The sequence below is a fragment of the Proteus genomosp. 4 str. ATCC 51469 genome (assembly GCF_003144375.1).
In the GTDB taxonomy this organism is placed as follows: domain Bacteria; phylum Pseudomonadota; class Gammaproteobacteria; order Enterobacterales; family Enterobacteriaceae; genus Proteus.
Genome location: NZ_PENV01000014.1, coordinates 1 through 56,067, shown reverse-complemented (window position 1 = coordinate 56,067; position 56,067 = coordinate 1). Strand labels below are relative to the sequence as shown.

Annotated in this window: 69 protein-coding genes and 5 pseudogenes (1 of these 74 only partly in view); 64 read left to right on the top strand and 10 right to left on the bottom strand. The window is 37.4% G+C overall.

What is annotated here, in order from left to right; translation table 11 throughout:
* The 7 genes from DK866_RS13685 to DK866_RS13660 all read left to right on the top strand — a co-directional run.
* Positions 1-146 carry the end of a recombination protein NinG gene (locus tag DK866_RS13685; RefSeq protein WP_167395489.1) on the top strand. Its footprint begins 496 nt before the window's first position, so 146 of the gene's 642 nt are visible here — the last part of the coding sequence; the start codon falls outside the window, past its left edge; its stop codon occupies positions 144-146.
* A 49-nt stretch (positions 147-195) separates the two neighbouring features.
* The gene (locus tag DK866_RS13680) at positions 196-594 is read left to right on the top strand and encodes an antiterminator Q family protein (RefSeq protein ID WP_109409342.1); all 399 of its coding nucleotides are present in this window, start codon (positions 196-198) and stop codon (positions 592-594) included.
* A 340-nt stretch (positions 595-934) separates the two neighbouring features.
* On the top strand, positions 935-1,147 hold the full coding sequence (gene cspE / locus DK866_RS13675; protein WP_004244726.1) for a transcription antiterminator/RNA stability regulator CspE: 213 nt from the start codon (positions 935-937) through the stop codon (positions 1,145-1,147).
* A 7-nt stretch (positions 1,148-1,154) separates the two neighbouring features.
* A complete protein-coding gene (locus DK866_RS20205) occupies positions 1,155-1,295 on the top strand; it encodes a hypothetical protein (RefSeq protein ID WP_419894627.1) in 141 nt (46 codons plus the stop codon).
* A 183-nt stretch (positions 1,296-1,478) separates the two neighbouring features.
* Entirely contained in the window at positions 1,479-1,937 is a 459-nt protein-coding gene (locus tag DK866_RS13670) for an Hsp20 family protein (RefSeq protein ID WP_109409341.1), read from the top strand.
* A gap of 305 nt (positions 1,938-2,242) precedes the next feature.
* On the top strand, positions 2,243-4,183 hold the full coding sequence (locus DK866_RS13665; RefSeq protein WP_109409340.1) for a DUF4365 domain-containing protein: 1,941 nt from the start codon (positions 2,243-2,245) through the stop codon (positions 4,181-4,183).
* 476 nt (positions 4,184-4,659) lie between these two features.
* On the top strand, positions 4,660-5,082 hold the full coding sequence (locus DK866_RS13660; protein WP_109409339.1) for a hypothetical protein: 423 nt from the start codon (positions 4,660-4,662) through the stop codon (positions 5,080-5,082).
* Positions 5,083-5,231: 149 nt separating this feature from the next.
* Here the strand turns inward: DK866_RS13660 and DK866_RS13655 are convergent, their stop codons facing one another.
* A complete protein-coding gene (locus DK866_RS13655; RefSeq protein ID WP_109409338.1) occupies positions 5,232-5,786 on the bottom strand; it encodes a hypothetical protein in 555 nt (184 codons plus the stop codon).
* A gap of 21 nt (positions 5,787-5,807) precedes the next feature.
* Here DK866_RS13655 and DK866_RS13650 point away from each other — a divergent pair, with 21 nt between their 5' ends.
* The 19 genes from DK866_RS13650 to DK866_RS13565 all read left to right on the top strand — a co-directional run bounded on the left by DK866_RS13650 (position 5,808) and on the right by DK866_RS13565 (position 17,130).
* Positions 5,808-6,110, top strand: a complete 303-nt coding sequence (locus DK866_RS13650; protein ID WP_109409337.1) for a hypothetical protein — start codon at positions 5,808-5,810, stop codon at positions 6,108-6,110.
* 184 nt (positions 6,111-6,294) lie between these two features.
* Entirely contained in the window at positions 6,295-6,564 is a 270-nt protein-coding gene (locus DK866_RS13645; RefSeq protein ID WP_109409336.1) for a hypothetical protein, read from the top strand.
* The gene (locus DK866_RS13640) at positions 6,564-7,034 is read left to right on the top strand and encodes a lysozyme (RefSeq protein ID WP_109409335.1); all 471 of its coding nucleotides are present in this window, start codon (positions 6,564-6,566) and stop codon (positions 7,032-7,034) included. The genes DK866_RS13645 and DK866_RS13640 overlap by 1 nt, the downstream gene beginning before the upstream one ends.
* Complete coding sequence (locus tag DK866_RS19960) at positions 7,016-7,174, top strand: hypothetical protein (protein ID WP_165718961.1); 159 nt, start codon at positions 7,016-7,018, stop codon at positions 7,172-7,174. Before DK866_RS13640 ends, DK866_RS19960 begins: the two co-directional genes overlap by 19 nt.
* 2 nt (positions 7,175-7,176) lie before the next feature.
* On the top strand, positions 7,177-7,638 hold the full coding sequence (locus DK866_RS13635) for a lysis protein (RefSeq protein ID WP_109409334.1): 462 nt from the start codon (positions 7,177-7,179) through the stop codon (positions 7,636-7,638).
* Positions 7,639-7,775: 137 nt separating this feature from the next.
* On the top strand, positions 7,776-8,234 hold the full coding sequence (locus DK866_RS13630) for an anti-virulence regulator CigR family protein (RefSeq protein ID WP_109409333.1): 459 nt from the start codon (positions 7,776-7,778) through the stop codon (positions 8,232-8,234).
* A 252-nt stretch (positions 8,235-8,486) separates the two neighbouring features.
* The gene (locus DK866_RS13625) at positions 8,487-8,825 is read left to right on the top strand and encodes an HNH endonuclease (RefSeq protein WP_109409332.1); all 339 of its coding nucleotides are present in this window, start codon (positions 8,487-8,489) and stop codon (positions 8,823-8,825) included.
* A 118-nt stretch (positions 8,826-8,943) separates the two neighbouring features.
* Positions 8,944-9,411 carry a phage terminase small subunit P27 family gene (locus DK866_RS13620; protein WP_006537822.1) on the top strand — a complete coding sequence of 156 codons (468 nt, stop codon included), beginning with the start codon at positions 8,944-8,946 and terminating at the stop codon, positions 9,409-9,411.
* Entirely contained in the window at positions 9,365-11,098 is a 1,734-nt protein-coding gene (locus DK866_RS13615) for a terminase large subunit (RefSeq protein WP_109409331.1), read from the top strand. Before DK866_RS13620 ends, DK866_RS13615 begins: the two co-directional genes overlap by 47 nt.
* A complete protein-coding gene (locus tag DK866_RS13610) occupies positions 11,098-12,366 on the top strand; it encodes a phage portal protein (protein ID WP_109409330.1) in 1,269 nt (422 codons plus the stop codon). Before DK866_RS13615 ends, DK866_RS13610 begins: the two co-directional genes overlap by 1 nt.
* Before the next feature lie 17 nt (positions 12,367-12,383).
* Positions 12,384-13,052, top strand: coding sequence for an HK97 family phage prohead protease (locus DK866_RS13605; RefSeq protein ID WP_109409329.1), 669 nt, complete (start codon positions 12,384-12,386; stop codon positions 13,050-13,052).
* A gap of 3 nt (positions 13,053-13,055) precedes the next feature.
* Positions 13,056-14,222, top strand: coding sequence for a phage major capsid protein (locus tag DK866_RS13600; RefSeq protein WP_109409328.1), 1,167 nt, complete (start codon positions 13,056-13,058; stop codon positions 14,220-14,222).
* Positions 14,223-14,260: 38 nt separating this feature from the next.
* The gene (locus DK866_RS13595) at positions 14,261-14,560 is read left to right on the top strand and encodes a head-tail connector protein (protein WP_004242478.1); all 300 of its coding nucleotides are present in this window, start codon (positions 14,261-14,263) and stop codon (positions 14,558-14,560) included.
* On the top strand, positions 14,560-14,889 hold the full coding sequence (locus DK866_RS13590; protein ID WP_109409327.1) for a phage head closure protein: 330 nt from the start codon (positions 14,560-14,562) through the stop codon (positions 14,887-14,889). Before DK866_RS13595 ends, DK866_RS13590 begins: the two co-directional genes overlap by 1 nt.
* Complete coding sequence (locus tag DK866_RS13585; RefSeq protein WP_244179707.1) at positions 14,882-15,352, top strand: HK97-gp10 family putative phage morphogenesis protein; 471 nt, start codon at positions 14,882-14,884, stop codon at positions 15,350-15,352. Before DK866_RS13590 ends, DK866_RS13585 begins: the two co-directional genes overlap by 8 nt.
* Positions 15,353-15,357: 5 nt before the next feature.
* Complete coding sequence (gene gp17, locus DK866_RS13580; protein WP_109409325.1) at positions 15,358-15,699, top strand: tail completion protein gp17; 342 nt, start codon at positions 15,358-15,360, stop codon at positions 15,697-15,699.
* A gap of 9 nt (positions 15,700-15,708) precedes the next feature.
* Positions 15,709-16,374, top strand: a complete 666-nt coding sequence (locus DK866_RS13575; protein ID WP_109409324.1) for a hypothetical protein — start codon at positions 15,709-15,711, stop codon at positions 16,372-16,374.
* Positions 16,375-16,438: 64 nt separating this feature from the next.
* Positions 16,439-16,855: a hypothetical protein gene (locus DK866_RS13570; RefSeq protein ID WP_036900961.1), complete on the top strand. Its 417-nt coding sequence runs from the start codon at positions 16,439-16,441 to the stop codon at positions 16,853-16,855.
* 44 nt (positions 16,856-16,899) lie between these two features.
* Complete coding sequence (locus DK866_RS13565) at positions 16,900-17,130, top strand: phage tail assembly protein T (RefSeq protein WP_223231949.1); 231 nt, start codon at positions 16,900-16,902, stop codon at positions 17,128-17,130.
* A gap of 24 nt (positions 17,131-17,154) precedes the next feature.
* On the opposite strand, the gene DK866_RS13560 is transcribed toward DK866_RS13565, so the two are convergent.
* Positions 17,155-17,346: a YqaE/Pmp3 family membrane protein gene (locus tag DK866_RS13560; protein ID WP_004242485.1), complete on the bottom strand. Its 192-nt coding sequence runs from the start codon at positions 17,344-17,346 to the stop codon at positions 17,155-17,157.
* Positions 17,347-17,472: 126 nt separating this feature from the next.
* Between DK866_RS13560 and DK866_RS13555 the strand changes: the two genes are divergently transcribed.
* The 10 genes from DK866_RS13555 (at position 17,473) to DK866_RS13510 (ending at position 28,376) form a co-directional block, all read left to right on the top strand.
* Positions 17,473-20,748, top strand: a complete 3,276-nt coding sequence (locus DK866_RS13555; RefSeq protein ID WP_109409323.1) for a phage tail tape measure protein — start codon at positions 17,473-17,475, stop codon at positions 20,746-20,748.
* Positions 20,749-21,345 carry a hypothetical protein gene (locus tag DK866_RS13550; RefSeq protein WP_109409322.1) on the top strand — a complete coding sequence of 199 codons (597 nt, stop codon included), beginning with the start codon at positions 20,749-20,751 and terminating at the stop codon, positions 21,343-21,345.
* The gene (locus DK866_RS13545) at positions 21,345-21,926 is read left to right on the top strand and encodes a hypothetical protein (RefSeq protein ID WP_012367795.1); all 582 of its coding nucleotides are present in this window, start codon (positions 21,345-21,347) and stop codon (positions 21,924-21,926) included. The genes DK866_RS13550 and DK866_RS13545 overlap by 1 nt, the downstream gene beginning before the upstream one ends.
* A 382-nt stretch (positions 21,927-22,308) precedes the next feature.
* On the top strand, positions 22,309-22,488 hold the full coding sequence (locus DK866_RS13540; RefSeq protein ID WP_072062631.1) for a hypothetical protein: 180 nt from the start codon (positions 22,309-22,311) through the stop codon (positions 22,486-22,488).
* A gap of 3 nt (positions 22,489-22,491) precedes the next feature.
* Positions 22,492-22,980, top strand: a complete 489-nt coding sequence (locus DK866_RS13535; RefSeq protein WP_072062630.1) for a type II toxin-antitoxin system death-on-curing family toxin — start codon at positions 22,492-22,494, stop codon at positions 22,978-22,980.
* 98 nt (positions 22,981-23,078) lie between these two features.
* Positions 23,079-23,477 (top strand): DUF6950 family protein, encoded by a 399-nt coding sequence (locus tag DK866_RS13530; RefSeq protein WP_109409321.1) that lies wholly within the window; start codon positions 23,079-23,081, stop codon positions 23,475-23,477.
* A complete protein-coding gene (locus DK866_RS13525) occupies positions 23,477-27,235 on the top strand; it encodes a phage tail tip protein J-related protein (protein WP_109409320.1) in 3,759 nt (1,252 codons plus the stop codon). Before DK866_RS13530 ends, DK866_RS13525 begins: the two co-directional genes overlap by 1 nt.
* Before the next feature lie 3 nt (positions 27,236-27,238).
* The gene (locus DK866_RS13520) at positions 27,239-27,490 is read left to right on the top strand and encodes a hypothetical protein (RefSeq protein ID WP_072071134.1); all 252 of its coding nucleotides are present in this window, start codon (positions 27,239-27,241) and stop codon (positions 27,488-27,490) included.
* Positions 27,475-27,738 carry a hypothetical protein gene (locus tag DK866_RS13515; protein WP_004242500.1) on the top strand — a complete coding sequence of 88 codons (264 nt, stop codon included), beginning with the start codon at positions 27,475-27,477 and terminating at the stop codon, positions 27,736-27,738. Before DK866_RS13520 ends, DK866_RS13515 begins: the two co-directional genes overlap by 16 nt.
* Positions 27,735-28,376 carry a hypothetical protein gene (locus DK866_RS13510; RefSeq protein ID WP_109409319.1) on the top strand — a complete coding sequence of 214 codons (642 nt, stop codon included), beginning with the start codon at positions 27,735-27,737 and terminating at the stop codon, positions 28,374-28,376. The genes DK866_RS13515 and DK866_RS13510 overlap by 4 nt, the downstream gene beginning before the upstream one ends.
* Before the next feature lie 238 nt (positions 28,377-28,614).
* Here DK866_RS13510 and DK866_RS13505 read toward each other — a convergent pair whose 3' ends face one another.
* A complete protein-coding gene (locus DK866_RS13505; RefSeq protein ID WP_109409318.1) occupies positions 28,615-29,505 on the bottom strand; it encodes an HNH endonuclease in 891 nt (296 codons plus the stop codon).
* Positions 29,505-31,079, bottom strand: a complete 1,575-nt coding sequence (locus tag DK866_RS13500; RefSeq protein ID WP_109409317.1) for an AAA family ATPase — start codon at positions 31,077-31,079, stop codon at positions 29,505-29,507. Before DK866_RS13500 ends, DK866_RS13505 begins: the two co-directional genes overlap by 1 nt.
* Positions 31,080-31,696: 617 nt before the next feature.
* Between DK866_RS13500 and DK866_RS13495 the strand changes: the two genes are divergently transcribed.
* The 3 genes from DK866_RS13495 to DK866_RS13485 all read left to right on the top strand — a co-directional run bounded on the left by DK866_RS13495 (position 31,697) and on the right by DK866_RS13485 (position 34,764).
* Entirely contained in the window at positions 31,697-31,918 is a 222-nt protein-coding gene (locus DK866_RS13495; RefSeq protein ID WP_261260524.1) for an isocitrate/isopropylmalate family dehydrogenase, read from the top strand.
* Positions 31,919-32,098: 180 nt separating this feature from the next.
* Complete coding sequence (locus DK866_RS13490; RefSeq protein WP_109409316.1) at positions 32,099-33,835, top strand: ATP-dependent nuclease; 1,737 nt, start codon at positions 32,099-32,101, stop codon at positions 33,833-33,835.
* 65 nt (positions 33,836-33,900) lie between these two features.
* Positions 33,901-34,764: a DNA adenine methylase gene (locus DK866_RS13485; protein ID WP_098943319.1), complete on the top strand. Its 864-nt coding sequence runs from the start codon at positions 33,901-33,903 to the stop codon at positions 34,762-34,764.
* On the opposite strand, the pseudogene DK866_RS13480 reads toward DK866_RS13485, so the two are convergent.
* Positions 34,742-35,599 (bottom strand): annotated as a pseudogene (locus DK866_RS13480) (tyrosine-type recombinase/integrase); the annotation flags it as partial. The gene DK866_RS13485 and the pseudogene DK866_RS13480 sit on opposite strands and share 23 nt — an antisense overlap.
* A 197-nt stretch (positions 35,600-35,796) precedes the next feature.
* Here DK866_RS13480 and DK866_RS13475 point away from each other — a divergent pair.
* The 4 genes from DK866_RS13475 (at position 35,797) to DK866_RS20200 (ending at position 37,893) form a co-directional block, all read left to right on the top strand.
* Positions 35,797-36,609: a hypothetical protein gene (locus DK866_RS13475; protein WP_109409315.1), complete on the top strand. Its 813-nt coding sequence runs from the start codon at positions 35,797-35,799 to the stop codon at positions 36,607-36,609.
* A 263-nt stretch (positions 36,610-36,872) separates the two neighbouring features.
* Positions 36,873-37,193 (top strand): antiterminator Q family protein, encoded by a 321-nt coding sequence (locus DK866_RS13470; RefSeq protein ID WP_279629003.1) that lies wholly within the window; start codon positions 36,873-36,875, stop codon positions 37,191-37,193.
* 339 nt (positions 37,194-37,532) lie between these two features.
* The gene (cspE, locus tag DK866_RS13465) at positions 37,533-37,745 is read left to right on the top strand and encodes a transcription antiterminator/RNA stability regulator CspE (protein WP_006537195.1); all 213 of its coding nucleotides are present in this window, start codon (positions 37,533-37,535) and stop codon (positions 37,743-37,745) included.
* Positions 37,746-37,752: 7 nt separating this feature from the next.
* Positions 37,753-37,893 (top strand): hypothetical protein, encoded by a 141-nt coding sequence (locus tag DK866_RS20200; protein ID WP_419894679.1) that lies wholly within the window; start codon positions 37,753-37,755, stop codon positions 37,891-37,893.
* Between the two features lie 488 nt (positions 37,894-38,381).
* Here the strand turns inward: DK866_RS20200 and DK866_RS20195 are convergent, their stop codons facing one another.
* Positions 38,382-39,053 carry a hypothetical protein gene (locus tag DK866_RS20195; protein ID WP_244179706.1) on the bottom strand — a complete coding sequence of 224 codons (672 nt, stop codon included), beginning with the start codon at positions 39,051-39,053 and terminating at the stop codon, positions 38,382-38,384.
* A gap of 609 nt (positions 39,054-39,662) precedes the next feature.
* Between DK866_RS20195 and DK866_RS13455 the strand changes: the two genes are divergently transcribed.
* The 10 genes and pseudogenes from DK866_RS13455 to DK866_RS13415 all read left to right on the top strand — a co-directional run bounded on the left by DK866_RS13455 (position 39,663) and on the right by DK866_RS13415 (position 45,375).
* Complete coding sequence (locus tag DK866_RS13455; RefSeq protein ID WP_109409314.1) at positions 39,663-40,085, top strand: hypothetical protein; 423 nt, start codon at positions 39,663-39,665, stop codon at positions 40,083-40,085.
* Positions 40,086-40,138: 53 nt separating this feature from the next.
* Complete coding sequence (locus DK866_RS13450; RefSeq protein ID WP_020946092.1) at positions 40,139-40,408, top strand: phage protein; 270 nt, start codon at positions 40,139-40,141, stop codon at positions 40,406-40,408.
* A complete protein-coding gene (locus DK866_RS13445) occupies positions 40,408-40,878 on the top strand; it encodes a lysozyme (RefSeq protein ID WP_109409313.1) in 471 nt (156 codons plus the stop codon). Before DK866_RS13450 ends, DK866_RS13445 begins: the two co-directional genes overlap by 1 nt.
* Positions 40,860-41,018, top strand: a complete 159-nt coding sequence (locus tag DK866_RS19955) for a hypothetical protein (RefSeq protein WP_167395487.1) — start codon at positions 40,860-40,862, stop codon at positions 41,016-41,018. The genes DK866_RS13445 and DK866_RS19955 overlap by 19 nt, the downstream gene beginning before the upstream one ends.
* Positions 41,019-41,020: 2 nt before the next feature.
* Entirely contained in the window at positions 41,021-41,482 is a 462-nt protein-coding gene (locus tag DK866_RS13440) for a lysis protein (RefSeq protein WP_109409312.1), read from the top strand.
* A gap of 107 nt (positions 41,483-41,589) precedes the next feature.
* On the top strand, positions 41,590-42,456 hold the full coding sequence (locus DK866_RS13435; RefSeq protein WP_109409311.1) for a hypothetical protein: 867 nt from the start codon (positions 41,590-41,592) through the stop codon (positions 42,454-42,456).
* Positions 42,457-42,744: 288 nt separating this feature from the next.
* Positions 42,745-43,284 (top strand): BRO family protein, encoded by a 540-nt coding sequence (locus DK866_RS13430; protein ID WP_244179705.1) that lies wholly within the window; start codon positions 42,745-42,747, stop codon positions 43,282-43,284.
* Positions 43,285-43,940: 656 nt separating this feature from the next.
* Positions 43,941-44,513: pseudogene (locus DK866_RS13425) on the top strand (terminase small subunit).
* Positions 44,510-45,043: pseudogene (locus DK866_RS13420) on the top strand (terminase); the annotation flags it as partial. The pseudogenes DK866_RS13425 and DK866_RS13420, both read left to right, overlap by 4 nt.
* Before the next feature lie 29 nt (positions 45,044-45,072).
* The gene (locus tag DK866_RS13415) at positions 45,073-45,375 is read left to right on the top strand and encodes a hypothetical protein (protein WP_109409310.1); all 303 of its coding nucleotides are present in this window, start codon (positions 45,073-45,075) and stop codon (positions 45,373-45,375) included.
* 85 nt (positions 45,376-45,460) lie between these two features.
* Here the strand turns inward: DK866_RS13415 and DK866_RS20190 are convergent, their stop codons facing one another.
* Together DK866_RS20190 and DK866_RS13405 are read right to left on the bottom strand one after the other, a co-directional pair.
* Positions 45,461-46,555, bottom strand: coding sequence for a PAAR domain-containing protein (locus DK866_RS20190; RefSeq protein WP_244179704.1), 1,095 nt, complete (start codon positions 46,553-46,555; stop codon positions 45,461-45,463).
* Positions 46,556-46,600: 45 nt separating this feature from the next.
* A complete protein-coding gene (locus DK866_RS13405; RefSeq protein ID WP_109409309.1) occupies positions 46,601-47,182 on the bottom strand; it encodes a hypothetical protein in 582 nt (193 codons plus the stop codon).
* Between the two features lie 626 nt (positions 47,183-47,808).
* Between DK866_RS13405 and DK866_RS13395 the strand changes: the two genes are divergently transcribed.
* The 5 genes and pseudogenes from DK866_RS13395 to DK866_RS13375 form a co-directional block, all read left to right on the top strand.
* On the top strand, positions 47,809-48,192 hold the full coding sequence (locus DK866_RS13395) for a hypothetical protein (protein WP_109409307.1): 384 nt from the start codon (positions 47,809-47,811) through the stop codon (positions 48,190-48,192).
* A 148-nt stretch (positions 48,193-48,340) separates the two neighbouring features.
* Positions 48,341-48,490: a hypothetical protein gene (locus tag DK866_RS19835; protein WP_162557009.1), complete on the top strand. Its 150-nt coding sequence runs from the start codon at positions 48,341-48,343 to the stop codon at positions 48,488-48,490.
* 45 nt (positions 48,491-48,535) lie between these two features.
* Complete coding sequence (locus tag DK866_RS13390; protein WP_109409306.1) at positions 48,536-48,832, top strand: hypothetical protein; 297 nt, start codon at positions 48,536-48,538, stop codon at positions 48,830-48,832.
* A 474-nt stretch (positions 48,833-49,306) separates the two neighbouring features.
* Positions 49,307-49,777, top strand: coding sequence for a lysozyme (locus DK866_RS13380; RefSeq protein WP_109409304.1), 471 nt, complete (start codon positions 49,307-49,309; stop codon positions 49,775-49,777).
* Between the two features lie 366 nt (positions 49,778-50,143).
* Positions 50,144-50,311 (top strand): annotated as a pseudogene (locus DK866_RS13375) (NADP-dependent isocitrate dehydrogenase); the annotation flags it as partial.
* 302 nt (positions 50,312-50,613) lie between these two features.
* On the opposite strand, the pseudogene DK866_RS13370 reads toward DK866_RS13375, so the two are convergent.
* Positions 50,614-50,790, bottom strand: a pseudogene (locus tag DK866_RS13370) (integrase); the annotation flags it as partial.
* Between DK866_RS13370 and DK866_RS13365 the strand changes: the two are divergent.
* Both DK866_RS13365 and DK866_RS13360 read left to right on the top strand, forming a co-directional pair.
* Positions 50,752-51,096, top strand: a complete 345-nt coding sequence (locus DK866_RS13365; RefSeq protein WP_109409302.1) for a lysis system i-spanin subunit Rz — start codon at positions 50,752-50,754, stop codon at positions 51,094-51,096. The pseudogene DK866_RS13370 and the gene DK866_RS13365 sit on opposite strands and share 39 nt — an antisense overlap.
* 223 nt (positions 51,097-51,319) lie before the next feature.
* Positions 51,320-52,147, top strand: coding sequence for a hypothetical protein (locus tag DK866_RS13360; RefSeq protein ID WP_109409301.1), 828 nt, complete (start codon positions 51,320-51,322; stop codon positions 52,145-52,147).
* A 427-nt stretch (positions 52,148-52,574) separates the two neighbouring features.
* On the opposite strand, the gene DK866_RS13355 is transcribed toward DK866_RS13360, so the two are convergent.
* Positions 52,575-53,711, bottom strand: a complete 1,137-nt coding sequence (locus DK866_RS13355; protein WP_109409300.1) for an agmatine deiminase family protein — start codon at positions 53,709-53,711, stop codon at positions 52,575-52,577.
* A gap of 128 nt (positions 53,712-53,839) precedes the next feature.
* On the opposite strand from DK866_RS13355, the gene DK866_RS13350 reads away from it, so the two are divergent.
* The 4 genes from DK866_RS13350 (at position 53,840) to DK866_RS20345 (ending at position 55,900) form a co-directional block, all read left to right on the top strand.
* Positions 53,840-54,709 carry a LysR family transcriptional regulator gene (locus tag DK866_RS13350; RefSeq protein ID WP_109409299.1) on the top strand — a complete coding sequence of 290 codons (870 nt, stop codon included), beginning with the start codon at positions 53,840-53,842 and terminating at the stop codon, positions 54,707-54,709.
* Positions 54,710-54,777: 68 nt separating this feature from the next.
* Positions 54,778-55,281, top strand: coding sequence for a GNAT family N-acetyltransferase (locus DK866_RS13345; RefSeq protein WP_109409298.1), 504 nt, complete (start codon positions 54,778-54,780; stop codon positions 55,279-55,281).
* A 258-nt stretch (positions 55,282-55,539) separates the two neighbouring features.
* Positions 55,540-55,752: a transcription antiterminator/RNA stability regulator CspE gene (gene cspE / locus DK866_RS13340; RefSeq protein WP_004244726.1), complete on the top strand. Its 213-nt coding sequence runs from the start codon at positions 55,540-55,542 to the stop codon at positions 55,750-55,752.
* Positions 55,753-55,759: 7 nt separating this feature from the next.
* Positions 55,760-55,900: a hypothetical protein gene (locus tag DK866_RS20345; RefSeq protein ID WP_420800765.1), complete on the top strand. Its 141-nt coding sequence runs from the start codon at positions 55,760-55,762 to the stop codon at positions 55,898-55,900.
* Positions 55,901-56,067 lie beyond the last annotated feature (167 nt).

Sequence of the window (56,067 nt, the reverse complement as noted above, 5' to 3'; positions counted from 1 at the left end):
TCGAAAAATTTGGTCAAGAATTAGTTGATTGGTTGCGAGGGCCTCATGAGCTTCCGCATTGGCGACGCGAAGATTATATCCAGATACGCGATAAATACAGAGAGAAGGTGAGGCAATTAAAACGAGAAAGAGAGATGAAGGTGTAAGTGATTAATCAATAGGTAACAAGGTAACAAATGGTTTGGAGAAGTCTGTATGAGAGATATGCAGGAAGTTTTATCGCGTTGGGGTGCGTGGTCAGCTAATGAAGAAAATAGTATCGATTACTCATCAATTGCCGCAGGTTTTAAAGGATTAATTCCAAGCTCAAGACGAAGCCGAGAGCAATGTTCAGATGATGATGGCTTAAAAATCAATAAAGCGGTATTACATTTAAAGGTAAATAATAGTTATTTGTTTCAGTTGGTTATTATGTACTATGTGAAGAATTATCCTTTGCGTTCAATGGCTTCAAAACTTGGTATTTCTCATAATGAGGTGGCTAAGCGATTGCAGACAGCGGAAGGATTTATTGAGGGATGTCTATCGGTTGATAACGTAAAATTAGATATGGATAAAATAATTAGAAAACACCACATTTATAGTCTTGCGTAATTACAAAACACAATATATTGTGTTAGTAATGGTTTTGATGTTATAGCTCTTATCTATTGAAAACCTCGTGAGTATAACGGGGTTGTATTTTTTATAGGTCTACTTAAGCTGATTTACCGCTAAAAAATAAAGTTTGCTATCTGAATTTTTCTATGGCTTAATAGCGTCACTGGTTTGGAAGTACAGACCTATTTATGTTAGTAAGTTTAAAGTTGTTCCCGTTTAGCGTTATCCTCGATACCTCTTCATTGTGAATTCCTTCTAATTAATTCCCATAAGTAAAAATACAAAACAAACCGCATATGCCTTATGGCAAATTAAATAAATTAAAGGAAATTCTATGTCTAATACAATGACTGGTACAGTAAAATGGTTCGATGAAGGTAAAGGTTTTGGTTTTATTACTCCAGCTGATGGCAGCAAAGATGTCTTCGTACATTTCTCTGCAATCCAAAGTGATAGCTTCAAAACATTAGCTGAAGGCCAACAAGTTTCATTCACCATGGAAAATGGTATGAAAGGCCCAGCAGCAGGCAACGTGGTGGCTCTCTAAAGGCGCTATTACTATTCGCCTCTATTTTAAATGCCCTTGTTGTAGCAGTTCACAATATAGAACATCACAATTTGATGTCACAGTGAACAATCCACACGGCGCAAAATGTATCTTTTGCAAAAGTGTGATGACAGCTCAAATGAGTTAAGCATTAAATAGTTGAATATACAAAACCTCGCTTCGGCGGGGTTTTTTGCTATCTACAATCTCATGTTGGTTAAAGATAAAAAATTTAGATTTTAGGGCTTGAAAAATACTTGCTCGTTCATATTTATATTTTGGGTAAATAAGATACCGCTCATAATTCACTAAATACTGAAGGAGGAGTTATATGCCTAACATTAAACCTTTTTCATTATTCCCAACATTATCTGACAACTTACTTTCAAATCGTTTTGATCAGATAGATCGCCTGTTTAGTCAGTTAACAGGCAGTAAGCCAATTGTATCACCTGTACAGACTTATAACCTGAAACAGATTGATGATAACCATTATGAATTGACAGTAAGTGTGCCTGGATATCAAGAAAATGACTTATCGGTTTCATTGAAAGGAAGCCGTTTATTGATTGAAGGGAAAAAAGAAGAAAAATCAGAAGAAGACAATGATAAATGGATCCACCGAGGCATATCTCAAGGGCAATTTACATTACAATTTGACCTCGGTAAGAATGTTAAAATAGAAAAAGCGGATTTATCAAGTGGACTTCTGACCATTGCTATTGAGTATGAGTTACCAGAAGAAGAAAAACGGCAAACAATAGCGATAGAAAATAAAGATAAAAGCTAATTGAGTTAGATAATGTGAATAAGATTAAGGCTACGCATAATGTGTAGCCTTAATTGTTTTTGTGAAATATTCAAAATTATAAGAGATGAGCTTGCAGAATCCTAGGTAGGACACAATTAGACTAAGTAGATTGGTTTGAACGAGAATCGGAAGTCCCTCTGTTGGAGAATATAATTTAGTACTTAAAATCATATGTGACTACTTAATACTATTTATTATTAGTGCTTGACAATTAAATGATTTATATCTGAAATCGTGTAAATTGGCTTAGATTTTCTACTATATCATCGGTTTTAGGAAAAAATATGAAACACTTGAATAATTTCCCCAAAAGAGATAGAAATCATAGGGTTGAAAACATGGCCATTACGGCATTTGAAGGTTTTCTTAGGGATTCAAGTGATTTTTTTATACAGAGTCAAGATGTTAATGACTATGGGGTCGATTATCAGCTTGAAATAACTGTTAATGGACAAGCTACGAATATCAGATTATTTGTTCAACTAAAAGGTACTGAACAAGCATTGAACCTTGATGGCTCAGTTAGTATTTCAGTTAATAGGGCTAACTTGAATTATTTACTAATGCACCCTTATTCGTTTTATGTTTGTTTTCACGTTCCTACAAATACTCTCAAGATATGTTTTGCTGAAAACATCTTGCGTATTTATGAACAGTCAGGAAAAAATTGGTCTAAACAAGAAACTTTGACTGTAAAATTTGTGGAGGAGATGTCTGAGTCTCGTCTGCATGAAATAGCAGAATTGGTTAGGTACCAAGCGATTGCAACTCGCGATGCAAGAGTAAATACAATAATAAGTTCAAAGAAAAATATTGCGAACACAATTAGTAAAACCTTACCAAAGATTCATATTCCTGAAGAGAAAAATTTGGCTCAGGAAATGTTGATATCATTATATGATGATAATCAAGATGAAATTATCAGTGCTAATTTTCATGAGTTCCTAGCAATTTTAGGAACAGACCACCCTGCTATGATCATCCCTTATATGTCAGAAATTAATAAAGGTATGGATAGAATTAATTATGATGAAGAGAGAATTACCAATGGTGTTCAGTATCTTAAAGCAAGGCTATCTGATGGTCTTCTTACTGAAGGTAGCCTTTATTATTCTATCGGCAACGGGTTTACAGCTCTTAAAAAAGACAATGAGGCTATTCTAGAATATAAAAAAGCCTTAAAAGGTTTATCTGGTGATAGCAAATTGAAAGCGCAGTGCTATAAAAATATGGGAGGGAGTTATTCTATTCTTGGGAATGAGAGTAAAGCAATGGAGTGTTATCAAAATGCACTTCAATTAGATCCGAATTTAAGTGAGGCAAATTATGCTGTAGGCATGTATTATAATAAAAAAGGTAATTATAGACTTGCCCTTGAACATTTCGATGCTATTATTTTTCCGCATAATTCACCCCACAAACTAACTGGACTAGCTAAATGGAGAATCAACACTCTTTTTAATTTAGGTGATTATCGCTCAGCATATAGAGAAATTAATTCATTACTAAGCACTAGTGAAAACAAAGAACAATTATGGGCATGGTGCTTAATATTAGTTGCAACCTTCTGTCGGACATCAATAATTTCAGCCAAGTTAAGTTTGCCGTTTTGGGAGCGTTTTTTGGATATTTACCCACATAATCCAGATGCAACAAGAGAATTGCTGTTAGCAAAAAATTATCTTAGGCAAAATACCAATGAAATTTTTTGCTCTTATGAGGATTTCAAGAGAGAGTTTGAGTTGCGTATTTTGGATGTTAATTATAAGGATACAGCATTTCTATGGGATCGGTTGGGCCACTGGGCTCAAGATGAAAATAAGTGGTTGGATGCAGAATCATACTTTCGTAAAGCCTATAATATTGAAGGTGGAGAATATGGATATTGTCTGGGTGTCGCCTTAAATCATCTTGGACGATATAAAGATAGTTTGCCTCTACTACTTGAGCAAGCTGAAAAAATTCAGCCAGACGATTTTAGTTGGTTTCAAGTGGCAGTTTCATATGAGTTTCAAGGGTGTATAGCAGAAGCTATCGAAGCTTATGAAAAATGTTTGTCTTTAAATGAAAAAAATGAACTGGCACTATTTAATCTCGGTGGGCTTCATTGGAATAGCAGAAACTTAGAAGAGGCGAGTCGTATTTGGAAGTTAGCTGTCATGTTTTACCCTGATCACGAGCTTACTCATAAACTTCGCGCTGATATTCCTTTTATTTTGATTTAATTGTATAAAATTGAACCTTACTTTGGTATTGAGTTAGACATATCATCTCCATAGTGGTCACTCGTTTTACTAGATACCTGAGATGAATCAGCTCCTAGCATATAATAGGTGGTCTGAATTAGATTCAGCCTTGAATTATCGTTGCATCAGGTTAAATCTAAGTATACACATCTAAATTATCAGTACAAAAGATCACCAACACAAAATAAAAAAATGCCGATACGCTAGGAGTCATATCGGCATATAAAATAAACGCAAGAAGCAATGTAAGTCATGTCGTACTAATTCGTATCAAACCTGTCAACTTGATACATATGTAATGATAATTATTCTCATTACTATATTCAACCCTAAATTAAATAAGGTTACTTTGTAGCCTTTCCGTTTACGCCGACCACAGAATCAATACCCATTTATACCGTTCACACAAGAGCTGTGAGTCGGCACCTTATTAACTAAATAAATCGGTAAATGTTATGTCAAAAGAGATAAGCGAATTACAGTTTAGTCTTCACTATGCCTCAGAAACAGACAGTGAAATGAATACTTCAGCCATTTTAACGGCGAATATCCATACGGCTGATGGTGAAACTCAACAACTGACACAACTAATTTGCACGACATCTCCCGCAGGTAAAAAGCAATATCGAATCGGCACACAAAAGATTAATGATGCAGGCGACCCATTGCTGGTGGCGATTGAATCTTATTGGCGCAAAAATACACAAGAGAGCTGTGTTTATTTGTTAGAGAAAGCGAAGCAATTTATTCAAGGACACTTACAACAAACGAATACATGGATATCTATGTATGGTCTTGTGATTGTTTCTAATGCTTCACTGGAAGAGCAATTGCCTGAAGGTTTATTAAGGGCACTTAATGTGTCGAAAGCTGTTTGATACTTTGAGTAAACAGAGCAAAAAATAAATATGTCGATTTGTAATTAGCTCTTACAGGTTGAACTCTCCCGAAACTCCAGAGAGTTCATATTTTTAGTTATAAGAGTTTATGGCAAATTACATACTATTTTATAAGTAGGTTTTTATAATTATTGATACATCATCGAGACTCTTCTTATTAATGAGAAGTATGCGATGCAAAGTTTTAACGTTTGAGGAATATCGGGATCAGACATTCGATAGGTAAATGTTTTTTTTGCATTAGAAGGGGAATAGTGTATACCTTCATCTTCTAATTTTAATTCTTGTTCTGAAGAGCGTATTGAATCGATAAGAGTGCAAAGTTTATTTATTCTATCTGCGGGTATTTCCGCATGTAATAATTTATGTGCAAACTGATTTCTTATCTGATCAATATGACAAAAAGCATCATATGCTTGTTTTGGCATACCTAATCGCTGAGCTAGCTTATTTTTATGTTCAAAGGACATTCTAAATCTAACATCGTTAATATTTTCTGGTTTTTCTGCAAACAAATCCTCAATATTTAGATGAGCTGATATAAAAGCTTCTAAAAAATTTTCACAAGTTAAATGTAGTGTTAAAACTGAGACGAGGGGAGTATCGGTCTCACAAATTGTTAATACAGCATTTCGAGTTTTATCATCGGCAAGAAATAATTTTTCAAATATTTTAGTATTCATTCTTTCCTCATAGGACTTTGTATGAAAATAAAAAATGAAACCATTGGATTGGCAGATCCTAATGGCCATATAGCCTGCGTTATTGGGCGCCTACCTGATAATAATGTATCAGAAGTGAATACGGAGGATAATGATATTTTTAAGTCGATGATAAAAGATAAAATTTTTATAGGTGAAACTTGGTCGGATCATGATACACCTTTATTGGCTATATGGAATTCTTTTACCGATATACAACAGGAGGTTATAAGTAGCGTTATTCAAAGATATAAAGATGAGATATTTAATTTGGAATGTTCTCTTTATGAAAGGAATTTCGATTAGTTGGAATGTTTGGTTATTTGCGAGCACCTGAATATTTTTAATGCTCCCACTGAATTCTTGAATAGCCTGTGATCATTCATTCAGCCAACCACATTGGGCTGGATCATTAATTTAATTAAGTCTTATATTTTCACTTTTAACTTTCTCACACTAATCATCAACGGACACTCCTCTGGGGGTGACTATGCGTATGGAAAAATTAACCAATGTAACTTATGGAACCGCAGGTCTAACGGCCTTTTTTGCCAGTCTTTCGTTATATGAATGGGGATTTGTTATCGGAATGGCGTTCAGCATGGTTCTCGGTTTAGCCACTTATTTTATGACTCGTCGAGAGCAACGAAAACGCACTCAATTATTTGAAGAGCTTGTTAGTCATGTTGATCCACAAAACCCAACTGAAACATTAAAAAGGCTTGCTGAATTAATGGTAAAAGCACCAAAGGATATTTAATGTCTCTCAAACAGAAAATAGCTGTGCTAACAACTGCGGGAGCCACAGCAATCGCGTTAGTAGTAATAGCTCATTTTGAAGGTGTGCGTTATGAACCTTATCGTGATGTGGCAGGTGTTTTGACGGTTTGCTATGGGCATACAGGGAAAGATATTATTCAAGGTAAGAGATACACACAACAAGAATGTGATGCGTTATTACAAAACGATTTTATTAAGACACAACAGCAAGTCGATGCATTAATCAACGTACCACTCGATGACTACACTAAAGCCGCTTTATATTCCTTTGCTTTTAATGTGGGTACAACCGCATTTTCTCGCTCAACATTACTCAAGAAGCTAAACGCCGGTGATAGAGCGGGTGCTTGTGAAGAAATAAAACGTTGGGTATATGCAGACGGCAAGGTTTGGCGAGGGCTTGTCAGTCGTCGAGAGGCGGAGTCAGCACTATGCCATGGAAACCTTTAATTATCATTATCAGCTTTATTCTTGCATTACTCATTACAGTCGCTGGTGGCATTTATCTCTTGATTGATAACTCATGTACTAAAGACCACATTAGCTTAGAAAAACGCTGTCAGATTGCACTCTCACATCATCGGTACTAATCATGAAATACGGGAAACTCTATGCCGTCATTACGATGGTAGGCATCATTGTGGGTAGTTATTGGGTGATTAACTGGCAAGCTAACAGGATTAATTCACTGACAGATACCAACAAAAAACTAACAGTGGCTCTCGAAGAACAGAAGTCTATTAATACGGATTACCAAGCACGCATAATGCGATTAAACCAACTGGATATTCAATATACACAGGAGTTAGCGAATGCTAAGAATGAAATTAGTCGTTTGCGTGATATTAGTGAGCGTCATCCTGAGCGGGTGTATATCAAAGCCGAGTGCCCAAAAAGCAAAACCACTCCCTCCACCAGCTTGGCTTATGCAACCACCGCCCGACCTACTAACACCGCTATCAGAAATTATTGGTTACTCAGAGAGCGAATTGCAGAGTCAGAGCAGATGATTAAAGGGTTGCAGGATTATATAAGGCTGGAGTGTTTGAAATAAAAAAAGACTTAGTTATGTATTCGCCACTAAGTTAGCAACAATGACACCTGTCAGTTATTTTTTCTAGGAGTATTACTTATGGTAGTTGTGTAACTCGAAGGATATTCTGTGAAAAATTAATTGCTGAGGTCATAGACATGGGGATTCTTTCTAGAATAAGTAACTTATTGTTGGTGATTATAGGTTTGTCGATGATATCTGTTTCTTCTTATGCAGATCCAGATAATGGGCATGGAAGAGGTCAAAATAAAGGATATCAAGGAGAGAAGCCAAACAAATGGCATAATAAATCACAAAATAATCACTTTGATAATGAAACCTCTTTCTCAATTTCTTTATCTTATAATGAGGCTAGAGCAATTGCGTTGAATGGTGGATTTACTGGATATTCATCACTCCCTCCAGGTATTGCTAAAAATTTAGTAAGAGGAAAGCCATTGCCTCCGGGTATTGCGAAGAAAATGGTTCCTGAAAAAATGCTTAGCCAATTACCTTACTATCCTGGTTACGAATGGCGCATTGTTGGAAATGATTTGGTATTGATCGCATTAAGTACAGCGATAGTCACTTCAATTATTAATAATGTTTTTGATTAAAACATAGTGGGTTAAATATATTCGGTATCATTGCGGGGTTTTAATCTATAAAAATAACCTTGTGAGTTTGAGCTCTCACTAGTATTACCAATATCCACTCAGCCAATCTGTTAATAATCAAAGTAATTTTTATATTTTCCTTGAATAAATATCCATTAAAGGATCATGGTAGATAGAATATTGCTATAAAGGCCATCAGTTCACAATCGCTGGTGGCTTTTTTATTGGGGAAAATTTGTAATGGGATAAACCATGAAAAAACGCAATGTCTATGGTGGTCGCTGGGCTAAAGTGCGATTAGCGTTTCTTAATGAACATCCACTTTGCGTTATGTGCCAAGAGCAAGGGCGCATTACTGCTGCCACAGTAGTTGACCACATTATTCCACATCGCCTTAAAGAGGCGCTTGAATCAGGCAATAAAGAGCGTATCGCAAAAGCCCAAGCCTTATTCTGGGATACAAAGAATTTTCAAAGCCTATGCGAACCGCATCATAACTCAACCAAACAACGTATCGAAAAGAGTGGCAAAGTCATTGGCTGTAATGCGGATGGCATTCCACTTGATCCCAATTCTCATTGGCATCAATAACACCATGAAATACAGGGTGGGGGCGGGGTAAAAGTTCAAACGCTTTCGCCCTGATTACCTAGCGCCCTCATTTGTGTGCACAACCGCGAAATGAAAAGTTTTTTTCTGGGAGGTTCCGATGGCAGGAAGACGCCCGAAACCGACCCACTTGAAGGTGGTCACCGGTAATCCGGGAAAACGAAAACTCAACGATAAAGAACCCCAACCCAAACGTGAAATTCCAAGCCCACCCGAACATTTAACGGATTGGGGGAAAATGGCGTGGGCAAAATTAACCTTATTACTCGATGGAATGGGCGTTTTAACCGTGGCTGACACGCTGGCATTAGAACGGCTGTGTGATATCTACGCCGATATTCTTCAATTGCGAGACACCATTGCCATTGAAGGTCGGACATACACCACAAAAACGCAATTAGGGGATTTTTTAATTAAAGCGAATCCTGCCGTTGCCATGTTGGCTGATGCAGATCGCCGTTTTAAAAGTTATTTAGTCGAGTTTGGTTTAACCCCCGCCGCTCGTTCGAAGGTGAAGATGGATGGTGGAGAAGAAGAGGAAGATCCGCTCAACCAATATTTCGGTTGATCCCGCAACGCAATACGCGCAAGACGTGCATCAAGGCAAAATCTTAGCGGGGCCTGATATTCGTCATGCTTGTGCGCGTCATCTCAAAGATTTAAACGAAGCCGAGCAACGAGGATTAGTCTGGGATGTTGAGGCCGTCAAAAGGGTGATCGACTTTTTCGCGAAAGTCTTAAAGCTCAATGGCGGGGAGCATGAAGGGAAACCGTTTATTTTATTGCCTTGGCAATGCTTTGTGATTGGCTCTATTTTTGGTTGGAAAATGACAGATGGAACACGCCGATTTCGCATGGTGTACGTTGAATCGGGCAAAGGTTCAGGAAAATCACCGATGGCAGGTGGCGTTGGGTTGTATTGTTTGGTTGCCGACAGTGAGCCGCGTGCCGAAGTGTATGCGGCAGCCACGAAAAAAGACCAAGCCATGATTTTGTTTCGTGATGCGGTGGCGATGGTTGATCAATCTCCCGCATTAAGTCAGAGGATCACCAAATCAGGCGGAACCGGTAAAGAGTGGAACTTGGCTTATTTAAAAACGAGTTCATTCTTTCGTCCGATCAGTTCGGATGATGGGCAATCAGGACCTCGTCCCCATTGTGCGCTGATTGATGAAATTCATGAGCACAAAAATAATACCGCCGTTGAGATGATGCGAGCGGGCACAAAAGGTCGGCGACAAGCCTTGATATTTATGATCACCAATAGTGGCCATGATAAAACCAGCGTGTGTTATGACTATCATGAATACGGACGAAAAGTCGCCGAAGGTACTATCGAAGACGACAGTTTCTTTTCCTATATTTGCTCACTGGATGAGGGCGATGATCCCTTTAAGGATGAGTCTTGCTGGGGGAAAGCCAATCCGTCATTGGGCTACACCTTTTCTGATCGCTATTTACGCGAGCAAGTGACACAAGCCCGAGGTATGCCCGCGAAAGAAAGCATTGTGCGTCGGCTTAATTTTTGTCAGTGGGTGGATGCCGATAATCCGTGGATTAACAGTGAAACATGGATGCAGTGTGAAAACACGTTCACCTTCGATGATCTTCAAGGTGAAGAGTGTTATGGCGGATTGGACTTATCAGGAACCAAAGATTTAACCGCATTAGCCCTGTATTTTCCTAGCCTCAAACGTCTTTATGTTGAATTTTGGACACCCAAAGACACCTTATTCGATAGAGCGAAAACCGACCGAGTGCCTTACGACTTATGGGTAAGGCAAGGTTTTATGCATACCACTCCAGGGAATGCGGTGAGGTATGAATTTGTGGCAGAACGCATTGCTGAGATGGCGATGCGCGTCAACATGAGAGCCATTGCTTTTGACCCTTATCGCATTAAATACCTTGTACCCAAACTGGATGAAGTGGGGGTGACGGTTCCTTTAACTCCGCATGGACAAGGATATTACAAAGCCAAGGACTCAGGACTATGGATGCCACACTCTATCGAACTATTTGAACAGCTCATTGATGACAAGAAGATTGAGATCCACACCAATCCTTGTTTGAGATGGAATGCTGCATCCGCTGTGCTTGAGGCTGACCAAAAAGATAACCGCGTCTTTGCCAAGAAAAAAAGCACCGGTCGAATCGATGGTGTGGTGGCCTCTGCAATGGCGATTGGAGCTGCGGAAGGTGAGGTTGATAATGGCAACCTTGATGATTTTTTCTCTAACCCATTGAGTATGTGATGACAGATAAACAATATTCAATCGATTTGCGCACTAATCATGGTTGGTTTGCGCGTCTGGCTTCCTTCTTCGTTGGGGGAAGACTCGTGACACCTGAACAAGGTTCACAATCAGGCGTTATCTCAGCGCAAGGCTCACTTGGTGGTTCTTATGTAAATGATGAGCGAATACTCCAAATATCAACGGTTTGGCGTTGTGTTAGCTTAATTTCGACGTTAACGGCTTGTTTGCCACTGGATGTGTTCGAAACGGATAAACAGGGAAATAGAACCAAAGTCGATTTAAGTCACCCATTGGCTCGATTACTGCGATATTCGCCCAATCAATATATGACGGCTCAAGAATTCCGAGAGGCAATGACTATGCAGCTTTGCTTTTATGGTAATGCTTTCGCGTTGATTGAGCGAAATAAAGTCGGTGATGTGATCAGCTTGCTTCCTCTGTTGTCTGCCAATATGGATGTACGCATGGAGGGGAAGAATATTATCTATAAATATCAGCGTGATCATGAGTTTGCGAAATTTAAACAACATGAAATTTTTCATTTAAAAGGGTTTGGTTTTAATGGATTAGTCGGATTGTCGCCTATTGCTTATGCGTGTAAGACAGCAAGCACGGCCGTTGCGATGGAAGATCAACAACGTGAGTTTTACGCTAATGGGGCTAAGTCTCCTAAAATTCTAACAACGGGTGATAAGGTATTAAATAAAGAGCAACGTAGCCAACTTGAAGAGAATTTCAAAGAAATTGCGGGTGGCCCCGTTAAAAAACGATTGTGGATCTTAGAAGGGGGATTTCAAGCACAAGATATTGGCGTTAGTCCTCAAGATGCAGAAACGATGTCTTCTCGCAAATTTCAAGTCAGTGAATTAGCCCGTTTCTTTGGTGTTCCACCGCACTTAGTCGGTGATGTTGAAAAATCAACAAGTTGGGGAACAGGCATTGAGCAACAAAACTTAGGTTTTCTTCAATACACCTTACAACCCTATATCTCCCGATGGGAAAATTGCATTGCACGTTGGCTTCTAAAACCACCCGAAGTGGGGAAATACCATGCTGAACATAATCTTGATGGGTTATTGCGAGGCGATTCCACTTCACGCGCCGCATTTATGAAAGCGATGGGAGAATCGGGACTAAGAACCATTAATGAAATGCGACGGCTCGATAATTATCCTCCTCTTGAAGGTGGGGATGTCGCTTACCGGCAAGCACAATATTTACCGATTAACCAACTCAATAAAGAGCCTCACGAAAGTGGGGCTTAATTATTTATGGGGGTTCAATGCCTGATATTAGAAAAACACTGAATTTTGATGAAGCGGAAATCAAATTTACGGGAGATGGCACACAAGGCGTTTTCGAAGGTTATGCCTCCGTATTTAGTCATCAAGATCTCGATGGTGACATTATTTTACCCGGTGCATTTAAGCATGTTTTAGATAAGCAAAAACAAAAAGTCGCTATGTTTTATAACCATCGAGTCTGGGAACTTCCAGTGGGGAAATGGGAGTACATGGAGGAAGATCAAAAAGGATTACGTGTGAGAGGACAACTGACACCCGGTCATAGTGCGGCTCAAGATCTAAAAGCGGCAATGAAGCATGGCACGGTTGACGGGCTTTCTATCGGATTCGGTTGTCTGCGTAATGATTTTGAGCGGACATCTTCAGGCCGTATTTTTAAAAATATCTCCCTGTTACGTGAAATCAGTATTTGTACATTTCCCGCTAATGACCAAGCACAGGTTTCATCACTCAAGAGCATCGATGGGTTATTAACGATCCGAGATATTGAGGATTGGCTGAGAGAGTCAGCCTGTTTATCAAAATCAGAAGCAGTCGGTTTTATTTCCCGCTTCAAATCCGCTATTCGGAGTGAGTCCGATGACACTCAACAATCCCTAGTCGCATCCATTGTTAACCAAATTAATGCATTTAATCTGAAAGGATAGAATATGTCTGACTTAGCTATTATCCAAGAAGCCATCGAAGGATCACAAAAAAAGGTGCAAGCACTCTTCGATGCACAGAAGAAAGAAATTGAAGCTACTGGCGTAGTTTCAAAGCAATTACAAACAGATTTAGCCTTAGTTCAAGAGGAATTAAAAAAAGCCGGTGAACGTCTGTTTGATTTAGAGCAGAAAGGGGCAACGAGCGCTGATGATCCTAATGCGAAAAAAGATTTTTCTGAGCGAGCAGCAGAAGCGCTGACAAAATCATGGAATGGAAGTCAGGCTTCTTATGAAGTGAAAACCTTTAATAAATCATTAGGCAGTGATGCGAGTTCAGCCGGTGTTCTCATTCAGCCGATGCAAGTACCGGGTATTATTATGCCGGGTATGCGTCGTTTAGTTATCCGCGATTTATTAGCACAAGGTCGTATTTCCAGTAACTCACTGGAATATGTACGCGAAAAATTGTTTACCAATAGCGCGGCACCCGTGAAAGAAAAGGCACAGAAACCAGAATCTAATCTGACGTTTGAAAAACAAACGGCAAATGTGATCACTATTGCTCATTGGATCCAAGCGTCTCGCCAAGTGATGGATGATGCTGTGCAGTTGCAGTCTTATGTTAATAACCGCTTATTGTATGGCTTAGCGTTAGTGGAAGAGGAGCAATTACTCAATGGTGACGGTACAGCGGATAATTTGACGGGGATTAATCATGTCGCCACTGCCTATGATACCACGTTGAGTGCTACGGGTGACACACATGCTGACCTGATTGCTCATGCCATTTATCAGGTAACAGAATCTGAATTTAGTGCTTCCGGTATTATTTTAAATCCTCGTGATTGGCATGCCATTGCGTTAATGAAAGATAAAGAAGGGCGTTATATTTTTGGTGGCCCACAAGCGTTTACTTCAAATGTAATGTGGGGATTGCCTGTTGTTCCAACGAAAGCACAAAAACAAGGTGAGTTTACTGTTGGTGCATTTGATTTGGCGTCTCAAGTATGGGATCGAATGAATGCAGTTATCGAGGTGAGTCGAGAAGATCGTGATAACTTTGTGAAGAATATGCTGACCATTTTGTGTGAAGAACGTTTAGCATTAGCCCATTATCGCCCTCAAGCCTTAATTAAAGGAACTTTCCTAACGTCTGGAAGAAGTGCTTAAGTAATAGGTCGGGGTAGGTAACTATCCCGTATTACATCATGAATATCTTAGATGTCATTCCTCTTTCTTTATTAAAACAGCATCTCGAATACAGCGGTGATGATCGTGATGAGCAGATTATATTTTATGCTCAAAGCGCATTAAATTATTGTTTGAGATGGTGTGATGAACCCACATGGAAATCACCCGATGATATCCCTTATGAAGTGAAATCGGCCATGCTTTTGGTGCTGGGGGATATGTTTGAACATCGAACCAGCCAAAGTGAAATTCCGTTATATGAAAATAAAGCAGTAGAACGATTGTTACTGCTTTGTCGAAATTGGCGAGGTAGTTAATGGATCCGGGACGATTACGCCACACTATTCATATTCAAAAATCAGTATTAGCGCCCGATGCCATCAGTGGCAGTGATGTGATTTGGACGGATCATGCGACAAAAGTACGTGCAGCGATCATGCCTTATCAAGGGCGGGAATATTTTCAAGCCCAACAAGTACAAAGTGAGGCCACAACGCGAATTCTTATTCGTTATATCGCTGATATTGATACTTCGATGCGTATTGTATGGGGTAAGCGACTATTTAATATTATTTCGATTATTGACCCTTATGAGCGTCATCGTGAGCTTCAATTGATGTGCAAAGAGGGCGTGAATGATGGGTGAGATTAAAATCAGTGGATTGTCTGAACTCGCTCAACGAATGCAAGACATTGCCCGCAAAACCAGAAATCAAAGCGCACGTAAGGCGATGAATGCAGGGGCTTTGGCGTTAAAGCAGGAAATCAAACATCGAGTGCCTATCCTTAAGGAAACGGTGCCGCATCGACGCAAAGGCACCATCAAGCGCAATATTCGTTCTAAAACGAAAGTGCAGCGCAATGGACAAGTTAAAACGCGTATTTGGGTGAAATCATTATCGGGTAAAAAGGTGTCTGCCTTTAAACAGGTAACGGGAAAAAGTGCGGCATTGAACCCGAATGATCCGTTTTATTGGTGGTTTGTCGAGTTTGGTACCGCCAAGATGCCCGCACAACCGTTTATGCGCCCCAGCTTTGAAGCGAAAAAGGAAGCGACGGCTAAAGTGATTGTTCAAACACTTAAAGAGGATATTGAAAAAGCAAGGTAGAGAGCATGATACAGCAATTAAAAGAGACCCTTTCACCGCTTGTCGATGGAAGGGTTTTTTTTCAGGTATTACCCGAAGGTAAAGGGCAGTATCCCGCCATAGTGATCCAGTTTGCCAGCATCACGCCTAACAGTGCGCTGGAGGATACGGATTTAGATAACTATCGCGTGCAACTTGACGTGTATGCGCCACAGCCACAACCCCTTATGGTCTTGCGTAAAAAGATTGAAACTCAGATTGTTGCGACAATCCCATTTGCACAACGGGTGAATGCGGTCTTTGGGTATGAAGCGGATGTCAAATTGCATCGGCTTGTTCTTGAATTAATGATTTCATCAGATAAATAAGGAATGGATATGGCAAAGTCAAAAAACCATAAAGCGACGCCTTTCCTCGGCACGAAGATCTTTGTGCAAACAGGCTTAGGGGAGGCGATGACAGTGACGGAAGCCACGTTATCACCGGCAACTATTACCATCGCCAATAATAAGCTGAAAGCCGATGACATGATTATGTTATCGGGATTCGGGGAGTTAGATGGACGTTTTCCTGTTGAACAGGTTGATGGCAACAAAGTGACCCTGTGCGACGAAGTGGATTGGAGTGATAAAACGTTACCCACGGATTTTGCAAACGCCAAAGCACAACGTATTCAATGGTCTAATAACTTTTGTGCGGTAAAAAGCTTCAGCAAAGACGGTTCAACGACTGAACAAATCGATGTCACCACCATTTGCAGTGATGGCAAGGAATATGAATCCGGCGATACGGAATACGGCTCAATTAAATTGACCTTTTTCTTACGGTATAGCTCCAGTGATGTGCAGCGACTCTTGCGTAAATATGAAAACAGCAAAGAAAAATTTGCGGTGAAAATGGTCTTAACACGAGATGAGGGCTCCATGTTTTATTACGGCTCCGTCGAAACGGGCATGAACATTGATGGCAGTGTAGGGCAAATGATGGATTCGGGGATCTCAATTAAATTGTCTGGCCGTGATTATTTGAATGCGAAGAAATAACCCCTAATTCACCTCTTTCATTATTTCTCTTCTCCCTTCTCGATAAAAAATCTTAGGAGTGATTATGTCTAACGCTTTATTGCGAGAATTAGTGTTAAACCAAGCACTGAAAGTGACGCCTTTTACCTATTTAGACAACACCTTTTATGTCAAAGAGTTGGATGTTGGCACCATGAATTACATTCAGCGCAAACTTCGCCAAATTAAAATCAAGCTCGCTGAGGCGCAGGACATTTATTTAGACGAAGACGATCCCGAACAATTTAATGAGGCGATAAATCGTGTCTACGATGAATATGATGTCGCCAGAATGTTGGCTTTTAAGTTGTGTGATGAAAAAGGGGAACTGCTTTTTGATGCAGAAAATGAAGAAGACTTAAAAGGTCTTAATCGTTTAGGACAAGGGTTCTCTAATGCGGTGTTTACAGCAGAAGCGGGGAATAGCGAAAAAAACTTGGAGAACGGCGACAATTTCAATTGATATTGTCGCTGGCATTGGGAAAAACCCTCGCGGAAATCGAGCAAATGCCCGAAAGCCACTTGTGTGAATATGAAGCTTTTTATCGCAAACAACCCTTTGGTTTATGGCGAGAGGATTATCGGATGGCACAAGTGGCGCATCTTCTTGCGATGATAAATCGTGATCCGAAAACGTCTCCGCCTGAATTGATGGATTTTATGCCGATGTGGAAGAAGAAAATCACGGAAGAAGAGCTGTGGGATAACGTTACTGAGAGTGTATTAGCTAATCGATAGCCCCACATCAGTGGGGCTTAATCGTTAACCACCGCGAGACATTTTCTCAATTTTTTTATCCGTATTGTATTGAGAAAGGGCATAAACCGACCAGATAGCCGCAGGGATCCATCCGATTAAGGTGATTTGTAGGATAAGGCAGAAGATGCCAGCAAATGGGCGACCAATCGTGAAAAATTGTAACCAAGGTAGTAATAACGCCAGAATAAGTCTCATAAAACCCCCTCTATTATTCGAAATTTCAGTTTATCAATAATTAAATCAATAGCAAATAACAAGGAATATTGCATTTATTCAGGGTGAAAGTTTGCTTTTGTAGTGTTCATACCAAGGGTTGAATTTATGGCGGGAGCATTAGGTAGATTAAATATTGATTTGACGCTGAATACGGCAAATTTCACAAATGCGATCAACCGTAGTCAGCGCCAAACAGAACAATTTGGACAAAGTATTCGCGTCAGCCTTCAAGCTATCACCGTGCAACAAGAGCGAATGGTATCGCAAACCGCAAAATCCTCGGCGCTTTTTGCCCGTTTTGCGAGTGTCACCGCAAGTGCATTATCCATTCATCAAGTCATTAATTATGCCGATAGTTGGACGGAATTACAGAACCGCTTAAAACTGGTGACAGAAAGTTCTGTCGAGTTAAATAAAGCCACACAAGCCGTCTATGATATTGCCCAAAGAACCTATCAATCATTGGATGCCACAGCACAGGTTTATCAACGTTTTGCAGATAATGCCGATCGCTTAGGCTTAAGCCAGCAAAAAGTGGCTGAACTCACGGAAACCGTCTCAAAAGCCGTGGCGATTTCAGGAGCGAGTGCAACCGCAGCCCAAGCGGCATTAACTCAATTTGGTCAAGCATTAGCCTCAGGTCAGTTACGTGGCGAAGAACTGAATTCGGTGATGGAGCAAACCCCTGCGTTAGCGAAAGCCATTGCCGACGGCATGGGTGTCAGTGTGGGCGAACTAAGGAAGAAAGCCCAAGACGGTGAAATGACGATTGAGAAAGTCATTCAAGCCTTAGAGCGTGCAGCCGATAGTGTGGATAAAAAATTCGCCACCAGTGTGACAACGGTTAGCCAAGGTTTCACCAATCTTCAATCGGCGATGACAAAATTTATTGGTGAAGCGAATCAAGGTACTGGTGCGACTCAGCTTTTAACCACAGGGATGACCACTCTTGCCGATAATCTATCGTTAGTCGCTAAAGTGGTTGAAGGAATTGCTGTCACGGCATTGGTAGCAAAACTCTCTCAATGGACGAAAGCCACTTATCTGAAAAATCAGACAACGTTGAATGAAGCCAAAGCCACATTACAGAGTGCGCAGGCAAACAGTGTGGCAGCAACCAGTGCCGTGAGGAAGGCATGGGCGGATAAAGAAGCCGCCACATCGGCGCTCAATAGAGCCAAAATGGAATATCAAGTTGCTAGAGGCACTAACGCGGAAAAAATCGCACTCGATAACCTTATCGCCACAAAGTCACTCGCAAGAACAGCCTCGCTAAATTATACACAGGCATTAACCGCCGAAAACGTTGCTCAACGTGTATTAACGACCGCTCGGCGTCAATCAACGGTGGCGGGGCGAGCACTTAACAGTGTTATGGGATTAGCGGGTGGCCCTATTGGATTAGTGTTGACGGGTGTTGCGGCATTGGGCATGGGATTGTATGAATACAGCGAAAATGTCAAACAAGCCAAGTTAGAATCGATTGAATTTGCTCATTCCCTTGATACATCAACAGAAGCGTTAAACAAAATGAGCAATGCCACGTTAGTGGCGAATTTAAGCAAAGTTTCATCGGGCATTAACGCGCAATTGGAGAAAATCGAGGAACTTAAACAACAGGTTATTTCCTTACAAGGTCTATCAAAATACAGCGTTGAGAGTGAAAAGGCGTTTACTGAACAAGGTGTGGGGGATTTATACCTTAAACGGGGGGCTGAAAAGCAAAAAGAGCTTGATGCTGCGATGGGGATATATGCAGAGCAAGTTAATAACTTAGAGCGTCAGCGAGCCAATATGCAAAATATGTTGGCGACACTCAAAGACAAAGTGGGCGATCAAGCTCCTGAATATAAACGCTATGCCACAGAGTTACAAAATGTTGATGCCGTTATCAATTCACTTAAGGCGAGCTTAAAGAGTTTAGGTATTGAATATGAATCACTCATTGATATCACGCTTCAGGCGACAAATAGCCAAGTGAATGCCACCACGGTGATTGCTAAACAGATTGATGAATCGATTGAAAAATCGCAACGTTCAGTGGCAAAAGCACAAGCCACAGGAAAGGCATTAGCGAAATTAAATGCAGAAGATGTATTGGCTTCACGCAAAATTACGCCAGATATGCAAGGCTACGATAAGGCCTTACAAGCTGAAATTGAGGCACAACTGGCACTGCAAGCCAAACGGACGTATAAGCCCAGCTACAGATCAACGATTGATTATGCCAAACAGTACACCAAAATCTTGACGGAATTAGAGGAAAAACAAGCCTCACTGATTGCAGATGGACAAAGCATTCAGCTGTATGGCACGACCTCTTCTTTTAATGAATACACATCCGCCTTAGCCGATATCAAACAGAATAAAGACAAGTTTGATGCCATCTTAAAAATCGATCCCAACGCCATTGAGACGATCAAAGAAAAAGCGAAAGCCATTGATGATCTGGCGCGTGCCAATTCGGTCGCGCAATTTGCTTATGATCGCGGTAAAGAAATTGAGCAGATGCAATTTGAAACTTCCTTGATAGGAAAATCGCGCGCAGAGCAAGAAAAGCTTAATGCCCTTCGTCAGATTGATGTGCTGTATCAGCAAGCCAGTGTGGATTTAGGTGAGAAAGAGCTGGCGAACTTACAACGCAATGTCGAACTCACTAAACAGCAGATTGAGGCAGAACTGAGGAAGCGAGAGGCCATGAAAGGTGATCCGATGGCAGGATTAAAACAAGGCTTATCGGATTTCAGTGAGTCGGCCATGGATGTGATGGAGAACGTCAGAAACGTCACTACCAATGCCCTTAATAATATGTCTGATGCGTTAGCCGATTTTGCTTTAACGGGTAAAGGAAGCTTTAAAGATTTTGCCAATGCGGTGATCTCCGATATCACTCGAATGGTGATGAAAATGCTGGTTTTCAAAGCCATTGAAACGGGAGGGCAGGCAATGGGCTTTGATATGGGATGGATGAGCAAAGGGCACGCTTACGGTGGTTATACGGGGCATGGAGGTAAATTCGAACCTAAAGGGATTGTGCATGGTGGTGAGTTTGTTTTTACCAAAGAAGCGACAGCCAAATTGGGTGTCGGCAATCTCTATCGCTTAATGCATGCGGCGCAAGGTTATGCTTCGGGGGGCTTTGTAGGGGCGGTCGCAGGGCGAATACCGGTTACACCGCAACCGACGTTAGCCCGTGCGGGTGGTGTGCAAATGACGGTTGTTAATCATATTACGGTGACAGGAAATGGTGACGCTGTACTTGCGCAGGCAATGAAAGAAGCTGCACAACAAGGGACAGAAGCCGGCGCACAGAAAGCTCACGCGATGATGTTACAAGACTTTCAAAGTAATGGTGCAGCACGCAGAACATTAGGAGTCTAAATGTCTATTCTTGAATGGCCAAAAGAGGTGATCCCCACGCAGGAAAACTGGCAATTATTGAGTAACAGCAAAACCTTTACCTCGCCATTTAATGGAAGTAGTCAAACGGTACGCTTTCCGGGAAGTCGTTGGCGTTGTGAGCTGACATTCAATAATTTAAATGAAGAGAAATCGCGCCAGTTAGAAGCGCTGGTGGCTTCATTGGATGGCATGTCGGGGCGAGTCAAAATATCGAGTTGGATAAGAAAAGGGCGTTATGGGTATGGTTCGCCTCGTGTTGCAATACCGAGCCAATTAGGTAATCGGCTAGAAACAAAGGATTGGAAGCGCAATATGCGTGTGTTACAGCAAGGGGATCGTTTAACTGTGGGCAATGAACTCAAAATGGTGGTGGCAGATGTGGTCAGTGACAATAATGGGCGTGCAAATATTCCTATTTCACCGATGTTAAGAACGTCACCTACCGTCAATGAAATGCTCGAGGTTGAACGTCCTTTTGGAGTTTTTCGGCTCGTTGATAATGAACAGGGTAAATTTCAGCATCGTCGCTTGGGGTATACCCATATCACGTTATCTTTTGAGGAGGTGTTGTACTAATGCAATATCATCCATTTTCTGATGCCATGGTCAACGCGATTAATGAGGGGGCTTATATTGTCTTAGCCGCCAGACTCGATTTGAAATCAGGCGTGACCTGTGCGCATACCGGCGTTGGGCAACTGATTATTGCGGGGGAAACTTATTTGGGCGTGGGCAGTTTAGGCGAAATCAGTCAGCTAAAAGAAAATAAGACAACCAGTCCCCCACAATTACAGCTTAAATTAGCGGGTTTTGATAAATCGCTGGTGGGAATGGTGATGAATGAGCAAAGCCGAGGGCGAGAAGTGCGGTTGATGATGGTCGCCATCGGTGAAGAGGGAAAACCGCTTCTTGCTGAAGTCTTATTTGTCGGACAAATCACATCTATCAATGTGGTGTCTGGCGAAGAAAATGCCGTATGTGTTAATGTTTCTAATCGATTCGAGCGATGGTCAATCGGTTTACCCGATAGATTCACCGATGAGTCGTGGTCATCTCGACGGCAAGGTGATCGTATCTTTCGCTATGTCGCTCAAATGGCTGAACGGGCGATTTATTGGGGCAGCAAGAAAGATGCACCTGCATTTATTTATAAATAATCTTATTGTCTTGTTAAACCCACTTTTGTGGGTTTTTATTGCATAAACAAGAAGAACTGTGCCCTTTGTTGTTTCATGAAAGAGCTAAATTTATCCTTGTTAGAAGATATCAGCGTTGGGAGTATAGATAGGTAATTGATGCCAAAAACTACATTCATATACCTTTATAACCGCAAAAAAACAAGCTTTAGTTGATAAATCTGGGTTGTAATGGCGACAAGATGACTCTATTATGAATAGGCCACTGGTCGAAAAGGTTCACAAAAAATAATCCAGTACCCACTAACAGTGTGGGTGATTTTTTACATGCAGAGTAATTGCAATAACCTCAAAATCGTCTATTTTGTATATATGCCAGAGATCCTGGTAAGAGGGTATTTATATGAGTCACGCACTGAGAAAGGCTAGTCGTTTAGATATACCGCCTCGTGACAAAAGTAAAGTTGCGTCTCCTAGAGCAGTAGTTGGATATAATTGCTCACACAAAGATCAAGTGAAAAATGCTTTCAGTCTTGGCTTTGAGCGTTATGAGACTGCTATGGATAAATTATCTAAGGTGTGATAGATGTCTAGGGAGTTTGGTTATCATCTTGACGGCGTGAATTACTTATCTGTTGATGACATAATTTATATCAATGAAGTTCTTATTAAAGCACAAACGCCAGATGAGCCAATCCAAGTTTTAAATCAAAGCAATCTAGAATCGTCACAAGCCAGACCTAGCGTAATAAGATATTACGAACAAACAGAGGATATGTTTAGACTATCCTCTGTTCTTATTGAAAGCCTTATCCAAAACCATCCATTCGCGAATGCTAATAAAAGAACAGCCATGATGTGTGGTTATGTTTTTTTATTGATAAATGGTTATGAGCTTACTGCACCAAGTGATGATATGGTTGATATTGCATCTGGTTTAGCCACTAAAGATTATAGTTGTGAGGATCTTGAGAATTGGCTGTGTCATTGGTCTAGGACTTATGACACAGTAGAATTATGTAATCCTGATTTCGGTAAACTATGTTGTGGTGTAATCAAATTAAAAAATATCTGATATTACGCAATTGAAACTAACCCACTTCGGTGGGTTTTTTATTGCCTGAATTTCACCATGCCTCTTAATTGAGGTTTTTTGCTATTTAAGGTCAGTACATGAAACAACCCAACTGGACACTTAAATTACCTGAAACCATAAGGGCGGCGATGAGTCGCCCTTTTTCATGGGGTGAATTTGATTGTTGTATCTTTGCCTCAGAATGTATTGACGCACAATGCGGTTTCTCGCCAATAAAGCCTTATCTCAATCACTATAAAACTAAAGCCGAAGCCTTCAATCTGATCAAATCTAAATTTGGTTCTTTAGAGAAAGCCGTTTCACGCTATTTCAAATCCATTGAGATTGAGCGCGTTCAGCGTGGCGACCTCGTACTGTTCAAAGGTGAGGACGGTGACAGTTTAGCCGTGGTCTGGGCGGGGCATTATTGGGGCGTAACGCCACAAGGCGTAAAGCCAGTGCAGATTAACCCAATCAAAGCGTGGAGAGTGGAATAATGGGTGGGAGTGGTGGATTAATTTCAAAAGTCGTGGGTGCTGGCTTAATGATTGCGGGGCTATTTACCGGAGGTGTCACCTCGGCGATGGGCATGGCACTGATGGCAGCAGGCGTTGCGGTTCAAGTCGCGGGTTCGCTTATCTTTAAGCCGAAGTTTCCGTCAATGAATTATCGAGATACGGGTGAACGCAAACAGATATTACGTTCATCGTCTGCGCCTGAAACCGTGATCGTCGGAAAAACAGTGATATCGGGTTTGCTTTTCTTCGCCGAAGAAGAGGCGGGTGAACAAGATGAAAACGAAAAAATCACACTGGCATTAGCGTTGGCAGGACACCCCATAGAGAAAATTGGGAAGATCTGGTTGGGTGATGATCTCATTGAGACGTTTGGTGATAAAGCCTCATGGAAATTACATAACGATAGGGAAAATGTCGATCCCTTTATGCTTAAAAATTGCCCGTCATGGAAAGAGGATATGATTGGTCGAGGTCTGGCGTGGTTACGTGTGACACTCACGTTTGACCAAGAAAAATTCCCTTATGGATTACCCAATGTGAAATGTGAAGTTTGGGGAAAACATCTGTTTGATCCTCGCACAGGGCAAACTGTGTGGAGTAACAATGGTGCCTTAGTGATTTTGGATTATTACCGCCATTATTTAAAAGTGCCTGATACGGATATTGATTTTGACAGCTTTAAACAAGCAGCCGATTTATGTGATGAAAAAGTGAGTCTGCCAGAAGGCGGATTTGAGTCTCGATATACGCTTAATGGCGCCTATGACTTAAATGAGAGTCCATCGAGTGTCTTGGAAGCAATGCACAAATGCATCAACGCGGAACCGACATTCACCGCAGGAAAACACGGTATTCAAATTGGCGCTTATTATGGGCCTGCAATAAAAAACATCACTGAATCACAATTGATTGGCACCGTCACTTGTACCCCTGAAACAGGATTAAAAGACGCGACCAATGCGGTGTATGGCACGTTTATTGATGCCGAACAGTTGTACACAAAAACCGACTTCACACCTGTGATTGTGGACGAATGGGTGAAAGAGGATGGCTTAGAAATTCGAGAGAATATTGACTATCGTTTTGTCACCAGCCCTTATCAAGCCCAACGATTAGCCCGCCAATATCTTCGCAAAAAGAAAGCAGGAAGACGAGTTCAACTCACGATGAACTTAGACGGCTATGCTTATCGTCCGGGTGAAGTTGTGCTTTTAGAGTTACCTTCTTTGGGGATTAGTGGGCTGGAATTTCGTATTGCCGAATGGTCTTTTCATGCTTTAGACGGTGTGGCTTTAACGTTGGAAGAGGATGGTGCCTATCTATATGAAGATGTGATTGGCAAACCGTTTGAGCGTCCCCCGTTTGTGAGTTTACCCGCTGGTGGTGTTGCTTCACCTATTAATCTTACCTTTGTTCCACTTGCAGTCAGTGACATCGTACAAGGTACACTTTTTTGGCAAAATGTTGCTTCTGATGTGCGTTATAACACTGTCACTATTCTTCAAGAAGGCAACGTTATTCAATCTATTCAGGTACCGGCTGAACGTGTTGATATTAACGGATTAGCGCGAGGGACTTATCGTGTTGAAGTTAGAGCAACAAACGTGGCCGGTGCAATGTCGGCACCCGCTATCGGTGACTTTGCCATTCAAGCGCCACCGCCTCCTGAGCATATTGATGTTACCTCTGGCTTATTTAATCTGACCATTGCACCGAAACAAGGTGATAGTGCTGTCTTTGGTTATACCTTTGAGTTTTGGTTTAGTGAGGAAAAACTCGCTGATCTTTCTGAAAATGAAGTGATCACCAAAACAAACAAAGTTGGCCAAGGGAATTTTTGGACGCAAGAGAATTTAAAAGCAGGGCATACGTATTATTTTTATGTTCGAACAATCAACAGCTATGGCAAATCATCGTTTGTGGAAGCTTCGGGTACTTGCTCTTCTCAAACGGATTTAATTCTTGAGGAATTAGTGGGGCAAATTAGCCGAGACCAATTAGCGCAAGACCTATTAGGTGAGATCAACAGCAAGGCTAACCAACTCGATATTACTGAATTACATGAGTTGATGCGGATAAATCACGACAAGATTTTATCTGAGTTGATGAGGCATGGAGCAACGATTGAAGAAAGCGAAAAAAAACTGGAGGAGGCAGGAAAATTATTAGCTGAGCGAATGAACCAAGTTGCAACGGCAACAGAAGCACAGGCCGCCGCAATTAAACAAGAGCAACAAGCACGTATTGAGGCTGATAAAACTGAAGCACAACAACGACAATCCTTAGCCACTCAACTTCGTGGTGATTATACCGGTAATGATTTATCGAAAGTCACCGCAGGACTTATCTCCGCCGAGAAGCAAGCGCGAGTTACAGGTGACCAAGCGGAAGCGAAAGCCAGACAATCATTGGAAACACGGATGAATGGGAATGTTTCAGCGATTAATAAATCATTAGAAACCCTCACCTCGAAACAGCAAGCACAAACGCAAGAGATTTCAACGCTCAATTCAAATCTTAAGGGGAAAGCTGATAGTAGTGCGGTAAATGCGTTAAATACGCGAGTATCTAATCTCGATGGCAAAGTGACGTCTGCAACCTCTCAGGTACAAACGTTATCCAGCAAATTAGATAAAGTGAAAGCCGATTTAACGGAGTCTGTGGTGGTGGATTTAGATTTATCGAAACTCAATGAAAACACCTATTATCCAGTGATTTTGCCTTTAGTAACCTCTCGACGTTATGCCTTTAAGGTTTTTAGAACCTTAGGGCAATATTCAGACAATAAACCCAGCTATGCGACTCACAGCACCAAAGGCTTTGCCATGATTGTGGAATGGCAAGTGAGTGGTTCTGGATGGGGAACTCAGTCTGAAAACCGCATTATTGATAATTTTGATTGGAAATGGATAAATCAATCTCCTGTGATGGGACCCGCTCAATTAACGAATGGCTCTGTGGAATATATCTATTTGCGAGGAGGGGCAAAATATCAGCTTACTAAGCATAAAAGTGTTAACCATCAAATTATCACCAGCACTTACACCAATAACAAACAATCGGTGGCACCAAAAGGGTTTGTGGCGAATGAAGTACCTAAGTCCAGCGAACAGAAAGCCAATGCAACGGCGAATGCGGTAAACCAACTTGAAACCAAAGTGACCGAGGTTTCAGGAAAGGTGACCTCGACCGCCCAACAAGTGACTCGTTTAGAAAGCCAAGTGGGTACAAGTTCAGCCAAAATAGAACAAACTTCGAAAGTGGTCACAGACATAAATGGCAAAATTTCGGCATCATGGACAATGAAAGTCCAACAAGATAGCAAAGGGAATAAAGTCATTACTGGCATTGGCTTAGGCTTTAATGCACAAGGAAATAGCCAGTTTCTGGTCAATGCCCAAAACTTTGCGGTGATATCGTCATTAAACGGCAAAGTGGTGACACCGTTTGTGATCCAAAATGGACAAGCTTTTTTCAATGATGCGTTATTTAGCAAGGCAACCATTGATAAATTATCGGTAGGTAAAAAGATAACCTCCACTAATTATTTAGCAGGTAAGAAAGGATTTAATATTGATGCCACAACAGGGAATGTGGAATTAAATGATGCGGTATTTCGTGGACGGTTAGATATTAACTCAGGAGGAACAAAAGGGCGGTTAGTGATCACGAATAATACTATTTATGTTTACGATGAAAACAATCAGTTAGCGGCAAAAATAGGTTATTTAGGGTAGCGTATGAAGTTTATTATTTTAATTACAGCATTATTATTGTCAGGGTGTACCTCTGGATATAAAAAAGTCGATTGCCAAGGTGTTTACCAAATAAAAACTTTTCACTATCAACAACCTGTATTGGTGAAGTTTGATAAAAAGAGAGAAACTATTAAAGGGCCTCTTTATCATGCTGTACCTCAATTAGGATTTAAATTCTTAGGAGGATGGGTATCTCCTGATGCCGTAGAGGATTTCTCATGTCGTGGGGAATAGAGATATATGAAAAAGGAAAGCCAATAAAAATCACAGGGCGTTCATTTATTTTTGACCAAATAGCGGTCACTCAAAATGGCAGTAAAACTTATAATAATATTCCTAAAGGGCGGTCATTGGCCGCCTATATTGTCGCTAGAAATCGAGGATCTTATTTCACTGTTAGAGTCGAGAATAATAAAATTTCGTGGAATTCTCTACGTGGTAGTCAATCGATTAATGGAATTATTATGGTACTAATTAAATGAGTAAATATGGTGCATTATTTTTTAATCAAGGTATTACTGAAGAATTAACACCTTATGAATCAGCCGTATTTTTAAAAAAGATAAAAACTAAACCAGGCATAATTAAAATTATCGAAGGTAATAATAACGCAGTGCCACTTATTTTTATTCGAGTTCTTAATTCCTCTAATCCATCATTAAGTGGATTATCTGAAGTAATTTATGAGAACAATGCGTGGTGTGTGAATTTAATCGATACTATTCAAGGTAATTCAGCAGAATATGAACTCTATGTATTTGTGAAGTCTTCTTATCATATTTCACTTCATCCTCAAAAATGGGGAATTCAAATCTATCATAAAGGTGTTATTACACATGCCTCAAGCCAAAGACCACTTAATTTATTAGAGGGAAATAACTTTGTGCTCACAGGAAATAATTGGAATGGTGTGGATGTCGGTTTCCCCTGTGCGGTATTAATCACAACAATTGGGCATATTGGAATGATGGATTCGATGGGAGGAAAAACGATTAGAGTAACTCTTTGTGGGCGAGGTAACCGTATTATCCCTCATTCCATGATAGTGGCCGGACAAATGTCAACAACCTCACTAGGTAAGCAGTATTTTTATATTGATGTGAGGGAGTATGGTGGGTGATAGAAGAGTTTAGATGGTTAGTATGAAAGATCGCTAAAAAGGATGTATTCGTTGGTGGTCGGTTTTGTGCCAGAAGTTGATATTGCAAATGTTATTTCTGAAGGTCACTGTTGCCAATGACCTGCCTACGAATTTGGTCTGTAAGTTACTGCCAGATTTTGTAAAAACTGCCTTCTCCATATTAACGGCTTGCGTTCATTTCCCCATAAGTGGTTTATTTTCCATATCTCATCAACCTTTAGATTTCCCTGAAAAACTCTACGGAGTTTGCTAAACACTGATACATAATTCTTTTCCAGTAATTTGGAAAATCATTCGAATCTATAATAGGTTGTAGGTATGCTTCAATAAAATCCGATTGTATCTGCTGAGGTGTGGTGGTTGGATGCGATCTCCTTATAACTTTTGCAAAACTGTTTCTCTGAGTAATCACTTCACTTAAGTGTTTTCCTGCTTCTAAACGATATCTGTTAGCAATATTTAAAAGTGTGAAATGATAGCGCGCTCTATATTTATCTTCTTGCCGCCAGCTTTCAGGGCATTCAACATAAAAACTGATAGCACCTGGCGCCTCAGAATCGAAATTTGCAAATACCCATTGCTCACGAAAAAAAATATCTTTGTCAATGTAGGGATGAATCACTTGATGTTCTTCATCTTCTGCAAAAATTTGACCTTTCTCTCCCATATTACAGTCGCGGCACGACGGAACTAGATTAATAGGCATTACTGAAAATTCAGGATAATGCGCAATAGGAAGATAATGATCAATATTTTTTGTTTGCCCTATATCACCACAAAATGGGCATTTTTCGCCTGATGAAACCAGCATATCATCATAATAAACTCTAGCTGGTTTGTCTGGGTTTCTCAGGTTATTTCCATAAAGATTTTCTAACTTTGTTTTGGTTAGATTACCAGCGACTACTGTTGTATTTGTAAGAGGGAATGTTCTAGCATAGGTAAATAATTGACCTACTGAACTTAAACTCTGATATTGTCGCTCTTTGTGTAACAAAAAGGGGAATTGTGCAATGAAATTATTTCGAACATTTATTTGCAGCATACCTTCTGAACACTTATTAAGCATTTCGGTATAAGTTCTCGCTGGAAGAGGTAATTTTTTCATTATATATTACCGCCATCCCTATTCATTATCATTGCTTTTAAAACAGTTCGTCCTTCTAATCCTATCTGTCCGTTATAATTTTTTAAAATGGTTTTATAAGATAGTCCTGAAGCAACGGATTGTGATAATAAATGGTGGTATCCAGAATTTGTTACTTCAAGTAAAAATACTTCACGAGTTAAAACACCCAAGTTCTCACCGAATGTTTCTATATCCGGACGGATTATATTTATAGCTTCTCTTGACCGCAAAACTTTCCACACACAGGACTTTGGAACTTCTTGCAGTACTACTGGAGAATGAGTTGCAATTATTGCTACACCATTACGTGCATCAAGTAAGTCGCTTAGTGTTCGTAAAAAAGCGGAGAGCAAAGGCGGATGCAAATGAATCTCTGGTTCATCGAATAAAACTAATGACTTTTCACCAACAGTATCGATCAATCTTGTGATAGTAAATAAAACAATTGCATGCCCAGAACTCATTCGTAACAGGTATTTCTGGATATTACTGTAAAGCAATTCAGTAAATTCGTCAGTATCTACTTGAATCAGCGGTTTATTGTGTTTTAACTCTTCATATTTTAAAATTAGACTAATGAGTTGCATATTAGAAAAGTTTTCATCACTACTTAATTTGTTAATAGCCTCAATCCAGAGCTGCCTCTTTCTATCTGCTCTCATGCAACCAATGAATGCTGAAACAAATTCTAGGCGAAGATCGTCTAGTGATTTTAAATTATTATTGACAGAATCCTTAAGCCCGATATAAAAGTATTGTGTATCTTTTGCTGGATCTGGTTGCTCTTTAGGGGGAGTAAAAGGGTCAAATGCGCTAAATGAAACTGAAATAAGAGATCGAAAATATCCTTTTGGTATTCGTGATTTGATAACTTTTTCATTTTCGGAGAAAAAATATTCATTGCTTTCTGAGTTAGTGATTGCACTAATCATCCCGTTCAAAATTGTTGTTTTACCACATCCATTTCGTCCGATAAAAGCATGAATGTTAGTACTGGGCATAGAATCAACTACCACCTCAAAAGGTATAGTTAAATCACTGAATCCGATAGCATTTTTTCTGTTAAATGAAAAATGGAAATCTGACAATTCCGGTAAGCCATTTAATACCCGTGAGAACTGCCCATGAATTTCTGAAAGGGCGATTCCTCTAAGTAATGAGGTGTTAAGAACGCTTTCATTTTCAATGTCGGTTAATCGATTTGGTCGTATAACTAAATCCTGTATAGCCTTAAGAAGGTTATTTTTAAAATCATTACTTAATTTACTGAGGTTAATATAATAATCAATGTTTTCACCTAAGGAAAAAAATTTTTCAGGCAATTGATTGAAATTTTTATCTATAAATGAATAAGTACTTACTTCTTCTTTTTGTCCCAAAAAACCAATTTTCACATTTCCGATATCAAATTTTTTACCATGCTCGTCAAAGACTGTAAGATAAAACATTGTAACAAATGAATAGTCATTCCAATTATCGGCACGTAGGAAGGCTTTATTTATTTCTATCGCAGGTATATATCCGTCTCTTTCAATAACCTTAAACTCTAACATATGGCAATCCTTAAACTTCATTAAAATAACTAAAATGCTTTGTTGCGGACGAAAATAATATTTCGTCTAAGTTACCTATTTTTACAATCATTTACCATCTGAAAAATTTTGTTATTGAACTAAACTGGTTGTCATATTAAAGTTTTTTTATATATAAACATTCTAATTTCTTTGGTAGTAATCCACTGTTTTATTCATGTTGTCATAGTGCATTGCTATACCAACGATATAGCTTGTTAATACATGACACTGCCGAACTATTTTTTCTTCAGGTTTTTGAAGAAGTATTCCATAGGGTTATTGCTGCAGCAATTGAACAACCATGACTTTCATAGCCATTTTTCATAGTAATGGACTCCTAATTTAAGCATAACATTGCATTGATTAATTAAACTCAAAGCTTAAAACTGATAATTAAGATATTATATAATAAATTGTTCTTTTTTTGTTTTTAAATATTCACTACATTAGTGTAGTGAATATTTAATATGAATAATAGATTGATTGATAGTAAGTTTGATAAGCTTTCGAATACTTCAAATTGCTTCCCCAAAACCACTCCAACCCAAACTAAAAATCAACCAGTTACATACAAACCAAGATCACATAAAAAATAAATTATCCCCTCAATAATTATAATTTATTTAATAAGTTACATAATTATTTTGGGTATAATGTTACGCCACATGGGGTGGACAGAAGCAGCTGACTTAATCATTAAAGGTATGGAAGGTGCGATTGCCGCTAAGACCGTAACTTATGATTTCGAACGTCAGTTAGAAGGCGCTAAACTGCTGAAATGTAGCGAGTTTGGTGACGCAATTATCAAACACATGTAATTGTTGATTTGATAAATAGTTAACGGGAGCTTATTAGTTCCCGTTTTTTATTGTCAATTTTGAAATGGTTATCAAAAAGTTATCAAAATAAGTTATCAAAACTAGATCTTTAATTTTTTTTTAGTATGATTTATTAATCATGCTTATGCATCAATTATAAATGAATCTGGTAAATTATAAATGGCTAATCTAATTACAAAAATAAGAAATGTAAATATTGAAAAGTTTCGAGGCTTAAATAATATTTCGATTGAATTAGGTGAACGAATAACTGTAATTTGTGGCAAAAATGGCACATCTAAATCAACGATTTTAGGCATAGTGGCTCAAATTTTTAATTTTGAAACTGATTATACTAAATTAGATCCAGATACATCTAAACCAATAGATTTAACTGGTTATAAGAGTTTGGCAGGAAAAGCATTTACTTCTAAATTTAAAGAGCATTTTCGACTATCCAAACAATTCGATGTAAGTGGCAGTATGGATACTTCATTTCATATTTATGATGGTGCCGAAAACTTAGAACTAAATAATCTTAAATTAGGTTTATATCTTAGAACATCACCAGATTCTAATGGAGAGGGAATTAGGGCCACGGTTAGAAATAATACAAAGACAAATAATGCTAGCGATAGCAGAAAAGTCACACATCCTGTTATTTTTTTGAGTTTAAAAAGGCTTACACCAATCACTGAACGAATAAAATATGAAGTTACTGATATCCAAAAGTTTATGGAGGATAATAAACGTGGTTTCATTCATGATAGCTTGCATATTTTAGGGCGTAGAAGTGGAACAAACCAACTAACTCAAACAAAAGGAACAATAGATTCTATGGTTGTTAGTGGTAATAATTATGACCATGAATCAGTTTCTGTTGGAGAGGATAATATTGGACAAATTTTGCAAGCAGTTTATTCATTTAAAAAGCTAAAAGAAGAGTATCCTGATTATCATGGCGGTCTCATACTAATTGATGAAATTGATGCAGGATTATTTCCCGCAGCACAACGAAGACTTATTGAAAAGTTAGCTAAATATGCTAGAGAATTAAATCTACAAATTATAATGACATCTCACTCTCCTAATATAATTGATACTATTTATGAGTATGGAATAAGAGATAAAAGAAATTATAAAGTATGTTACTTATCTAACACCGATGGTGGTGTTACAGTAAAGCATGATTATTCATGGGATGATATATTATTAGAATTAAAAAATGAACCTAAAAATATAGAAGATAATATATCTCAAGAAAAAATAAATGTTTTTTTCGAGGATAAACAAAATTATGATTTTTATAATAGTTTGATTACAAAAAATAATCTAAGAAAATATCTTAACCCACTAAAAGATATAAATTTAGGATGTGAAAACTATAAAATACTTCTCAAGAAAAAATTTCCTGGATTATATGATAGTTCAATTATAGTTTTTGATGGAGATGTAAAAGCTATTAATAAATATCATAATGCTATTACATTGCCAACAAAATTACCACCAGATCAGCTATTATTTGAATATTTATATAATTTACCGAGAGAACATGAATTTTGGAAAAATAAATATAAATATACAAAAGATGTATTTTTGGAAAAATCAGATGCAGTTATTCGACTGCTAAATGCTGAAGAAGAAAAAATTGATTTAACAAAACTTCAAAACGAAATTAAAGCTATAGACGGTAAGAAACCTAGAGAAATTTTTAAAGAGTTTTCAAAAGAGACAATCCTTCAAAAACTCATAGATAAAGGTGGTGTAAATTATAACCCTTACAGGTGTTGGGTTAGAGATAATCCCCGACTGGCTGAAAAATTTATTAGTGAATTTATTGATTGTATGGTTTTTATCCTAAGTAGTAAGTACCATCTCAATAGCGATGAAGTAAAAAACACTATTTTAGGGAATTAGAATCCAATTTATGCTAGTGTGTGTGGTATTATATACAGTATATTTTATTTTTAGGTTGGCGGCATATGAGGTTTTATACTCCTTTGAGGTACCCTGGTGGTAAAGGGAAATTATCACCATTTATAAAATTGTTATTTGAACAAAATAACTTAATAGGGGAGCAGTATGCTGAATTATATGCTGGTGGGGCAGGAGTTGCGATTAATTTACTGATGAATGATGTTGTATCTCATATTCATCTTAATGATTTGAACTATTCAGTCTATGCTTTTTGGGATTCTATAATTAAAACTCCTGATGAGTTTAGCCGTTTAGTGAATGATACAAGTATAACAATGGATGAGTGGTATCGTCAGAAATATATAATGTCAAATCCTGAGCAATTTACGACATTAGAAGTTGGTTTTTCAACTTTTTTTCTTAATAGAACTAATAGATCTGGAATTCTATTAGGAGGGGTTATTGGAGGAAAAGAGCAGTTAGGTAGTTGGAAATTAGATGCGAGATTTAATAAGAAGAATTTGCTATCCAGAATCGATAAAATTGCAAGAAAAGCTAGTAATATAAATGTTTATAATATGGATACAAAATTTTTCATAAAAAATATTTATGAAAAACTGCCAGAAAAAACATTCGCTTATTTAGACCCTCCTTATTATGTTAAAGGAAAAGGTCTCTATCAAAACCACTATACACATGATGATCATGTTGAAATAGCTGAGCTAATTAAAAAATTAGATAATAAGTATTGGATGGTTTCTTATGATAATACTCCTGAAATAAATTTAATGTATTCTAGTTTGAGAAAATTGGAATATGGAATTAATTATAGTGCCCAAGAACGTTATAAGGGACCTGAAATCATATTTTTCTCTAAAAAAATGAAAGTCCCAGATGTTATTAATCCTATGAAATTAGAGAATGTATAGTAATATACAACCAATCCTTTCCTCTATCATCATGATATCTATCGGTTTGCTGTTGGTTTTTATGACCCAGCAAATCTTTAGTGTTTATACCTTGTGCTCTATATAACCTTTCAGCTAAAGATCGTTGTTCATGAAATGTTGCAGGTGTTCCTTCTCCCCAATCAATATCTGTTTTATTTCTCGCCTTTTTAAAGTTAGTCGTTAGCGTATTTGCAGTAACTTGATCACCACGTTTAGATTGTGAAGTGGTATGAAAATAATGAATAAGATAAGGGCTAATAACGCGATCACGACAACGGGCAACAACATCACGCAATGACATATTTAATTGTTCAGAACGTAGTGATAATGGAATAGCTAATTTCGTGCCGGTTTTTTCTTGAGTAATATGCAAATGGTCATCCCAAATATCACTAAACTTCATTGCCGAAATATCACCTAATCGTTGGCCTGTAATAAGTGCAAGTAACATCGCGTTCCCGACATAACGATGTTGTTTATCAGCAATCTCAAATATCTTTTTCCATTCATCAAAATTAAGGCGTTGGCGAGTTACTTTTCGTTTGGGTTGTTTAGTAGCGAGGGCAGGGTTATAACCGGGAGGAACTTCACCTGCATGTTGCGCTTCTTTAAATACATCAATTAAAACAGAGCGAATGACTTGGGCCATTCTGTGCTGGCCATTAGATTTATATTCATCCAGAATTTCAGCAATATCTCTGGCATCAACAGCGGGTAATGGTTTCATGGATAAGGCTTGCCTCATTAAATCTACCGGCTTCCTTTTTTGTTTATAAGTATTCGGTTTTATATCACCTTCCTTTAAACGCTCTTTATGTGGTTATCTTTTTATATTTACTTTAAGTTTTGTAAATATCAAGAATGTAATGCTGAGTTGATGAAAAATACAATTAAATCATGTTGTTGAGTTGGTTTGTGTTTTAAGAATTAAGCTATACTTAATAATAAAAACAACTGTATACTTATACAGTAATTGAGGCGGAGCTTAATTATAAATTTAGGAGATATAATATGTTATTAACACCTCAAAAAATATTAGATGGCAAGTATACTTTATTGGCCAGTGATAAAAAGAAAGCTATTTTTACTGAAAATGAACAGAAAATCCTGTGTAGAGGTAGTGATTCTCTTGTTATTAGTATTGGTAATGAGGTAGAGATAAATAATGTTTTTGAGTTAGAAGGTGTATCTTTAGAAAAAAATACAAGTAATGATAATTTTTCAACACGCAACTCAACTTTTATTGCCACTGGTGATGAAGTGCGTGTTGATTATGGCGCTGACGCTTACATTTTCACGTCAGGTGATAACGCTATTATTACAGCAGATTACTCAATAGAAGATGTAAAAGGTAGAGAGTGTATTATTGCTACTGGCAACCATTCTTCTATTGATGCCCCACAATATTCTAATAAATCAGTAGTATTATCTACCGGTGAGTATAGTTCAGTAACTGGATGGGGTAACTCTACGTCAATTATTACTGGTGACCATAGTGAATATATGGGTGAGGCTGAGGAAGATAAAACACTATTAAGTATCAGTGATTATGCCGATATTGCATCAAATGATGGAACTTTTATTAGTTTGGGTATGAATGCAAAAATTGAATTATATGGAGGTTCAATTAATTATGTAAGGCCGACAGCTACAATAAAGGCTACGTTACCTTCAAGCAATGATATTATCATCGCTGAATGGCGTGATGATGAGGGTAATCGTAAAATCAAAGTGCATCAAGGAGATGTAGACTTTTTCCAAGGTAAAATTTACAAAGTCGGTGAAAAAGGCGAATTAATCGATATTACTCCAACTAAGCAATAATCCAGTTTAAATACCATATAGCCTCGCAATAGCGGGGCTTTTTTTAATGCGTCTCATTGTCGTTGTCTCCTATGTTAGCCATGGCTCGTATTACCTCGCAGGAGCGCATAGTGAGAATCAAAAACAATGAATCCATTCAGTTCTAGTGCTAGTAGCAACGTCAGCTATGAGAGAAGAAATGGCGTGACTATGGAGAGACATAATTAATTCTACAAACGTCATTCATTGAGTGGCGTTGATAGAGTTTATATAGATACTCATCAATTGCCGCAGGTTTTAAAGGATTAATTCCAAGTTCAAGACGAAGCCGAGAGCAATGTTCAGATGATGATGGTTTAAAAATAAATAAAGCGGTATTACATTTAAAGGTAAATAATAGTTACTTGTTTCAGTTAGTTATTATGTACTATGTGAAGAATTATCCTTTGCGTTCAATGGCTTCAAAACTCGGAATTTCTCATAATGAAGTGGCTAAGCGATTACAGACAGCGGAAGGATTTATTGAGGGATGTCTATCGGTTGATAACGTAAAATTAGATATGGATAAAATAATTAGAAAAAACCATATTTATAGTCTTGCGTAATTACAAAACACAATATATTGTGTTAATAATGGTTTTGATGTTACACCTCTTATCAATTAAAAACCTCGTGAGTATAGCGGGTTATGTTTTTTAGAGGCACACTTAAGCTGATTTATCGCTAAAAAATAAAGTTTGCTATCTGCATTTTTCTATGGCTTAATGGCGTCACTGGTTTGGAAGTACAGACCTATTTATGTTAGTAAGTTTAAAGTTGTTCCCGTTTAGCGTTATCCTCGATACCTCTTCATTGTGAATTCCTTCTAATTAATTCCCATAAGTAAAAATACAAAACAAACCGCCTATGCCTTATGGCAAATTAAATAAATTAAAGGAAATTCTATGTCTAATACAATGACTGGTACAGTAAAATGGTTTGATGAAGGTAAAGGTTTTGGTTTTATTACTCCAGCTGATGGCAGCAAAGATGTCTTTGTACATTTCTCTGCAATCCAAAGTGATAACTTCAAAACATTAGCTGAAGGGCAACAAGTTTCATTCACCATGGAAAATGGTATGAAAGGCCCAGCAGCAGGCAACGTGGTGGCTCTCTAAAGGCGCTATTACCATTCGCCTCTATTTTAAATGCCCTTGTTGTCGCGGTTCACAATATAGAACATCACAATTTGATGTCACTGTGAACAATCCACACGGCGCAAAATGTATCTTTTGCAAAAGTGTGATGACAGCTCAAATGAGTTAAGCATTAAATAGTTGAATATACAAAACCTCGCTTCGGCGGGGTTTTTTGCTATCTACAATCCCATATTGGTCAAAGATAAAAAATTTAGATTTTAGGGCTTGAAAAATACTTGCTCGTTCATATTTATATTTTGGGTAAATAAGATACCGCCCATAATTCACTAAATACTGAAGGGATAGCTTGACAACTTTTCAGGCATAAAACGCCCGATAAACTGGGGGCAGTTTAACTTCATTGGGCGTAATGATAAGTGTGATCATTTTTTACTAGTGAATTCATCTTTTTTAACAGATCAAAAACCTGTAATTTAATGGTAAAGAAATAATCATATTGAGCTAATTTGACTATTGATTTCATTACATTCTCCAATTTTAGATTGGAAAGTGTCAACCTTATTTAGGAAGGATCAAAAGATACAAAAAAGATTTCCGAAGGAGTATTTTATATTTTTACTCAGGTTCTTTTATCTCTTCCTCAGATTCTTTTATCTATTCCTCAAAATTTTTTATTTTTATCCACTCAGCTTTGCAGATTAATTGAATATTATCTTTAATTCTTTTGAAAATTTCCATTATTTGATTAACATCATGAACATTACCAGGACTAAAATCATTGGCAATTTTACTTAATTTAGTTAATTCAGTTATCACCGTATTAGAGCTAACTTCTTTGGGATTTAGTAACATTTCTATTTTTACTTTAAGAAATGTTAACTCGCTCTTAACATTGGTTTCCTCTTCTAGAAGTTTCAAATAATATGTATTATTTTCTTGTTTATTCTTTTGAAACTCATTCGTTATAAGTATTTGCAAGTTATTAAGTTTATTAGCGACAGATAGGTAACTAGCAGCGCTGTCTCTTAGTGTGTTAATCCATTGTTGTCTGCTTGATGATAAAAGTTGGGCTCTGAGTTGGTTTTTCGCACTATCAGCTTGTGCTATGCGCTCAGCTTTCATGGCTATCGTACTATTTGACATAGCACGATATGAAATTATACCTGGAATAGCAGCACCAAATATCGCGCCCAAAATACTTGCAAAAACCACATCCCAACCAAAACCAGAATCTACGACTATAGTTGGTAATTTAGCTAAGGATAAGATGCCTGTATCTAAAAAATTTGAATCATTTAATTTATATGGAATGCCAAGCCAAGTCATAAACTCCTCCTTCGTTAGAAGCTATCATATCAGCAGATTAGTATGTTTGGCTAGATTCTGTGATTGTTAGCCAGCTAGCCTTGACCTTCCAAAGGTTAGTAGTAAATTAAAAATTAGGATTTTTCTAAAATCGGCCCACCAAGATTTCAGGTAAATCATTAAATACATTTATCATCTGACTTGTTTTCTATTAATTAATACAAAATGATATTAACAGCTCTTATTTTTTGCACTGAATTGGTTCTCAAATTAAATTCAGCTTTGAATCATCATTGTGTTAGACCGAATCTAAACAGATGGAGCTAAATTATCAGTACAAAAAGAATACCCAACACAAAATAAAAAAATGCCGATACGCTAGGAGTCATATCGGCATATAAAATAAACGCAAGAAGCACTGTAAGTCATGTCGTACTAATTCGTATCAAACCTGTCAATTCGATACGTATGTAATGATAATTATTCTCATTAACATATTCAACCCTAAATTAAATAAGGTTACTTTGTAGCCTTTCCGTCTACGCCGACCACAGAATCAACACCTACTTATACCGTTCACACAAGAGCTGTGAGTCGGCACCTTATTAACTAAATAAATCGGTAAATGTTATGTCAAAAGAGATAAGCGAATTACAGTTTAGCCTTCACTATGCTTCAGAAACAGACAGTGAAAAGAATACCTCCGTCATTTTAACGGCCAATATCCATACGGCTGATGGCGAAACTCAACAACTCACACAACTAATTTGCACGACATCTCCAGCAGGTAAAAAGCAATATCGAATAGGTACACAAAGGATTAATGATGCAGGCGACCCATTGCTGGTGGCAATTGAATCTTATTGGCGCAAAAACACGCAAGAGAGCTGTGTTTATTTGTTAGAGAAAGCGAAGCAATTTATTCAAGGACACTTACAACAAACGAATACATGGATATCCATGTATGGTCTTGTGATTGTTTCTAGTGCGTCACTTGAAGAGCAGTTGCCTGAAGGTTTATTAAAGGCACTTAAAGTATCAATACCCGCCTAATTTTTTTAATTCTCTCACACTAATCATCAACGGACACTCCTCAGGGGGTGACTATGCGTATGGATAAATTAACCAATGTAACTTATGGAACCGCAGGCTTAACGGCATTTTTTGCCAGTCTCTCATTATATGAATGGGGATTTGTTATCGGGATGGCGTTCAGCATGGTTCTGGGTTTAGCCACTTACTTTATGACTCGTCGAGAGCAACGAAAACGCACTCAATTATTTGAAGAGCTTGTTCGTCATGTTGACCCACAAAACCCGACCGAAACGTTAAAAAGGCTTGCTGAATTAATGGTAAAAGCGCCAAAGGATATTTAATGTCTCTCAAACAGAAAATAGCGGCGCTAACAACTGCGGGAGCAACAGCCATCGCATTAGTAGTAATAGCCCATTTTGAAGGTGTACGTTATGAACCTTATCGTGATGTGGCTGGTGTTCTAACGGTTTGTTATGGGCATACAGGCAAAGACATTATTCAAGGTAAGAGATACACACAACAAGAATGTGATGCGTTATTACAAAATGATTTTATTAAGACACAACAGCAAGTCGATGCATTAATCAAAGTACCACTCGATGACTACACCAAAGCCGCTTTATATTCCTTTGCTTTTAATGTGGGTGCCACCGCATTTTCTCGCTCAACATTACTCAAGAAGCTAAATGCGGGTGATAGAGCGGGTGCTTGTGAAGAAATGAAACGTTGGGTATATGCAGGCGGAAAGGTTTGGCGAGGGCTTGTCAGTCGTCGAGAAGCGGAGTCAGCACTATGTCATGGAAACCTTTAATCGTCATTATCGGCTTTATTCTTGCATTACTCATTACAGTCGCTGGTGGCATTTATCTCTTGATTGATAACACATGTACTAAAGACCACATTAGTTTAGAAAAACGCTGTCAGATTGCTCTCTCACATCATCGGTACTAATCATGAAATACGGGAAACTCTATGCCGTCATTACGATGGTAGGCATTATTGTGGGAGGCTATTGGGTGATTAATTGGCAAGCTAACAGAATTAATCTATTAGTAGAAACAAACAAAGAACTAACGATTGCTCTTGAAGAACAGAAATCTATTAATACTGACTATCAAGCACGCATAGCGCGATTAAATCAGTTGGATATTCAATATACACAGGAGCTAGCGAATGCTAAGAATGAAATTAGTCGCTTGCGTGATATTAGTGAGCGTCATCCTGAGCGGGTGTATATCAAAGCCGAGTGCCCAAAAAGCAAAACCACTTCCGCCACCAGCTTGGCTTATGCAACCACCGCCCGACCTACTGACACCGCTATCCGAAATTATTGGTTACTCAGAGAGCGAATTGCAGAGTCAGAGCAGATGATTAAAGGGTTGCAGGATTATATTAGAGCGGAGTGTATCAACTAAAAATAACTCTCTTTATTGAGAGGATTCTTAGATTTATAAGTGGTAATTACTGTATATTTATACAGTCAATTGAGACGGAACTTAATTATAAATCTAGGAGATATAATATGACTGATACACAAAATTCTTATAAAGATGAATACACTATTTTATCTGGTAATAATAAAGAGGCTATATTTACAAAGGGTAATCAAAAAATTCTTTGTGAAGGTACGCAGGCAACGATTATTAGCACAGGTAATGAAGTGGAGCTAGTTGATAACTATTTTTTTCAAGACCATAAAGGCAAGCATACTGATGCATCACTAGATATACTACATGGTGATAGCTCTGTATTTATATCAACAGGAAACGAAGTAAGTGTTAATCCTGGTAAAAATTCAACGGTTTTTACTTCAGGTGATCGAGATCAAATTAAATTTGAGACCTGTGAGGATTTTTTTGATGATGATAGTGCCGATTGGGATAACGGATACAATTTTGGTAAAACCTGTGTTGTAGTCACTGGCAATGAAGTTCAGGTGGAGGGGCCAGATAATGTAGAACAATCGGTAATTTTATCAACGGGTAATGAGTGTGAGTTAACATCTAGAAAAAATAGTACTTGTATTATTGCTGGTGATGAATCGCAATACTACCATGAAAGTCTTCAGCGTAAAACGGTTGTTAATTTAGGTGAAAAATCAATTATTGATGCAGCGTTCTCTTTATGCGTGAATCTGAGTGATAACGTCGTTTTACAGGCAGGTGAAGAATCAATTATTTTAACCAAATCAGGCGCCATTATTGATGTGCATCATGGTGCTATTAGCAGTGATGCAGAATCTGTAATTATCACAACGTGGCTAGAAGGTGATGATGAATATGCTCACCAAAAAATTGCTATGTACAATTATGGGACTGACTTTTTTAATAAAAGAAAATATAAAGTCGGTGAAAAAGGCGAATTAATCGATATCACTCCAACTAAGTAATAATCCAGTCTAAATACCATATAGCCTCGCAATAGCGGGGCTTTTTTATGGGTGCAACTCCGCCAAATAAGGGGTGATTCCATCTTGACTGCTAGGAACAGACTAGAAGTGGCTTAGCAGTGTATCGCTAAGCGGCGAACTCTACGCATTTCATCGCACATTCACCGCGCAATAAAAACACTCACAGAACCTTACAGAAAGTCGAACCTGAGAAAAACCGTTAATGGTGTTTTTTGTGGGGCGGTTATTTCTGGTGAACAGGTTCGCTTTTCTATAAGGATTTACACCATGAGCAAATCATTAGTTTTCAAAGGTAACGAGATTACTCCATTTGATAATGGAGACGGGAGGATCTGGTTTACGAGTAAACACATGGCAGAACTTTTGGAGTATGCCGATGAAAAATCAGTAAACAGGCTCTACAATCGAAATAAAGATGAGTTTAGTCAAGATATGACCCTAGTGGTCACCGTGACCTCTCGCAATAAAAACAATGTGATACAACATAATAGAACTCGTATTTTCTCATCAAGAGGTGCTCATTTGCTTGGTATGTTAGCTGATACCAAAATTGCGAAGGCATTACGAAAATGGTTATTAGATTTAGCAGACAAAGAATCCAAGATGCCTGTGATTGTTTCAGGGTACACGATCCGACAGCTTCAAGATATTATCTCTCAAGCAAGAAAGGTATCCGATGATGACTCATCAGATGCAGGATTTAGACTAAGAAAGCGTAGAGATGATCTTCCAATGCTTGAAAAAGCTGAGGCATGTATAAAAGGACTTGGTCAAATTGGCTTTGAATTAGTCGGTGGTGGGAAGTGAGTAGGACATGAGAAGTAGTAAATATTACACTGTTCAAAACTGAGCCAACTGATTTAATTAACATTTAACGATGAATAGGCCCTAGTGGCCTTTTTTATTATATACTACTGAAATAATCAGGTGCGCGAGATGGCTGGAGGAAACTCCCGACGGGACAAAGCGTGACACGCCTATACTGAACAGTGGTGGCCGTGACCAATACTGCGTCGGACGAGGGTTCGAATCCCTCCCTGATTACCAACCACATGAAGAACACTATTACCTCGCCAAGCGAGGTTTTTTATTGGGTGGAATAAATCAATTGGAGGCACTGTGATTAGTATTAGTAAGTTGTATTTCAATATCCAAATTTTATTTTATGGTAAACAATGACAAGTCCCAGAATTGCGGGCATAACTTGCAATATAAATCTACATAGATAGTAATTAACTGTATCTCGCTCAAAGTTGGTGAGAGCGGCTTGAATAAAAATAAATGCTGAAATTCTATATGCTGCAGATAATTCAAAGCTATCATGATGAAATAAATATATGGAATATATAAGGGATATTAAATAACCAATACATCCAATAACAAATAATAATGATTTAACTTTCATTTGTTTGCAAACATCGGATCTTTATCTTTCATAATCAATAACTCCAAGAGAAAAATTAATGACACTCAACGATAAACAAGAAATGTTTTGTCGCGAGTACCTCATCGATTTAAACGCTACACAAGCAACTATTCGTGCGGGGTACAGCGAGAAAACTGCAAACCGCACTGCATCAGAAAACCTGTCAAAACCTGATATACAGTTAAGAATATCTGAACTATTGAAGAAAAGAAGTGATCGCCTTCAGATAGATGCTGATTATGTACTCAAGCGTTTAGTTGAAATTGACCAAATGGATGTATTGGACATTCTTCGGGATGACGGAAAGCTTAAGCCAGTTAGTGAATGGCCTAAAACATAGCGTACAACATTATCTGGATTTGATATTTCCACAACAATTCGTGATTACGATGAAAGCACCGAAGAAACCATTCTCAAGAAAATCAAATGGCCTGACAAAGTGAAAAATCTTGAGTTACTAGGTAAACACGTCAAAGTTCAGGCGTTCAAAGAGCAAATTGAGCAGAAGGTCGAAGCCACACACAACATTATGCCCGTTCCATCTTGTGATAATGTGGATGACTGGGAAAAGGCTGCACAACAGCAACAAGGTGAGGTACTAGGTGGATGAATTACAACGTAGTCTGGAAGCCTTTACCCGGCTCTCAATCCTTATCACTAAGTTGCCCATGTAATGAAATTTTATATGAAGGAACACGAGGACCCGGTAAAACAGCTGCCCAATTAGCGAGATTTAGGCGCAATATCGGCGTTGGTTATGGCTCATTCTGGCGAGGCGTTATATTTGATACGGAATACAAAAACCTTGCAGACATCATTACGCAATCCAAACGTATGTACCGGCTATTTAAAGATGGTGCTCGCTTTCTTGCTTCGGCATCTGAATTGCGTTGGGTGTGGCCGACAGGTGAGGAGTTATTATTCCGTTTTGGCAAAGAAGCAGATGATTATTGGGATTATCACGGACAGGAGTTTCCTTTTATTGGTTTTAACGAATTAACCAAGCAAAAATCAGCCGATTTTTATGAGGCAATGTTTTCTTGTAAATGTTCGTCTTTTAGGCCTGAAGATTATCCTCTTGAAAATGGCTTATTGTTAAAGCCCATTCCTTTAGAAACATTCAGTACTTGTACTTGGTTTTAACTCAGACGCAGGCTGGGGCGGAGTCGATGGGGGGTATTGAAATTCCACTCGATGTCAATAAACAGCCTCTTATTTGGGTAGACTCTGAAGTTAATAAAAACGGCTCTATTCTCGTTAGAACGTATCATCGCACTCACCCTAACGCACCTGAGTTTGCTCGTAATGATATTGATGGTTTCAATGACGGCGACCCGATTGATATCCCTGATGGTCGTTTTATCTCTGTTCGTGTACAGATGCCAGAGCAATCAATCTATAACGTGAGAATGCGTGAAATGGAAGAAGCGCAGAAAGAGGAAGAGGAGCGCAGGCAAAAAGAAGAGGATTAATTGTGATGTTGTTAAACGGACTGTACTGATTAACTATTTCACCCGTTTAGCATAGAGTGGTTTATCTACAGTAATATTTACTATACTACCTTTTCACGAGATCTATGTTTTTATCATCGTTTTCATCATTATTTTTAGATAGGAACCATTGCAAGAGAGCTCTTTCGGGTATCTTATTATATTTTTCAGTATTTAAATCACTATCAGGGAACGGTGACGTGATGGATTTTATATGAGGTATATTATCAATAACCTTCAAGTCACCATCATATTTACCCTGTTGTTTTTCAAGTATTTTTATATTTCCATTTATATTGCTTAATTGAGCACTATCATATAAATTTACGTTTGGTGTAATTCCGGCATGGCGTAATGCTTTCCATGTGAAATCGATACAGCTATTTGTTATACCGTTATAATATAAATTGAAGTAGGTCTGCTTGTTATTCATAGCTAAATCGCCAAATTCATATATTTTATCGTATTGTTGCTTGGTTATTTCGATAGTTCGGCTGTAATATGGATTCTCATAATGAGTTGTATCATTATCTGTAACTTCACCATCCCCATACATTCCACTTACGATAGGTGCAAACCCAAAAGAAATAGCATCGATTTCAGTGTTATCTTTATTTATTATTTTTATTTGTAACCACATATGACCTGCAGAAGATGTTGCTCTTACTGCATTATTAAAACCTTCAAACTTGGGCGAGCCTTTATCGTCAGATAATGGCGTTCCTGGATAGGCTGTATAAATAGTTACTGTATATTTATGGTCTTCGGTATCTATAATTGGTGGTATGTATAAATTATTTTGTTTGTTAACAGTATATTGATTGGTGGGCTCTCTAGGCATTATCATAGTATTTGAAGCTATTACATTAGAGCGTGGATCTCCCGCAATGACAATATTTGAACCCAAAGGACATCCACACTGAACAATTGAACCCTCAACCGCCTGTATTTTTCCATGATTATTGATTCTATTTTCACCGGTAATAACTTTTCCAGCTTGCCTACATTTGGGACAAATAGTCGTAGGATCTCCCACCCTAAGCGCCATTTTTTGATGACAACTTACAGACTGTATGGTGGCAATGCAGGTTGCACCTGTCGTTGTTTTATCTCCATTTAACGCTATTGCTTTACCAAAAAGATTTGGTCTTAATGTTGACATTGCTCATCCTTTTTTATTTTTGTCAAATTTATTTTCATGAAAATATTACTTAATAAAATAGGTTTTTATAGTGATGAAATAGGTTAACCCATCTATTTCTAATTCAGGCCAATCGCCAAGAACAGTGACTTCTAATCTATATTGCCCATATTCTGGTGGAACTGATGCTATAGAAAAAGCATCAGCTCTACGAACACTATTATTTCTATGTATATAATCTAAAATTAAGGATTCAGACATATCATTATTTACTTTATATAATTTCACTTTAAATATTGCAGAATTACCAATGTTTTTTATTGGTCCTTTTCCATTAAATATTTCAAATTTAGAAAAATTAATATTTTTATTTTGGTTTTCTTCTATATTTAATATGATATGGGATGATGGGGGTGATATAGGGAATAAAAATAATAACTTAGGTGAAGGAATTGGAGTTTTCCAAAAAACAAAGTTAATAGAGTCCCCTTTTTTATACAGTTTTATAGGTATATTAATAGGGTGCCCTTCGGCTATTTTAGGTGACAAGAAAAAATATGGATCATTATCTACTGGTTTAACCCATTGATATAAAAGAACTCCAAATCCACCAATCAATAATCCCAATATAAACAGAATCCTTTTCATATACATAAATCCTTAGATTAAAGAAGCTATATATAATATAGCTTATAGTTTTGGCTATGCTAGCGATATATAAACATTACTCTTTTTTTAATGATGATAGCTTCTCACACCATATATCAAGAGTTTCCCGTTTTTCTCTTAAATAATCATATCTGTCATAATGCTTTTGAGAAACGCCTGATCTTTTGTGGTTTTGTACCATATCCCTTAACTCAGAACTTATTTCCATTTCCACAGCTAATGTTTCGAATACTCACTAAATCATGTTTACAGTTCTAATATGTGGTTATCAAAACCAATAAAAGTCTTATGTTAATCAACTAGTTATAAAAATGTATAATCACTGTCTTTTAAGTATATTAAGAGTAAATATACCTTAATAAACAAATGGTTAGTAATGGCGGATTTATATAATGTTACACCACATGGGCTGGACAGAAGCTGCTGACTTAATCATTAAAGATATCGGTTTACATTTTTCTTGCATAAAAGATGAATTTATATTTGATGAGCCGTAGATAAAGATAAGATTGAATAATATATTTTATAAGTAAAAATTTAAGATAAAGTTTTTCGATTAATTGACGATATACATAATTACTTATCTTAAATTAGAGATTGGGCTTGTGAAAAAAATATTATTATTATCACTACTGTTTAGTTCTTCTGTGTTTGCACAAAATGTCGATGTAGGGCAAGTCTGTAAAGCGTCTGCAGCAACCATGTTTGGTCGAGATCATAAGATTATGCAATTAGATACTATTGAAAACGGCATTGCTTATGTTCATTACATTCGTTCAGTCGATAACAGTCGCTGGGCTATTAAATGTAAACTAAACGGTGAAAAGGTCATTTGGGCATCAAATAATGCTGATAGTTCGGGGCGATGGAGAGACGATCCTTTAGATAGTATTGTGAAATATTCTGTAAATGGTGGGAATATCACGATTTCTGAAATTTATAGTGATGGTTCTAAAACAGAAAAAACATATCTAATAAAAGAGCTATAAATTATCACCTGTTTTTGCACTTAAAACTTTTTCTGGAACGGGATATTATTTTTATCTTAAAAGCAGTCAAACTATTATAGGAGGAGGAATACAAAGTGCTTTTGGATATTTAACATTTAAGATTGGTCGTAAAATTAGAAATAATGAAATGAAAGGTGCTGGATTTATTGGTTTATCTCTCGGTGGAGGTAAGTTTTTTGACGGTGTATCAGATATAGTGTATGAGTTTACTGACGGTGAATTTGATATAGGAGAAGATCCTATAAAAAAAGGTATTGAACAAAGTTTTAAATTTTGAGGTTTAAATGAGAGTCATGGTGAGATAGGTTATGATGTTATTGATATGACTGTCAGCCTATATAATGGATTTGCAGCTTTTGCTAAATATGATCCACCTAATCGTATTATTCATTTACCTGTCACGATGGGCGAGAGAACTTATAGAGCAACACATTTTGATCGGTTGTTTACCAGTAAAGGTACTCGCTTATTTCGTTGGAGTTCATTAGATTTTAAGCGAAAATTTAGTGTTCATAGCAATCCTATATTACTCACTACTTTAGGCTATAATATGGGGAAACTTATCTTAATATTGAAAAAATATAATAACGAAGAATCAGCTATTGAAAATATTAAATAAATTAGATTAATGCTCTAATTAAAAATAGATCATTTTTTCATTATATAGGTCATTACTGCAATTTTCTTTATACAATCATAGATAGTAATTACTAAACTCATGGTGAAGTAAATAAAAACTAAAACTAAGAATGAATAGAATAGATGAGGTGTAGATTCTGATGTAATTATGCAAATAAAAACTATAGTAAGTGAAATAAATAATCCTTCAAATAAGATACGATCAAAGATAAATGTGTCAAAAAACCATTTTTTAAAATTTTCTTCTTTATTGGTTTTGTTGTTATAAGTTTGATTTATTTTTTTTACATCCTTGTCCGATAAGTTTTTAATTATTTTATCTATATCGAATCTTTTCATTATATATTATCTCTAAGTTTTATTTTTCTAATGATAACATAATTAAATATTAAATTGAACTCTAGGGTTTAATTATATTAATGAAATGATGCCTTTTAATAAAAAAGGATATTAAATGCAATTAAAACAGAAATCAATTGTATTAAGTTGTACCAGTGCCATTACTATAGCCTTAACCCTTATTAGTTATTTGGAAGGAATAAAATACAAATCCTATTATGATGTCACAGGTGTTTTGACAGTTTGCTATGGCCATACTGGCAATGACATTACTCAAAATAGAATATACACAAAGCAAGAATGTGATGCTTTATTACAAAAAGATTTTATTAAAATACAACGACAGGTCGATGCTTTAGTCAAAGTATCCCTCGATAATCACACTAAAGCCTCTTTATATTCTTTTGCTTATAATGTTGGAATACTAGCATTTTCATATTCTACTTTACTCAAGAAATTAAATGCGGGTGATCAATATGGCGCTTGTGAAGAAATGAAACGTCGGATTTATGCTGGTGGAAAAGTATGGAAGGGTTTAATTAATCGCCGTGAAATGGAATCTGCTTTATGTCATGGAAATCTTTAATTATTGTCTTATGCTTTATTATTACTCTTTTTATTATTGTTATCTTCAGCTTTTATTTTTCCATTGATCCTTCTTGTTCCAATGATAAAGCGAGTTTAGCTAAACGCTGTCAACGCGCTATTTCTCATCATAGGTATTAATCAATAATGAATTGAAAAGTTTATATCGCGATTATGGCGATAGTTATTATTGCTGATGGTTATATGGTGGTAAATGAGCAATCAAAAAAACTCAAATCCTAAGCGAGTGAATATCAGAGCAGCATGTTCCTCCCGTATCATCACAAATAGGCATAACCATCGTCTTTTGGGTTTATTAAAAGCAAATATACCTTAATAAATAAGTGGTTAATGATAGTGAAAATACATAATGTTACGCCACATGGATTGGACAAAAGGCGCTGACTTAATCATTAAAGGTATGGAAGGCGCAATTGCCGCCAAGACTGTAACTTATGATTTCGAACGTCAGTTGGAAGGCGCTAACCTGCTGAAATGTAGCGAGTTTGGTGACACGATCATCAAACATATGTAATATAATTAGCGTTGCGAATTGATTATGAGAACTTAAGGGTTCCCTTTTTTGTTATAGGCTTTCTTATGATTTTGTGTAACGTGCTGATGCGTATTTTTGTATTAAAAGTAACCAGATATAGCAAAAGCAAACAAACAATAAATAAAACGTCAGCGTTAAAATCAAGCAATAGAAATAGGCGATAAAGTTTTATTTACGGGATATGAAAAAGAAGAAAAATAATCTGCAAACCGCATGATAAAAGTGGCGGAAATTATCATTTGCAGATTATCTAATGGATTAAAATAAGGTCAGAAATAAGGTTAACACGCGATGGTTATCCATTCTTTTCCTCGAATATTGTTATAACGATCGGTTTGTGCACGAGTCGCACGCCCTAATAAAGCTTGTGTATCAATACACTGCTTTCGATACAAACGTTCTGATAATGAACGTTGTTCATGAAAGGAGGCTGGCATTCCTTCACTCCAATCAATATTGACTACCAAGCACACATTACTCGGTTAAATCAACTCGACATTAAATACACTCAGGATCTAGCTAGTGCAAAGAATAAAGTTAGCCGTTTGCTTGATATCAGCGAGCGTCATCTTGAGCAGGTATACATTAAAGCCAACTATCCAAAGAGTACCGATAGTCTCGCCACCAGCTTGGCTAATGAAACCACCGCCCGACCTACTGACACCGCTATTAGAAATTATTGGTTGCTCAGAGAGCTAATTGTAAAGTCAGTGCAAATCATTTTAGGGCTACAAGATTACATTAGAGCTGAGTGTATTGATTAGAGCTTATATTGGTTATTGGTCATTTTATGTGGCTATTTTTTTATATTTCCTTTGAATTTTATAAATATCAAGCATGTAATGCTAATTTGGTAAAAAACACAATTAAATCATATTGTTGAATAGATTATGTTTTTAAAAATCAATCTATACTTAATAATAAAATTACTGTATATTTATATAGTCAATTAAGATGGAACTTAATTATAAATCTAGGAGATATGATATGACGGATACACAAAATTCTTATAAAGATGAATACACCATTTTATCTGGTACTAATAAGGAAGCTGTATTTATCAAAGATAACCAACAAATTTCTTGTGAAGGAAAAAATGCACTAATTGTTAGTTTAGGTAATAATGTATCGATTGATGATAACGAGTTTAGCGGTACAGAAAATAGTGAAAATTCTTTATTTGTTTCAACGGGGAAGAATGCATTAATTAATGGTGGCATAAATACCTGTATTTTCTCTTCTGGTGATGAGTCATCAATTGATTTTACTTTTTATAAAATGAAAAATGATGGTTCAGGTTTGACCAATGATAGTGATTCATCGATGGGAAAAACGGTGGCGATAGCTACGGGTAATAATGTGGAAATTTCCGCTCCAGAAGTTGCAGATTTATCAATAACACTAGCAACTGGTAATGAAAATAATTTAATTACGGGTAAGAATAATGCCTGTATTATTGCGGGAGATAATAATATTTTTCGTAGTGAACTGATAGATAATAAAATGCTCTTTAATTTAGGTAACAATTCCAATATTACAGCAGAATACGGTACTTTCGTTAACTTTGGTGATAATGCGAAGTTTATGGCATTGGAAGAATCAATTATTTTGACAAAGTTTGATGCTGTTATTGAAGTTAATATTCACCAAGAAGACGCTGAATCTGTAATTATCACAACGTGGCTTGAAGGTGATGATGAGTACGCACACCGAAGAGTATCGACATATCACTATGGAATTGATTTTTTTAATAACAAAACTTACAAAGTCGGTAAAAAAGGTGAATTAATCGATATTACACTATCCAATCAATAACCCCACGTAAACACTACATTGCGAGGAGTTAATAAATAATATTGAATCCTCTTTACCTTCTGAGGTTCGGATAACATTTATGCGACGCATAAAGTATTGGTTAGAAAATTAAAGGTAGCATTGTGATACTGACCCGCTTCGGCGGGTTTTTTATTGAAGCTAATATGCAATATATTCCCCCTGAAATGCGAATCAGTGTTACCTAATTCTCTTCCACTGACGTTTTGCTTGAACTTTACGAATTTTATTTAACTAAAATAGGCGGTATTTTTGGTACCGCTTTTTTGATGGACTTAATCAGTGTAAAGAACCATTAATCTAGCAAGGAAATATCTATGAGCCTTACCTTGTAAAAGGTGACGTGTTTTCATCAGCTTGCTGAGGCAAGTAACATTATTTTACTGCCTTTATTATTAAAGTGTAATGCTTATATAGACTTAAAAGAAGGTAACTGATGTGTAACACAATGGATACCTCCACCTCCAGCTGCGATAGCATCGATATTTAGCATGACAATATCACGGGTTGGATATAATTCAGTTAACATTTTTTTGGCTTTATTATCTGCTTCCTCATCACCAAATTCAGGGGCAATGACAGCATTATTAATGACGAAATAATTTATGTACCCAGCTGCAAAATCAGGATTGTTTTTACTGAAAATACTCTCTCTAGGATATAAAGGTGGTTCCATTGTATGGATCTGTAGTTTTCTTCCATTTGCATCGGTAGAATTCTGTAATATTTCTATATTGTTTCTTGTTACATCATAATCGTACGAATCTGGATCATTATCTAAATTTGCGACCACAACACCCGGCCTCACAAAGCGAGCATAAAAATCTACATGTGCATCAGTAATATCTCTATCTTTAATGCCCGGTATCCAAATAATTTTGCGTAATCCCAATGCGAATTTTAATTCATTTTCAATCTGATCTCGTGTTAAGCCTGGATTTCGGTTGTTATTCACCCAACTACTTTCTGTCATAATTGCTGTACCACAACCATCAACTTCAATTCCACCACCTTCTCCAATTATTTGACTTTGATAAGGCGTATTGATACCAAATTTTTTGGCTTGAAATTTAGCAAGTTTAGAATCTTTGCTATGGCGTTGTTTATTACCCCAGCCATTAAAATTGAAATCTACAGCACTAAGGGTTTTATTTGGAGTAATAACGAAATTTGCTCCTATATCACGCATCCAAATATCATCTAGTTTTGTTGTAATAAATGTAGTGTTATGCAAACCACACATTTTTTCAGCAATATCTAGCTCACTTTCACGGCAGAAAATAACTACAGGTTGATATTTTGCAATAGCTTGGGCAATGTTTCCCAATGCAATTTGTACATCTTCAGTTATCTTTCCCCATATAGACCGTTGTGCTCCAAAGGCTATAAAGGCCAATTGTTGTAATTCACCTTCATCAGGCATTACTCCTAGTTTATCAACCATACTTTCTCCTTTTGCTGAGAGTGAAATACCAAAAGATGTAGCTAAACTGAGCGCACTAATCACCGTAACTTGATGAATAAATTGGCGACGAGTTGAATTCATTAATACCTTCCTTTTTTCTTAATTTAACTACACTAACAACTTAGCAGAGTGCTTCATTTTATTGGTATTGATACTCTAAGAACTAACGATATAATTAGCGTACAATTGATTAGATAGACTTATCAGCGATGTTAAAATATTGGCCACCACTAAATGCATTACGAGGGTTTGAATCTGCGGCTCGACTTGGTAGCTTTCATAAAGCCGCAATAGAATTGAATATCACCCAATCAGCTGTTAGCCAGCAAATAAGAAGCTTGGAAAGTTATCTTGAACAACCATTATTCTTTCGAGAAGGTAGAAGCGTCACATTAACTGATGCTGGAGTGGACTTTTACAATAGTACCCAAGATGTCTTACAGCAATTAGCTGTTGGTGTACGTCGTTTAGATCAATATAAAAAATCAAATCAATTGATTGTTAACACTACACCCGCATTTGCTCGTTATTGGTTATTACCGCGTCTTGATTTATTTCATCAAAAATACCCTGAAATAGATATTTGGCTTTTTACTACTTATGCAGTACCAGATATGGCAATAGAGACAATTGATATTGCTATACGTGATGATATATCGGCACAAAAAGAATGTATTTATAAAGAACTTTATTACGATAAGCTTTATCCTGCATGTAATCCAATTCTACTCAATACTCAGAAAAGGTTAACCTTACATGGAGAAGGAATTATGGATTGGAGTAACTGGACATTGCAGGGGGGCGAATCGGTAGGGCAACAACTAAATGGAATTAATTTTTCAGACCCAAGCCTATTATTAGATGCTATTTGCCAAGGGTTAGGGATCGGTTTGGTAAGTCAACTACTTACACTTCAAGTTAAAAAAGATAAAAAAATCAGTTCACTTTCAAAACATTCTATTAAAGGAAATGTTTGGTCATGTCTTATTCATCATGAAAGTGAACTAGGTTTGATGACACAATATTTTTTACAATGGCTAGAGAATGAATTATCAAAATGTACTGCTGAATTTATTTAGTATTTATTGAAGATTTAGCATGTGGAAGTTTATAATAATATAAAATATTTTATTTATTAAGGATATTTATGGAGTTTATATTTAAGAAAATAACTGAAGATGATTGGCCTTTTTTTAAAGAATTATATGATTCAGAAAAGGCTATGCAGTTTATCTCAAATACAATGACTGAGGAGCAGATCAAAGAAGCATTTAATAGTCGTTTACCTGAATGGAATTTGTCATCTGTGCATTGGTTATGTTTTGTTATCTATGATAAAACAAACACCACTCCTTTGGGTTTAACAGGATTAAGACTTATTCATCAAGATGGAGAGTTAATTGGAGAGATTGGTTATATACTATCTCCCGAACAAACAGGAAAGTCTATAGGGACAAAATCTTTAGCTCAATTATTAAATTTACCTGAATTAGCTAGTTTGAAAAATTTTCAAGCGATTGTTACTGCAGGAAATATAGCATCTGAACGAGTTTTAGAAAAAAATGGTTTTATTCTTACTCAAGTTCTAAAAGATAATTATGTTATAGGTGATGTTACTTTTGATGACCATGTTTATACATTGATTAAATAAAAAATTATAAGAGGATATTCAATATAAAAAATATTGTTCTCAAAATAAAGTTTGCTATCTGAATTTTTCTATGGCTTAATAGCGTCACTGGTTTGGAAGTACAGGCCTATTTATGTTAGTAAGTTTAAAGTTGTTCCCATTTAGCGTTATCCTTGATACCTCTTCACTGCGAATTCCTTCTAATTAATTCCCATAAGTAAAAATACAAAACAAACCGCCTATGCCTTATGGCAAATTAAATAAATTAAAGGAAATTCTATGTCTAATACAATGACTGGTACAGTAAAATGGTTCGATGAAGGTAAAGGTTTTGGTTTTATTACTCCAGCTGATGGCAGCAAAGATGTCTTCGTACATTTCTCTGCAATCCAAAGTGATAGCTTCAAAACATTAGCTGAAGGTCAACAAGTTTCATTCACCATGGAAAATGGTATGAAAGGCCCAGCAGCAGGCAACGTGGTGGCTCTCTAAAGGCGCTATTACTATTCGCCTCTATTTTAAATGCCCAAGGTGTCGCGGTTCACAATATAGAACATCACAATTTGATGTCACAGTGAACAATCCACACGGCGCAAAATGTATCTTTTGCAAAAGTGTGATGACAGCTCAAATGAGTTAAGCATTAAATAGTTGAATATATAAAACCTCGCTTCGTGAACTGCACCCCAAAGTTGGACACCAACTTTGGGGTGTTTTTCTATGGCTAAATATTCTCTTGATTTTAAACTAAATGTGATTAATTTTTATCTCGAAGGCAATGGTTTTCTATCAACGGCTAAGCATTTT

Coding starts and splice junctions, on each gene's coding strand:
- DK866_RS13680 (WP_109409342.1), top strand. CDS start 196: ATGAGAGATATGCAGGAAGTTTTATCGCGTTGGGGTGCGTGGTCAGCT.
- cspE (WP_004244726.1), top strand. CDS start 935: ATGTCTAATACAATGACTGGTACAGTAAAATGGTTCGATGAAGGTAAA.
- DK866_RS13670 (WP_109409341.1), top strand. CDS start 1,479: ATGCCTAACATTAAACCTTTTTCATTATTCCCAACATTATCTGACAAC.
- DK866_RS13665 (WP_109409340.1), top strand. CDS start 2,243: ATGAAACACTTGAATAATTTCCCCAAAAGAGATAGAAATCATAGGGTT.
- DK866_RS13660 (WP_109409339.1), top strand. CDS start 4,660: ATGTCAAAAGAGATAAGCGAATTACAGTTTAGTCTTCACTATGCCTCA.
- DK866_RS13655 (WP_109409338.1), bottom strand. CDS start 5,786: ATGAATACTAAAATATTTGAAAAATTATTTCTTGCCGATGATAAAACT.
- DK866_RS13650 (WP_109409337.1), top strand. CDS start 5,808: ATGAAAATAAAAAATGAAACCATTGGATTGGCAGATCCTAATGGCCAT.
- DK866_RS13645 (WP_109409336.1), top strand. CDS start 6,295: ATGCGTATGGAAAAATTAACCAATGTAACTTATGGAACCGCAGGTCTA.
- DK866_RS13640 (WP_109409335.1), top strand. CDS start 6,564: ATGTCTCTCAAACAGAAAATAGCTGTGCTAACAACTGCGGGAGCCACA.
- DK866_RS19960 (WP_165718961.1), top strand. CDS start 7,016: ATGCCATGGAAACCTTTAATTATCATTATCAGCTTTATTCTTGCATTA.
- DK866_RS13635 (WP_109409334.1), top strand. CDS start 7,177: ATGAAATACGGGAAACTCTATGCCGTCATTACGATGGTAGGCATCATT.
- DK866_RS13630 (WP_109409333.1), top strand. CDS start 7,776: ATGGGGATTCTTTCTAGAATAAGTAACTTATTGTTGGTGATTATAGGT.
- DK866_RS13625 (WP_109409332.1), top strand. CDS start 8,487: ATGAAAAAACGCAATGTCTATGGTGGTCGCTGGGCTAAAGTGCGATTA.
- DK866_RS13620 (WP_006537822.1), top strand. CDS start 8,944: ATGGCAGGAAGACGCCCGAAACCGACCCACTTGAAGGTGGTCACCGGT.
- DK866_RS13615 (WP_109409331.1), top strand. CDS start 9,365: ATGGTGGAGAAGAAGAGGAAGATCCGCTCAACCAATATTTCGGTTGAT.
- DK866_RS13610 (WP_109409330.1), top strand. CDS start 11,098: ATGACAGATAAACAATATTCAATCGATTTGCGCACTAATCATGGTTGG.
- DK866_RS13605 (WP_109409329.1), top strand. CDS start 12,384: ATGCCTGATATTAGAAAAACACTGAATTTTGATGAAGCGGAAATCAAA.
- DK866_RS13600 (WP_109409328.1), top strand. CDS start 13,056: ATGTCTGACTTAGCTATTATCCAAGAAGCCATCGAAGGATCACAAAAA.
- DK866_RS13595 (WP_004242478.1), top strand. CDS start 14,261: ATGAATATCTTAGATGTCATTCCTCTTTCTTTATTAAAACAGCATCTC.
- DK866_RS13590 (WP_109409327.1), top strand. CDS start 14,560: ATGGATCCGGGACGATTACGCCACACTATTCATATTCAAAAATCAGTA.
- DK866_RS13585 (WP_244179707.1), top strand. CDS start 14,882: ATGGGTGAGATTAAAATCAGTGGATTGTCTGAACTCGCTCAACGAATG.
- gp17 (WP_109409325.1), top strand. CDS start 15,358: ATGATACAGCAATTAAAAGAGACCCTTTCACCGCTTGTCGATGGAAGG.
- DK866_RS13575 (WP_109409324.1), top strand. CDS start 15,709: ATGGCAAAGTCAAAAAACCATAAAGCGACGCCTTTCCTCGGCACGAAG.
- DK866_RS13570 (WP_036900961.1), top strand. CDS start 16,439: ATGTCTAACGCTTTATTGCGAGAATTAGTGTTAAACCAAGCACTGAAA.
- DK866_RS13565 (WP_223231949.1), top strand. CDS start 16,900: ATGCCCGAAAGCCACTTGTGTGAATATGAAGCTTTTTATCGCAAACAA.
- DK866_RS13560 (WP_004242485.1), bottom strand. CDS start 17,346: ATGAGACTTATTCTGGCGTTATTACTACCTTGGTTACAATTTTTCACG.
- DK866_RS13555 (WP_109409323.1), top strand. CDS start 17,473: ATGGCGGGAGCATTAGGTAGATTAAATATTGATTTGACGCTGAATACG.
- DK866_RS13550 (WP_109409322.1), top strand. CDS start 20,749: ATGTCTATTCTTGAATGGCCAAAAGAGGTGATCCCCACGCAGGAAAAC.
- DK866_RS13545 (WP_012367795.1), top strand. CDS start 21,345: ATGCAATATCATCCATTTTCTGATGCCATGGTCAACGCGATTAATGAG.
- DK866_RS13540 (WP_072062631.1), top strand. CDS start 22,309: ATGAGTCACGCACTGAGAAAGGCTAGTCGTTTAGATATACCGCCTCGT.
- DK866_RS13535 (WP_072062630.1), top strand. CDS start 22,492: ATGTCTAGGGAGTTTGGTTATCATCTTGACGGCGTGAATTACTTATCT.
- DK866_RS13530 (WP_109409321.1), top strand. CDS start 23,079: ATGAAACAACCCAACTGGACACTTAAATTACCTGAAACCATAAGGGCG.
- DK866_RS13525 (WP_109409320.1), top strand. CDS start 23,477: ATGGGTGGGAGTGGTGGATTAATTTCAAAAGTCGTGGGTGCTGGCTTA.
- DK866_RS13520 (WP_072071134.1), top strand. CDS start 27,239: ATGAAGTTTATTATTTTAATTACAGCATTATTATTGTCAGGGTGTACC.
- DK866_RS13515 (WP_004242500.1), top strand. CDS start 27,475: ATGTCGTGGGGAATAGAGATATATGAAAAAGGAAAGCCAATAAAAATC.
- DK866_RS13510 (WP_109409319.1), top strand. CDS start 27,735: ATGAGTAAATATGGTGCATTATTTTTTAATCAAGGTATTACTGAAGAA.
- DK866_RS13505 (WP_109409318.1), bottom strand. CDS start 29,505: ATGAAAAAATTACCTCTTCCAGCGAGAACTTATACCGAAATGCTTAAT.
- DK866_RS13500 (WP_109409317.1), bottom strand. CDS start 31,079: ATGTTAGAGTTTAAGGTTATTGAAAGAGACGGATATATACCTGCGATA.
- DK866_RS13490 (WP_109409316.1), top strand. CDS start 32,099: ATGGCTAATCTAATTACAAAAATAAGAAATGTAAATATTGAAAAGTTT.
- DK866_RS13485 (WP_098943319.1), top strand. CDS start 33,901: ATGAGGTTTTATACTCCTTTGAGGTACCCTGGTGGTAAAGGGAAATTA.
- DK866_RS13475 (WP_109409315.1), top strand. CDS start 35,797: ATGTTATTAACACCTCAAAAAATATTAGATGGCAAGTATACTTTATTG.
- cspE (WP_006537195.1), top strand. CDS start 37,533: ATGTCTAATACAATGACTGGTACAGTAAAATGGTTTGATGAAGGTAAA.
- DK866_RS20195 (WP_244179706.1), bottom strand. CDS start 39,053: ATGACTTGGCTTGGCATTCCATATAAATTAAATGATTCAAATTTTTTA.
- DK866_RS13455 (WP_109409314.1), top strand. CDS start 39,663: ATGTCAAAAGAGATAAGCGAATTACAGTTTAGCCTTCACTATGCTTCA.
- DK866_RS13450 (WP_020946092.1), top strand. CDS start 40,139: ATGCGTATGGATAAATTAACCAATGTAACTTATGGAACCGCAGGCTTA.
- DK866_RS13445 (WP_109409313.1), top strand. CDS start 40,408: ATGTCTCTCAAACAGAAAATAGCGGCGCTAACAACTGCGGGAGCAACA.
- DK866_RS19955 (WP_167395487.1), top strand. CDS start 40,860: ATGTCATGGAAACCTTTAATCGTCATTATCGGCTTTATTCTTGCATTA.
- DK866_RS13440 (WP_109409312.1), top strand. CDS start 41,021: ATGAAATACGGGAAACTCTATGCCGTCATTACGATGGTAGGCATTATT.
- DK866_RS13435 (WP_109409311.1), top strand. CDS start 41,590: ATGACTGATACACAAAATTCTTATAAAGATGAATACACTATTTTATCT.
- DK866_RS13430 (WP_244179705.1), top strand. CDS start 42,745: ATGAGCAAATCATTAGTTTTCAAAGGTAACGAGATTACTCCATTTGAT.
- DK866_RS13415 (WP_109409310.1), top strand. CDS start 45,073: ATGGGGGGTATTGAAATTCCACTCGATGTCAATAAACAGCCTCTTATT.
- DK866_RS20190 (WP_244179704.1), bottom strand. CDS start 46,555: ATGTCAACATTAAGACCAAATCTTTTTGGTAAAGCAATAGCGTTAAAT.
- DK866_RS13405 (WP_109409309.1), bottom strand. CDS start 47,182: ATGAAAAGGATTCTGTTTATATTGGGATTATTGATTGGTGGATTTGGA.
- DK866_RS19835 (WP_162557009.1), top strand. CDS start 48,341: ATGAAAGGTGCTGGATTTATTGGTTTATCTCTCGGTGGAGGTAAGTTT.
- DK866_RS13390 (WP_109409306.1), top strand. CDS start 48,536: ATGACTGTCAGCCTATATAATGGATTTGCAGCTTTTGCTAAATATGAT.
- DK866_RS13380 (WP_109409304.1), top strand. CDS start 49,307: ATGCAATTAAAACAGAAATCAATTGTATTAAGTTGTACCAGTGCCATT.
- DK866_RS13365 (WP_109409302.1), top strand. CDS start 50,752: ATGAAAGGAGGCTGGCATTCCTTCACTCCAATCAATATTGACTACCAA.
- DK866_RS13360 (WP_109409301.1), top strand. CDS start 51,320: ATGACGGATACACAAAATTCTTATAAAGATGAATACACCATTTTATCT.
- DK866_RS13355 (WP_109409300.1), bottom strand. CDS start 53,711: ATGAATTCAACTCGTCGCCAATTTATTCATCAAGTTACGGTGATTAGT.
- DK866_RS13350 (WP_109409299.1), top strand. CDS start 53,840: ATGTTAAAATATTGGCCACCACTAAATGCATTACGAGGGTTTGAATCT.
- DK866_RS13345 (WP_109409298.1), top strand. CDS start 54,778: ATGGAGTTTATATTTAAGAAAATAACTGAAGATGATTGGCCTTTTTTT.
- cspE (WP_004244726.1), top strand. CDS start 55,540: ATGTCTAATACAATGACTGGTACAGTAAAATGGTTCGATGAAGGTAAA.